This window comes from Tsuneonella flava, from assembly GCF_002870965.1.
Lineage (GTDB): Bacteria > Pseudomonadota > Alphaproteobacteria > Sphingomonadales > Sphingomonadaceae > Tsuneonella > Tsuneonella flava.
Genome location: NZ_PHSO01000004.1, coordinates 570767 through 627140 on the forward strand (window position 1 = coordinate 570767; position 56374 = coordinate 627140).

Here is a 56374-nt window from a genome sequence, read left to right on the forward strand (position 1 = left end):
ACGATGCGCTGACTATCGCCTGCGGATATGCCGCATTGCGCCCGGTTCGCATTCAGCGGGCCGGAAAACCGGCGATGGATGTCGATGCATTCCTGCGGGGGAAAGCCGTTCCTGCCGGGGTATCCGTGGGGTGATGGGCGGAGACGATCCGCAAATGACCCGCTTCGCGCTGACGCTCGAATTCGATGGTACGCCGTTCATGGGCCTGCAACGCCAGCCCCACGGGCCGAGTGTACAGGAATCGGTCGAACGCGCGGTGCATGGTGTGACCGGCGAGCGAGCCGCACTCTATTCCGCCGGACGAACCGACACCGGCGTCCATGCTTACGCTATGCGGAGCCATGTCGATATCGCCAAACAGATCGACGCCTTCCGCCTGATGGAAGCGATCAACGCGCACTTGCGCCCCGATCCCATCGCTGTGATCGCCTGCGAGGAGAAGCCCGCCGACTGGCACGCCCGGTTTTCCTGTATCGAGCGGTCGTATCAATACCGTATCGCCAACCGCCGCGCTCCGCTGACGCTGGACCGCAACCGCGCGTGGCATCTCGCCAAGCCATTGGATGCGGAGGCGATGCACCGCGCGGCGCAAGCCCTGGTGGGGCTGCACGATTTCACGACATTCCGGTCGGTTCAGTGTCAGTCGGCCAGCCCGGTCAAGACGCTCGACCGCCTGTCGGTGCGGCGCGAAGGCGATTACGTGATCATAGAGACTGCCGCGCGCAGTTTCCTGCATCATCAGGTCCGCAGCATGGTCGGCTGCCTCGCACTGGTCGGCATGGGCCGCTGGCGCGAACAGCAAGTGGCCGAAGCGCTGGCGGCGCAGGATCGGCAGGCGCTTGGCCTCAACGCCCCGCCGCATGGCCTGTTTTTCGTGGCTGCGCGATACCCGGAGGATGGGGCTTAGGCGCGCAGTTTGCGAGGATTGCTGTGCCTTTTGGGGTGAGCACTGATGTTCGCTTTTCTCACACGAAGACACAAAGGCACTAAGAAGGAAAAATTGCCTGCGGCGCAGCCGCTTTCATTGTTTCGTCGGTGGTGAGAAAATACGACTGTTACATTGGCTCCACCCTTAGTGCCTTCGTGTCTTCGTGTGAAACCTACAACACCACCATCAATGCGCCAGTTGCACTACACCCGCCATCAGCCCGATCCCGAGCAAGCTGGCCAGCCCGGCCCCACGCCCCGCCGCGGCAACGCGGCTGCGTGGGAGGAGTTCGGATGTGCCGATGTAAAGAAATCCGCCCGCAAACAGAGCCAGCAGCAAAGCAATCTGGTGGGGATCGATCGTAACCGCCTGCCCTAACGCGACCCCGGCCAGCGGCGCTATCGCATTGGCGAGCAACCAGCGACGCGTGACGGCGGGCGATGCTGTCAGGCGCGACAGGCCGACCATGTTCGCGCCATCGGCCATATCGTGCGCCAGCACCGCCACGGCGACCAGCCAGCCGGTTTCGGTCGAAATCTGGAAAGCCAGCCCGATGCCCAGCCCATCCATCATGCTATGGACGATCAGGCTGGCCCGTCCGGCATGGCCGCCAAACGGCAACCGATGGACAATCAGGTAAATCGCCAGTCCCGCCGCGAGCGCAAGGAAGATCGCTTCCTGATGCAGGCCACCGCGATGCTCCAGCGCCTCAGGCAACAGATCGAGCAGCGCAAGGCCGATGACCATGCCCCCGGTCAGCCCGAACAGCAGATCGCGCCGTCGGCCGAACCGCAGCGCAAGGAAACCGCCCAGCCAGGTGGACAGGCTAGCAGCCAACCCCAGCGCATAAGGGAGCCAGCCATTCATGAAAGGCGCCCTTTCCGTGGTTCTTGAAGTGGAGTCCGTACGGGTGCGAAGTTTCTCATCGCCTCGCAGATGATATAATATATCATCGATTTCAAGAGGAGCGCCAAGGATAATTTTCGACCTTACAAAAGGGCCGCCCGAGACACTCCCTCTCTCATCATTGCGAGGAACCGCAGGCGACGTGGCAACCCATGGACCGAACCTCGCCTCCATCACAACCGACGCGATGGGCTGCTACGTCACGTCATGGATTGCTTCACTGCGTTCGCAATGACGAGAGTGAGAAGCGTGACCACCCCACACCGTCGCCCCGGACCTGATCCGGGGCCCCGCTATTCTTCCAGCGCGGTGTAGGGGGAAGCTGGACCCCGGCTCGATGGCCTGGGTAACGGCGGAGGATGGCCGGAAACAGGGAAGCGCACTTCAGTTCCTGGGCATCGCCCGCGCAGTGCTCAACGCGACGCGCATTCGCTCTGTCCTACACCGGGCAATCCCGCCAATCTGCCCGCCATGACCAGCGCACAGACAGCTCCCGCCCCATTCACCTCTTTTGCCTCGCCCACGTGCGGATTTGCCGAATTTGCAAAGTCCACACTGCGCCTCTGGCAAACGACCGCAAACCATTGTGCTTGCATCGCAATTCGCAAAAAGTCACACTTTTCAAAACTCAAAGGAGCGGTCCATGTGTGTGCTCCATAATCGCGTGTCACAAGGGACCGCCCGCCCTAGCTTTCCGTGCCCTGTCCGCCTAGCACGGGTTTCGATACGCAACTCAAGAGGAGAGATTCGATGGCCACTACAGGCAAGCAGCTATTCACCACACTCGATGCCGATGGCACGCTGACGGTCGAAGTCGCAGAAACCAGCTTCCCCGATCCCACCGGCAATCAGGTGCTGGTGAAAATGGAAGCCGCACCGATCAACCCCAGCGATCTGGCGCTGCTGTTCGGTCCGGCCGATATCGCCAACGCTGAATGCACCGCAGGCAAACTGGTCGCCACAATGCCCGAACCGTTCCTGTCGGGCGCGAAGGGCCGCCACGGCCAGCGTTTGCCCGTGGGCAACGAAGGGGCCGGCACCGTGGTCGCGGCAGGCGACAGCGAAATGGCGCAAGCACTGGTCGGCCAGCGGGTCGCATGTGTACCCGGCACCGCTTACGCGCAATATGCCATTGCCGACGCCAACCTATGCCTGCCGCTGAGCGACGTTTCGGCGGAAGATGGAGCAAGCGCCTTCGTCAACCCAATGACATCGCTCGCCTTCGTCGAATGCGCCAAGCGCGATGGACAGAAGGCGATCATCCACGCCGCCGCGGCATCGAACCTGGGCCAGATGCTCAACCGCATCTGTCAGGAAGACGGGATCGAACTGGTCAACATCGTCCGCAAGCAGGAACAGGTCGATCTGCTCAAGTCGCAAGGCGCGAAATGGGTGGTCAACTCATCCGACGGCGACTTCATGAAGCAGCTATGTGCGGCGATCGACGCGACCGATGCGTTCTATGGCTTCGACCCCATCGGCGGCGGGACCACGACCGATGCCTGTTTCAAGGCGATGGAGCGGGTCGCTGTCTCGAAGATGAGCGAATACAACCGCTATGGCTCCAACCAGCAGAAACAGATGTTCATCTATGGCCGTCTTGACCTCGGCCCGACGATCCTGACCCCTTCCTATGGGTTCGGCTGGACACTGTCGGGCTGGCTGCTGACGCCGTTCCTCGCCACTGCGGGCATGGAAACGGTAATGCGGATGCGGAAACGTGTGCTCGACAACCTCACCACCACTTTCGCCAGCAACTACAAAGCGAAAGTCTCGCTGGAAGATATGCTGAAGAAAGACGCGGCGGTCGAATACCACGCGATGAAGACGGGCGAGAAGTACCTCGTCACCCCTTGGGGATAATCGCCTTCCGGCGGCGATCAGCGTCGGTCGAATTCGGCCTGCATCGCCGCCCGGTCGCTCACCCCACTGGCCAGCAGGAGCTGGAGCAGGATGCGCGCCTTGGGCGGGTTGAGGGCGCGGGCGGCGAGGAAGCCGTTGGCATCATCTTCCGGCTCGCGGTCGACCAGCCCTTCGTCGATCCGGCTGGCGCGCACTACCGCCACGCCGCGCGCCACCAGTTCGCGCAAAGGCTGGCGCAGGGGATCGGGCATATTGCCTTCCCCCACTCCGGCGACGACCACCCCGCGTGTGTCGGGGCCGGTCAGGCGGCCGACATATTCCGGCTCGATCCCCGCCCAGATCGGCAGGATCGGCACTTCGGGCCATTCCCGTGGCCAGTCGAATCGCGCCGCGTCGCCCGTGCGCCAGGGCGCACCGAACCAGTCGAGCGCGGACGGCGTGACCAGGCCGATCGATTCGCGGGGAAATCCGCGAAACGCATCGGTGCCGCGGGTGCGAACCTTCCGCACATCCCGCGCGGCGAACACCCGGTCGCCCATCACCACCAGTACCCCGCGCCCCGCCGCATCCGGATTACCGGCGACGCGGACGGCATTGGCGAGGTTTCGCAAGCCGTCCGAGCCAACCGCATCGGCTGGCCGCATCGCGCCAACCATCACCACCGGCTTGGCCGTGGGCAATGTCAGATCGAGCAGGAGCGCAGTCTCCTCCACAGTGTCGGTGCCGTGGGTGATGATAATGCCATCGACCGCCGGGTCCGCGATCGCCGCCACTGTCGCCTTATGGAGCGGCGACCACACCGCCGGCCCAATATCTTCCGAGCCGATATTGGCGATCTGTACGCCCGACAGCGCCGCGCCCATATCCAATGCCGCCGCCGCTGCCAGCAAATCATCGATTCCGATCTGACCCGGCACATAGGCGTGACGTGTGGCCGATCCCGCCTTTCCGGCGATGGTTCCGCCTGTGGCCAGTACCCTGATGCACGGATTTTTCATGCCAAGGCGCCTAGCCCGATTGACCTCTGCCGCCAAGCAGCTAGAAGCGCGCAACCCGGATGGGGCGGTTAGCTCAGTTGGTAGAGCATCTCGTTTACACCGAGAGGGTCGGCGGTTCGAGCCCGTCACCGCCCACCATTTCGACCCGCAGCGAGAGAATCGCGCTTGTCACCCTACAGAATCGCTATCGCCGGATGCGGCCCCGCCGGACTTGCCGCGGCGCTGCTGCTTACCCGCGATGGGCACCGTGTCGAACTGTTCGAACGCTTCGCGGCTCCGCGCCCGCTCGGCTCCGGCCTGATGATCCAGCCGACGGGGCTGGCGGTGCTGGAACAGCTCGGTCTTGCCGGTGAGGTCGTTGCTCACGGCGCCCGAATCACCCGCCTCAAAGGGATCAACGAACGCGGGCGCATCGCGCTCGATGCACGCTACGCCGACCTCGGAATACCGGGTATCTTCGGTCTCGGCATCCATCGCGCCAGCCTGTTCGACATCCTCTATCGCGCAGTCAACGATGCCGGAATTCGCATTCACAGCGGGTGTGAAGTGACGGCATGCTCCTCTTTCGGCCCGACGCATCGCATGACCTTCACAGATGGCCAGCAGAGCGAAGCGTTCGATCTGATCGTCGATGCACTCGGCATCCATTCGCCATTGATGGCCGATTCGGTCGAACCACTGCCCTACGGGGCGCTATGGACGACTGTAACATGGCCCGAAGGTGGTCCGTTCGATGAAAGCCTTCTCGAACAGCGCTATCGCAAAGCACACCAGATGGTCGGTGTGCTGCCAACCGGTCACCGCCCCTCCGGTGGCACGAAAGAGGCGGCCTTCTTCTGGTCGCTGCGCCGCGCCGATTACGCTGCCTGGCGTTCCGCGGGCCTCGATCAATGGAAAGACGATGTGCGAGAGCTGTGGCCGGATTGCGCGATCTTGCTCGACCAGATCGCACACGCCGATCAACTCACCTTCGCCCGCTATGCCCATCGAACCGCTGCCAATCCGCCCCAAGACGGGATAGTGAGAATCGGTGACGCATGGCATTGCGCCAGCCCGCAACTGGGTCAGGGCGCCAACATGGCGCTACTCGACGCATGGGCTATCGCAGCGGGATTGCGCGAAGGCAGCTCGCTGTCAGAAGGGGTGCGACTGGCTCTCAGCTGGCGAAGCGATCATGTGCGGCTATACCAATGGCTGACCGCCGCATTCACGCCCCTTTATCAGTCCGACGCAGCGATGCCCGCCGCGATCCGTGACCGGGTTCTCGCCCCGCTGGCGCGAATCTGGCCGATCTCGCGCATTCAGGCGCTGCTCGTTGGCGGGCTGTTCGGTGGTGCCCTCGCCCCGCTGGGCCTGCCGATGCCAGACTATCAGGTGGCCGGTTCGACCGCTTCATCCACCAATGCATGCGCTTCCGGGCTCGACCAGTCATAGCCGCCCACGACACGGGCGATTTCCGTGCCGGTCGAATCATACAGCACCGTAGTGGGCAGAACTCCGCCGCCGAATTTGGTGGACAGTTCGGTTTCAGTATCCAGCCAAGGCTGAAGATGTTTGAACTTCTCCTTCGCAAAGAAGGGTTTGACGACTTCCGCACCCTGCAAATCCTGGCTCACCGTAATCACCCTTAGTTTGCCCTCATACTCGCCCGCCAGATCGTCGAGCATTGGCATCTCTGTCACGCACGGCGCGCACCATGTCGCCCATAGGTTTATCAGAACCGGCTGGCCCGACAGCGCACCGGTGTTGAGTTGCTTACCCGCCGGATCGAGCAGGTTCACCGCAGGCAGCAATTCGCCCGCACGGGTACGGTCGATCTTGCCGGTGAGCGGCGCAGGCTCGGTCTTTGCGGGCTGTTCTTGCGGCTGAGCCGGTTCCTCCTTACTGCACGCGCCAAGCAGCGCAGTGGAAAGAAGCAGAGTGAACGACAGTTTCGACAACGGAAGTGACAACGGGGCAAACTCCATGTGGGGCGGGCGCTTCGCAGAAGGGCCTAGCGCGATCATGCGCGAAATCAACGCTTCGATCCCATTCGATAAGGCGTTGTGGCAACAGGACATCGCCGCCAGCAAGGCGCATGTCGCCATGCTCGCCGCGCAAGACATCGTTACTGCGGCAGACGCGGAAACGATCGCCAGCGGGCTGGATCGCGTCGCGCAGGAATATGCCGACAACGGCGTTCCAGAAGACTGGGATCTCGAAGACATCCACATGACAACCGAAAGCCGACTTGCCGAACTGATCGGCCCGGCAGCGGGACGGCTGCACACCGCGCGCAGCCGCAACGATCAGGTGGCAACCGATTTCCGCCTGTGGGTACGGCAAGCCATCGATCAGGCCGACGCCGGGCTGGCTGCGCTGCAACGCGCGCTGGTGACGCGGGCGGAGGAACATGCCGCGTCGATCATGCCGGGTTTCACTCACTTGCAAACCGCTCAGCCGGTGACGCTGGGCCATCATCTGATGGCATATTACGAAATGATCCGGCGCGATCGCAGCCGGTTTGCCGATGCACGGGTGCGGATGAACGAAAGCCCGCTCGGCTCCGCTGCACTGGCGGGCACCGGCTTCCCCATCGACCGCGAGGCCACCGCCAAAACGCTTGGTTTTGACCGCCCCACCGCCAACAGCCTCGATGCCGTGTCAGACCGCGACTTTGCGCTCGATTACCTGCAAGCGGCGGCGCAGACATCGCTCCACCTCAGCCGTCTGGCGGAAGAGATGATCCTGTGGGCCAGCCAGCCATTCGGCTTCGTGAAAATGCCCGATACGCTGAGCACTGGCAGCAGCATCATGCCGCAGAAGAAAAACCCCGATGCAGCGGAACTTGTACGTGGGCATTCAGGCCGGATCGTAGGTTGCCTGACCGCGCTGACGGTGACGATGAAGGGCCTTCCGCTGGCCTATTCGAAAGACATGCAGGACGACAAGCCGCCTGTATTCGAAGCCGCCGGATTGCTGGCGCTGTCGATTGCCGCGATGACTGGCATGGTGGCCGACAGCACCTTCGTGACCGCACGTATGCGGCAGGCGGCTGAACTGGGTTATGCCACGGCAACCGATCTGGCCGACTGGCTGGTGCGGCAGGCCGATATCCCCTTCCGCGAGGCGCACCACATCACCGGTGCCGCAGTCAAGCTGGCGGAAAGCAAGGGTGTGGCATTGGAAGCGCTGACGATGGAAGACCTGCAGGCAATCGACAGCCGCATCGACGAACGGGTGTACGATGCACTCTCGGTCGAAAGCTCTGTCGCCGCCCGTGCCAGCTATGGCGGAACAGCGCCCGAACAGGTACAACGGCAGGTATCCGCTGCTCGCAAGCTGCTGGAGATGGAGGGGTAATGCGTAAACTCGCCACTATTTCCGCGCTCGCCGGGCTAGCTCTGCTTTCTGGATGCGGCCAGAAAACGGACTTGAAGCCGCTGGCGAAGCAGACTTTACCTCCGGCCCCGTATGGCGCCAAATCGCAGCCCGATGCGGGTCAGTTGCTAACGCCCGATGCTCAGGCCGCGCCCAAGCGTTCGGTCGAGCTACGCGAACGGAGTGAGGAGCGGCAGGACGATCCCTTCGATCTGCCACCACAATGATCGGAAATAACCGGCGCTAAGCCGTGCGATAGTACGACTTGATGGACAGTCGGTGCTTTGCGAGGCAAAGGCGCTGATCGATGGACCATTTTCAGCTTCGCAACGGCGCGATGTACGCCGAAGACTTCCCCCTTTCCCGCATTGCGGAGGAAGTTGGCACGCCCGTCTATGTCTATTCACGCGCGACGCTGGAACGCCACGCTCAGGTATTCCGCGAAGGTCTGTCAGGCGTAAAGAACCCGCACATCGCCTTCGCGGTGAAGTCGAACCCCAATATCGCGGTGCTGAAAGTGCTGCAGAAGCAGGGTTACGGTGCTGACGTTGTCAGTGGCGGCGAACTCACCCGCGCACTGGCCGCCGGAATGGCACCGGAAACGATCGTGTTTTCCGGGGTCGGCAAAACCCATGCAGAATTGCTGCAAGGGCTGGAAGCCGACATCGGCCAGTTCAACATCGAATCCGAGGAAGAGGGATACGAACTGGCGATGGTCGCGCGGCGGCACGGATTCGTCGCCAATTGTGCGCTGCGGGTGAACCCCGACGTCGACGCCCGGACCCACGAGAAAATCTCCACTGGAAAGCGGGAAAACAAGTTTGGCGTTCCGCTCGACCGTACCGCTGCGATCTTCGCTGCGCTTTCGGAAGAAGAAGGGCTGAACCTGCGCGGCGTGGCAGTGCATATCGGCAGCCAGCTTTCCTCTCTCGAACCGCTGGAAACCGCGTTCGAGAAACTGGGCGCTCTGATTGCCGAGCTGCGCGCTGCCGGACACACTATCACGCACGCCGATCTCGGAGGCGGGCTGGGTGTGCCGTACAAGGCAGACGATGTCATGCCCTCCCCCGCCGAATACGGCGCAATGGTTGCGCGCGTGACGGCAGGCTGGGATGTTCAGCTTAGCTTCGAACCGGGCCGGGTGATCGCTGGCAATGCCGGTATCCTGCTCACCCGTGTCGTCCGCACGAAACGGAGCGGGAACGGGCCACCGTTCGTGATCGTCGATGCCGCGATGAACGATCTTGCCCGCCCCGCCATGTACGGTGCGTGGCACGATTTTGTGGCGGTTGAACCAACCGGTGAACGGATCACGTCGCATGTCGTCGGGCCAATCTGCGAAACCGGCGATACCTTCGCAATGGATCGGGAGATCGACTCGCTCGCTCCGGGCGACCTGGCCGTGTTCCGCACCGCGGGCGCATATGGCGCGACGATGGCATCGGGTTACAACAGCCGGGGCTTCGTGCCAGAAGTTCTGGTGGATGGCGACAAGTTCGCCGTGGTGGCAGAACGTATTCCGCCGGAAACCATGATCGAAGCCGAAAAGGTGCCAGACTGGCTGGCATGAACAGCCTGCCGCTCTTCCACCGGATCGCCGGCCAGCGGGTCGTGGTGGTGGGTAATGGCGACGCTGCAGATGCCAAGCGCCGTCTGGTGGAACGGGCTGGAGGCATCCCCTGCGGCGAACCGGAAGCGCACCATGCCCGGCTCGCGTTTATCGCGCTGGACGATGATCGTCAGGCCGCCGCTGTCGCCATACGACTGAGGACCAAAGGTCTGCTGGTCAATGTGACCGACCGCCCCGCAATGTGCGACTTCACAGTACCGAGCGTGCTCGATCGCGATCCGGTACTGATCGCTATCGGCACCGGCGGTGCCTCTGCCGGGCTGGCCAAGCATCTGCGCCTGCGGATCGAAGCGATCCTTCCGCCTGCACTCGGACAACTGGCGGCAAAGCTGAATGCGGTGCGCGATGTCATTCGCCAGCGGTTTCCCGACATGGCCGAGCGACGGCGCGCAATCGATGCCGCGTTATCCGAAGGTGGCCCGCTCGACCCATTGCGCGGCGATGCGGCCGAGCGGGTGGATAGCTGGCTGGCAGCAAACCACAGCGCAGTGGATGCGCGGACCGTCGAAATCGCTCTGACCAGCGACGATCCCGATGACCTGACCTTGCGCCAGGCCCGCTGGCTGGGTGTGGCCGATGTCGTGCTTCACGATGCGGCGGTATCCTCCGAGATACTCGCCCGTGCCCGCGCCGATGCCGTGCGAAAAGAAATCGGGGCCGATATTCTGCCAGCAGGTGATGACGGTTTAACCGTCGTTCTGCGCTGTCCCTGACAGCACACCTGTGCTTGTTCTGGTTCAGATAACCGTCGCCGCAGCTTTTCCCAATTCGGCAAAATAACGCGCCATCGCGTCCGCAGCGCGATCGGAAATCGCAATAAACGCGCGCCTGCGATCGGCATCATCCTGCACCCGAACTAACAGGCCCGCCTCCGTCATCTGCGCGATCCAGCGCAAGGCGGTGGTTGGCGGAACATTGCTGGCGATGCACAGGCTGGTCACCGAAACCCGCTTGTGTTCCGCCCGCGCGGCAGTCAGATCCAGCAGAATATCCCACGCCGGATCCGCGAACAGATCGTCACCAAAATATCGGAAACGTTGTTTTCGCATGGCGATGATCTGGCGCACGAGGCGAGGATCGGGCAACGCCGGGCGCGAAATGCGGTGCGCCCTGTCATTCTGCGGGGTTTCCGGCTTGAACGGATCACTTGGCGATTCAAGACGTGCCACACTGGAAGTCTGCAACAACTTGCCTGCACTCAGGCTGTCCAGACGCGCAGCAATCCGGGCCACCTGTTCCGACATCTGGAGCAAAGTCAGCCGATCGTCGCCAGTCAGTTCGCACACGCGCATGGCAGGAACTTTGGCCAAGGCAACCGACAAGGCAATTACGTGTTCGCCCGGAGTCGGATCGAGCAGTATCTGCGCCCCCGACTGATCGAGACATCCAAACACCGCGTCGAGCGCGTCTGTAGTCGTCCAGACCAGCAATTGCTTGCCCGCTTCCGCCACCACCATATCGAGTTGCGCCAGCGCGGCCAGAGTTCGGGCATCGGCGCGGGGACAGTCGAGAACGATCACATCGGCCAGCGCCCAGCCAGATGCATCGGCGGCGCAAGACTCTGGATCGAACGCGACCAATCGCGCGCCCACGACCTGTACATCGGCATAAACCTGCGCGCGAACATGGGGCCGCGCAGGCCCCACCGCCACCGATTGCTGCTCACTCTTCCCCGATTCGGGCATTACATAATTGAAATCGGTATGTTCCAACCGCGGCCTCCATTCATCGCCTGAACAAATGGAGAACATTGCAAAAGAGGTCAAGTCGCCAGCAGGGTACTAGGGATCAATCCGTATCTGGGTGCCATCGGGGATGGCGCGCCACAGCTCCTCTATTTCCGCGTTCGAGACAGCGATGCAGCCGTCGGTCCAGTCGCCCGGCATCCTGCCTGTCGGCAAGGAATTTGGCTGGCCATGAATGAAGATGTCACCGCCGGGTGACCGTCCATGCGCCCGCGCGAACGCGCGATCTTTCTCGTCCGGGTAAGAGATATGCAAGCTGAGGTGATAGGCGCTGCGCGGATTGCGCGTATCGACTGTATAGAGCCCTTCCGGCGTCCGCTCGTCGCCTTCGAACTGCTTGTGTCCAAACGGGGCATCACCGAACTGGAGACCGGTGTAGGTCTTCAATACCTTTCCCGCGGCATACAGCGTCAGCACTCTGTCCGATTTGTCGACCAGCACGAAATCGGCGCGCATGGCCTGTGGCGGTGGCTCCACCGGCACAGGCGCGCATGACGCGACCAGCGACAATACTGCCAGCAACGCGGAAGCCAGGATCGCTCCGCGCCGCACAGTCATCAATCGACGAACGGATCGCGCACGAGGATGGTGTCCTCGCGTTCGGGGCTGGTCGAAATCAGCGCCACCGGCGTTTCGATCAGTTCCTGCACCCGCTGGACATATTTGATCGCCTGCGCGGGCAGATCGGCCCAGCTGCGCGCCCCGGCGGTGGTTTCCTGCCACCCGTCCATTTCTTCGTAGATCGGCTCCACAGCGGCCTGGTCGGCGGCGTGGCTGGGGAAATAGTCCATGATCTTGCCGTTGAGGCGATAGCCGGTGCAGATCTTCACTTTCTCGAACCCGTCGAGCACGTCGAGCTTGGTCAGCGCGATACCGGTGACACCGCTGATTGCACAGGATTGACGCACCAGAACGGCATCGAACCAGCCACAGCGCCGCTTGCGGCCGGTGACAGTGCCGAATTCGTGGCCGTTTTCACCCAGTCGCTGCCCCACTTCGTCGTTCAGCTCGGTCGGGAACGGGCCGGATCCGACACGTGTGGTGTAGGCCTTGACGATGCCGAGAACGAATCCCGTGCTGCCCGGCCCCAGACCCGAACCCGCCGCCGCAGCGCCGCTGACCGTGTTGGAGCTGGTGACGAACGGATACGTACCGTGATCGACATCGAGGAGGACGCCCTGCGCCCCTTCGAACAATACCCGCGCACCGGCCTTGCGCACTTTCTTCAGGCGTTTCCACACCGGCTGTGCATATTGTAGCACGAACGGAGCGATTTCGCGCAATTCGTCGAGCAAAGCCTCCCGATCGACCGGGGGCTGATCGAAACCGGCGCGCAAGGCATCGTGGTGCGCGCACAGGCGGTCAAGCTGCGGCTCCAGCGCATCAAGGTGCGCCAGATCGCACACGCGGATCGCGCGGCGGCCAACTTTGTCTTCATAAGCCGGGCCAATCCCGCGACCGGTCGTGCCGATCTTGCCCGACCCTGCGGCGGTTTCGCGCAGGCCATCCAGATCGCGATGCAGCGGCAGGATCAGCGGGCAATTGTCCGCAATGGCGAAATTGTCGTCGCTAATCGTGACGCCCTGCCCTTCGAGCTTCTCGATCTCCGCCTTGAGCGCCCACGGGTCGAGCACGACACCGTTACCGATAATGCTGAGAGTGCCGGTGACGATCCCGCTCGGCAGCAGGCTCAGCTTGTAGGTCGTGTCGCCCACCACCAGCGTATGCCCAGCATTGTGGCCACCCTGAAAACGGACCACGGCATCCGCCCGGCTGGCCAGCCAGTCGACGATTTTGCCTTTGCCTTCATCGCCCCACTGGGCACCGATTACCGTTACATTGGCCACGTGGCATCCATCCATTGCTGCCGAACAAACGACCGCGGCGTTAGGCTGGCCGCGCAGCAAGGGCAAGCTGCATCGGCGGAAACATTGTGCAGCTTTACCATTGTATTGCCAAAGGAGACTTTCATGACCGACACCCCCACGCTGAAGTTCAACGATGGCCGCGCCATTCCGCAGCTAGGTTTTGGCACCTATCAGATCGACAACGACAAAGCCGCCGACGCTGTACGCACCGCGCTGGATGTCGGATATCGGCTGGTCGATACCGCTGCCATCTATGGCAATGAGGAAGGTGTTGGCGAAGGCTTGCAAGGCCAAGACGACATCTGGCTGACGACCAAAATCTGGAACGAGAGCCAGGGGTATGACCGCGCGCAACGGGCAATGGACAAATGCCTCTCACGCCTTGGCCGCGACAGTGTCGATCTGGTGCTGATCCACTGGCCCTGCCCGGACAAAGGGCTAGCGGTCGAAACCTGGAAGGCCCTGATCGAAATCCGCAAATCGGGGAAAGCCAAGTCGATCGGCGTGTCCAACTTTCGCAGCGCAGATCTGCACGACATCATCGAAGCAACCGGCGTGACCCCGGCGCTCAATCAGATTGAGCTGCACCCCTCTTTTCAGCAGCGCGCCTTGCGGGCGGAGCATGACGAGCTGGGTATTGTCACGCAAAGCTGGTCGCCGCTGGGCCAGGGCAAGGGGATCGACACCCCCGCTATCGCTGCCATTGCAAATGAAACCGGGCGCAATCCCGCTGCTGTGATCCTGCGCTGGCATCTGCAACACGGCCTGTGCACGATCCCCAAGGCATCGAGCCGCAACCACATCGCCGCCAATTTCGAGGCACTCGATTTCGAACTGAGCGCCGAACAGATGGCCCGCATCGATGCACTGGACGATGCAGACGGCCGCATCGGCCCCGACCCGTCGAAGTTCAGCTAGGCGGCGTGGACACAGTCGCCGGGTTCGATGAATGTCCACTCACCGGCATTCTGGTCTGGAAAGCTGTCTGTCAGAAATCGACCCAGAAGCGGATATTGCGCTAGTCCCGGCGCGGCCAAGCTCCTGCCTCCACAGCAGCAATCACTTGTGCGACTGTGATCGGCTGGATCCTGCCGGGTGGCCCCCAAGTCTTCATCACCCAAAGCCAGAGCGCGAGCAGGGCAACGGTAATTATGATTCCTCCTACCGCGCCCAGTCCAAAAAGACCGGCAGCCACGCCACCGACCACAGCGGCGGGCATGATGATGAGGCCATTCCAGCACGAAAAGCCTTCAGGACCAAAGTGATCGCTCCATCGCTCCTGTAGTGCTGTCAGGTCGGTCCCAAACCGCTCTTGCAATAATACGAAGAAGTCCGCGGCGTCATCGCCGTCCATTCCGAGATCCTGCAACAGGCGCGAAGACGCATCGATCTTGGCTGGCGCGAGACCACGCTCCTTCGCCAGCACCTCCACCACTTCGCTTGCTGCCCCGCTCATTCGTGCAAGCTACCCAGCTTGGGAGTGTAGGGCAACGCTACATCCGCTAGCCACCCCAATTACCGTCATAGCAAGCATACGAGGTTACGCCCTATAGCTGCCGGTCATTCACCGTGGAATTTGGCCACGCCGCCAAAGGCCCGCCTCCGGCCCGCACAGTCATCCAGTGCTTGACTGTATTATGCCTGCATGACACCATATCCCGGATCCTGTCTTCCGGAGAGAGCCCATGTCGTTTCTGTTGTCTCTGCTTGCCTCCGCTGCACCTGCTGCAACCACAGTTCCACCTCCGCCCGACCCCGTGACACTGGTCGATCGGGCAGCGGCCCGACGCGGAGATCGCAGCCATGTGCTGGTGCTGGGCACAGCACACCTTTCGACTCTGCCCAAGGATATGGATTTCACGCGCTTCGCCCCGCTGCTCGACCTGTTGGCGGCCTGGAAACCCCGGCAAATCGCGGTAGAATCGCTGTCCGGCGCGCAGTGCGATTACTTGCGAGCCTACGCATTTGCCTATCCTGAAACGGCGGAGGATTATTGTTTCGATCCAGCCCCGGCACGAACCGCGCTCGCCATCGATGGTGCCGATGCGGAACGAACCGTCCTCGAAATGCTTGCTCAGCCATCCCATTCGGCCGCTGACCGCAGGCGAATGGCAGGGCTGTTTCTGGCTATGGGAGAAGCGGACTCGGCTCTTCTCCAGTGGGAGCGTCTCCCTGAAGCCGACCGTCATGCGAGTGCAGAACTGCCGCAACCGCTGGTCGATATCCTCACCAAGCGCGCGGAGTCGCGCAATGAGAACGTAGTAATCGCCGTAGCGCTAGCCAAACGGCTCGGCCTCGAACGCATCTATCCGGTGGACGATCATACAGGCGACCGGGCCGCGCGCGTTGAAGACGGCAATACATACGGCCAGCAAATACAGGCAATCTGGGATTCGCCCGCCCTGACCGCCGCATCGAAAATCCGCGATGTGGAACGCTCGCAGATGCTGGCAGGCGGCGCGGTCGTGAACTGGTATCGCTTCCTCAACTCGCCTGCGTCGGCCAAAATGGCGGTAGAAACCGATTTCGCCGCCGCTGCCGGTTCGACAGAATACCCTGAAACCGGGCGCAACTATCTGGCATACTGGGAAACACGCAATTTACGGATGGTCGCCAATATCCGCGAGGTGGTGGGGCCAGATGGGCGCGTCCTGGCTATCGTAGGCGCCTCGCACAAACCGTTTTACGAACGATACCTTTCGATGACGAGCGACATCGTGATCGACGATACAGAACAGGTGCTGGCGGATTAGGCTCAGGACCGATTACTGGCGCCTGTGCCTAGCTGAGAGCAGCCGCCTCGCCCCCGTCCAGCCGGTGTGTACAGCCAAGCGCGGCGGGGTCTTCACCCTCTTCCAGCGCAGCCACGGTCCGCCAGCCAATCGCGCGCAGGCGGTCCGCCGTCGCAACATCGTGACCCATCGGCAAGTACAGCGTATCGCGGGCAGGCTGATCAGCAAGACTGCCGATCAGTGCATCAAGATAGAGCGAGAACCCGGTGGCGACCTCCTCGGTCCCCCCGATCCGGTACGTGCCGCCCCGGCCCAATGTGCCACGCACGCCATCGGCATAGAGTGTGAAACCGAACCACGACTGATATTCAAACCCGTGGCGCTCTGTCGGGTCGAGCGTGATCCGTGCCCGGTCGCCCACTTTCGCAGCAATCGCTTTCAACCCATCGATCCGGCTGGTCAACGAACCGCCCGCATCGATTTCGGACAGGCGGGCAATCGCCTCTTCAAACGGACCTGCGGCATAGAGCAACGGCAGATACGCTGCGCCGCCCACCGTTTTCAGGGCACCTGCATCCTTGCCATCGAGTTCGCGGCGCACGGCATCGACTTGCTCCGGGTCGAGCGGCAGTTCGGCCTGCGCCAGCGTATCGACCAGGTCGGGAAGCGTGAAATCGACACTGATCGCTGTCGCCCCGGCCGCTTTGAGAGCGGCAATCGCCACGGTGACCACCTCCGCTGCCGCCGCTACGCCATCGGCACCGACAAGTTCGGCCCCGAGTTGCAGGCGCTGGCGCGACGGATCGAGCTGGTCAGAGGAAATCGTTGCCGTTTCGCCAGCATAACAAAGGCGCAGCGGACGCGGGGCGTCTGCCAGGCTGGTCGCGGCAATGCGGCCCAGTTGCACCGTCATATCGCTTCGCAATGCCAGCATCCGCAGCGATGCCGGGTCGACGAAACGGAACATCCGCCGGGTCGCCACCCCGTCCATCCGTTCGGCCAGCGAGCGTTCGAATTCGATCAGCGGCGGCATCACCCGATCGTATCCATAGCTGTCCATCGCATCGAGCGCGGCCCGCCGCGCGCGCGAGATTGCCGCGGCGGATTTTTGCAGGCGGTCTTCCAGCCCCACGGGCAGCAGGTCGGTCGTCGGATCGGTCATTCGGCTCTGCCCCGCAAAGTAGCTGACAACAAACTTCTTACCTTCCCCTTAGAGCGGGAGAGGTCGCGGGTGGGTCTGTTAAGGCCTTGCAGCCCGGTTGAACAGGGCCCGCCGCGCAATCGCACTACGGCCTGCCCGCCCCACCCGCAGAAACGAGCGGAATAAATGGTGCCCGCCCCCTCGCAAGGGCGGGACACTCTCAGAATTCCAGCGCTTTGACGGTTTTGACGCCTTCCAGCCTGGAGGCCTTGTCGATCACATCCTGCGAGATTGCGGTATCGACGCTCAGCAGCAGCACCGCTTCCCCGCCCGTGTCGCGGCGACCGAGGTGGAATGTGCCAATGTTGATGCCGCTCTCACCCAGCAGCGTACCGATGCGGCCGATGAAACCGGGCGCGTCTTCATTGACGATGTAGAGCATATGCCCGGCCAGCTCGGCTTCGATCCCGATGCCGAAGATTTCGACCAGACGCGGGGTGTCGTTGCCGAACAGCGTACCGGCAACCGAGCGATCGCCCTGACTGGTACCGACCGTGACCCGCAGCAGAGTGTTAAACGCCCCTTCGCGCTGATGACGGATCGAGCGCACGTCCAGCCCGCGTTCCTTGGCGAGATAGGGCGCGTTGACCATGTTCACGGTGTCGGAATACTGCTTCATCAAACCGGCGAGCACAGCACCTTCGATCGGTTTGCCGTTCAGATCGGCCGCGGCACCTTCGCGTTCGATGCTAATCTGCGTCAGATTGCCGTGCGCCAGTTGCCCCACCAGACTGCCGAGGCTTTCGGCCAGCTTCATGTAAGGCTTGAGCTTGGGCGCTTCTTCGGCGCTGAGGCTCGGCATGTTGAGTGCGTTGGTCACGCCACCGTTGACGAGGAAGTCGGCCATCTGCTCGGCCACCTGCAAGGCGACATTGACTTGCGCTTCGGTCGTGCTCGCGCCCAGATGCGGGGTGCAGATGAAGTTCTTGGTGCCGAACAGCGGGCTGTCCTTCGCCGGCTCTTCGGCAAACACGTCGAGCCCGGCGCCTGCGATGTGGCCGCTTTCCAGCAGATCTTTCAGCGCACTTTCGTCGATCAGGCCGCCCCGCGCACAGTTGACGATGCGAACACCCGGCTTCGTCTTCTCCAGCCGCTCGCGGCTGAGGATGTTGCGCGTCTGGTCGGTCAGCGGAGTGTGCAGCGTGATGAAATCCGCCCGCTGGAGCAGGGTTTCCAGGTCGACCTTGTCGACGCCGATTTCGACCGCGCGTTCTTCGGTCAGGAACGGATCGTAAGCGACCACTTTCATCTTCAGGCCCAGCGCGCGGCTGGCGACGATCGTACCGATATTGCCCGCGCCGATCAGGCCCAGCGTCTTGCCGGTCAGTTCCACGCCCATAAACGCGCTCTTGGGCCATTCGCCCGCCTGCGTGCGGGTGTTGGCTTCGGGGATTTGGCGGGCGACAGCGAACATCATCGCAATGGCATGTTCGGCGGTCGTGATCGAGTTGCCGAACGGGGTGTTCATCACCACCACGCCCTTGCCGCTGGCGTAGGGGATATCGACGTTGTCCACGCCGATACCGGCACGGCCGATTACCTTGAGATTGGTTGCCGCGTCGAGCACGGCCTTGGTCACTTTGGTCGAGCTGCGGATCGCGAGCCCATCGTATTCACCGATGCGGGCGATCAGTTCTTCCGGGGTTTCACCGGTGATGACATCGACATCGCAGCCACGCTCTTCGAAAATGCGGGCGGCATTGGGGTCCATCTTGTCGGAGATAAGGACTTTAGGCTTGGTCATGATACAATTCCTGTGAAGGGCTCACCCGCATCGGGGTGCCACAAGCAACTGGGACATCGCGCAATTATGGCGCGAACAAATGCACGGGAGCCTGCCCCCAACCCACAGGCCGGGGGCAAAGGCAATGTCAGAGTGCGCCGGCCTTGGCCTGCTCGTAAGCCCACTCGATCCACGGCAGCAGACGCTTCACGTCTTCCTGCTCGACCGTGGCTCCGCACCATACGCGCAACGACGGCGGGGCATCGCGATAACCGTTGAAATCGTACCCGACATCGAGCTTTTCCAGCGTCGAGGCGATCTTCTTAGGCAGGGCCGCCTGATCTTCGGCCGACAGCGATTCGTACCAGTCGCCCTGGAACACGAAACACACACCGGTGTTGGTCCGCTGCGCCACATCAGGCACCATGTTGCGGACCCACGGGGTCGCTTCGATCCAGTCGGTCAGCACTTTCGCATTGGCATCGGCCCGCGCGAACAACGCCTGACGCCCGCCGAGTGCCTGCGCCCATTCGAGAGCGGCGATGTAATCTTCGGTCGCCAGCATCGACGGGGTGTTGATCGTCGCCCCTTCGAAAATGCCGCGATTGATCTTGCCGCCTTTTTTCAGGCGGAACAGCTTGGGCAGCGGCCATTCGGGATCGTAGCTTTCGATCCGTTCGATGGCCTTGGGGCTGAGGATCAGCATCCCATGCTGCGCTTCCGAACCCATCACCTTCTGCCACGAATAAGTCGTGGCATCGAGCTTGGCCCAATCCATTTCCTGCGCGAACACCGCACTGGTGGCATCGTTGATCGTCAGGCCGGTACGGTCGGCGTCGAGCCAGTCGGTATTGGGGATGCGCGCGCCGCTGGTGGTGCCGTTCCAGGTAAACACAACGTCGTTGTCCTGCGGAACCTGCGCGAAATCGGGCAGCATGCCGTAATCGGCTTCAAGCACCTGCAGCATCCTGAGCTTGAGTTGCTTGACCGCATCCTGAATCCAGACGTTGCCGAAGCTTTCCCAGGCAGCGACCGTGACCGGGCGATCATGGCCCAGCAGTGTCCACATCGCGCATTCAAGTGCGCCGGTGTCAGATGCGGGCATGATGCCGACGAGGTAGTCGTCGGGCACGCCGAGCATTTCCTTCGACAGATCGATCGCATATTTCAGACGCGACTTGCCGAGCGCGGAGCGATGCGAGCGCCCGAGCGATTCGGTCTTGATCTTGTCGAGGGACCAGCCCGGGAACTTTGCCGTGGGACCGGACGAAAAATAAGGGCGCTCAGGCTTGAGCGTCGGTTGTGCAGTCATGTATTCTCTCCTTACAGAGAGCACGCGCGGCGTTGGGACCGCGTGGCCCGCTGGCCGCACTAGAGTTGCGCGCAGCCAAGTCAAGCACGCATTAAAATTATGCGGTGAACGGGCTTCAGGTGCGGTTGAAAACATTGGCGAACTCGCTCTCGCCAAATGAACCGCAGGCGATTATGGCGCGCCGATGGACGTGACAGACCTACGCATCGCGCTGTTCAGCGGCAACTATGCCATGACGGTGGACGGCGCCAACAAGGCACTGAACCGGCTGGTGGAATACCTGCTGCGCCAGGGGGCGGCAGTGCGCGTCTATTCCCCCACAATCGACAACCCGCCGTTCGAACCGCAGGGCGAACTTGTCTCCCTACCCTCGCTCGCGATTCCCACCCGCAGCGAATATCGCGTACCGATGGGCATCAACGCAGCGGTGCGGCGCGATCTCGATGCGTTCAGGCCCAACGTGCTGCACATCTCCTCGCCCGATTTCAGCGCGCGCGAAGCGGCAAAGTGGGCGCGCGACCGGAATATTCCGGTGGTCGCCAGTGTACACACCCGGTTCGAAACCTACCCGCGATACTATCACCTCGGCTTCCTCGAACCCGCGGTGGAGGGGTGGCTGCGAAAACTCTATCGCCGCTGCGATGCGCTGATTACCCCGTCGCAGGGGATGATCGACACTTTGCGGCAGCAGGATATGAACGACGATATCGGGCTGTGGACCCGTGGGGTCGATCATGTCGTGTTCAATCCCGGCCGACGCGACAACGGCTGGCGCCAGTCGCTCGGCATTACCGACGATGAAATGGCCGTGGGTTTCCTTGGGCGCCTCGTGCTCGAAAAGGGTCTCGATATTTTCGGGGAGACTATCGTCGAACTGAAGAAGCGCGGTGTCCCGCACAAGGTGTTGATTATCGGTGATGGCCCTGCGCGCAAGGCATTTGCCGAACTGGTGCCCGATGCCTGTTTCGCCGGTTTCCAGAGCGGCAGCGATCTGGGCCGCGCGGTGGCGGGGATGGACGTGTTGCTCAACCCTTCGGTTACGGAAACGTTCGGTAACGTGACGCTGGAAGCGATGGCTTGCGGAGTACCTGTCGTCGCCGCGGACGCCACCGGTGCATCGAGCCTGGTGGACGACGGTGTGACCGGATACCTCGTTCCGCCGCGCGATGTGGCGGCCTATGCCGACAAGCTGCAAGCCTATGCCGAAGACCCCGCCCTGCGCCACGCCCACGGCGAGGCTGGCGCGAAGAGGGCCGAGGCGTTCGAGTGGGACGCGATCAATCAGGCGGTGGCCGATACCTATCTGCGGGTGCTGGCAGCGAAAGGGGCCGCTGCGGGCTAACGCGCGCTCTGCGGCACCGTCCGACTGTAACTGAACCGAACCCCGGCTCAGGGCCAACTCGTTAGCCAACCGCCCAGTCTGTCGTCGTTGCGAGGAGCCGCAGGCGACGTGGCAATCCATGGACCGCCCTTTGTCTCCATCACGACCGCCGCTATGGGCGGGGGCGTTGGGTGACAGTGTGTCACACGAAGACACGAAGACACGAAGGCACGGAGTGGGTTTGGTTCGGGGGTAAGGGGGCGCACTGCCGATGGTTGGCTAACACTATTGCGCGCAACCTCGCCCCCTCGTCATTGCGAGGAGCCGTAGGCGACGCGGCAATCCATGGGCCGCCCTCGCTCCCGTCACAACCGCCGCGATGGGCAGAACCGTCGCGCCATGGGTTGCTTCACTGTGTTCGCAATCACGAAAGGAAGGAGAGGCACAGCGCAGAACCGCCGCCCGTTTCCTACACCCGCCCCGGCGGCCATAACCGCGCGATGCGAGCGCCCCGTTCCACCCCCACCTACACCCTGTGGATAACGCATTTGGCGAAGTCCACAGTGGATCTCCGCAAAAGCGGCGCAACCCATGGGGATTGCGCCGCAAGTTGCGAAAAGTCACACTTTTCAGAACTCAAGGGAGCGGTCCATGTCTCCCCCGCTAAGTCAGCTATCGCGCCAGTCGAATGCGAGCGGCGCCTCGCGAAAGGCAAAGCGGTCGAGGTGGCGGGCCACCGCCCCTTTGAGCGCCTCCCGCTGTTCCGCTTCACTCGCATCGATAGTGCATTCAAGGGTGAGCGGAGTGGCGACGAATGTCACCACCCCGTCTCCCGCCCAGTTCGCTCCGCGCGCGTCCTTGGGAAACACCACCGTCCCGTGCTCCTTATCGAAGGTCACGGTCAGGTTGTGCTGCCAGTGCTTGCACAGCTGCTGGAGATACTTCGATCCATGTTCCGTCGGGACCGAAGCGCTAGCGATTGCTCTGCTCACAGACGCTCGATCCGCTTGGCCATCTCGTCGATCAGGTCGACGATCTGGTTGGTCGTGTCCGTATCGAGTTGCCCGGCGCGCGCGCGGTTCTTCAGGACCGTGCCCAGATTGCCCATCGCCCGTGCGATCTGTGGCGAGCGGCCCTGCTCACTCTGTTCGGCCAGCTTGCCCAGCCGTTCGAACAGCGCGGCGATCTCGTCTGCTTTGTCGGCCAGTTCGGCGCGCCCTTCGTCGGTGGCGAGGAATGCCTTGCGCGGGGTATCGTCACCCTGCTCTGCGATCAGGCCTTCGTCGGCCAGCATCTGCAATGTCGGATAGACCGCACCGGGACTGGGCGCATAGCTGCCGCCGGTCAGGTCCTCGATGGCCTTTATCAACTCGTATCCGTGACGCGGTTCGTCCGCGAGGAGTTTGAGCAATGCCAGTCGCAATTCGCCCTGCGCGAACATCCGCCCGCGCCGGTGGCGACCACGACCGCCAAAACGGCCACCTCCGCCGCCAAACGGCCCGTCGCGCCCAAATGGGCCGTCCTGACCGAACGGTCCCTCGCCCCCGAACGGTCCGCCGGGGCCGAACATGCGACCGAATTCGGCACCATTGCGCCGGCACCCATGTCTGTGGTGATGTCTCATAGTATAAGCTCCTTTCATGATGCATCAAGATATATCTTATAAAAGTCGATATACAAGACCCCCTCGCCAAAAAAGCGCCCTGCCCCTATCTCCCGTTCCGCAATGTCCGACCTGTTCGCCGCCGATCCGCCCCAAGGCACCGCCCCCGATGAACCGCGCGAGGATGCGCCGCTGGCCGATCGCCTGCGCCCGCGTTCGCTGAGCGAGGTAATCGGGCAGGAACATCTGACCGGGCCGGAAGGGCCGATCGGGCGGATGGTCGCAGCGGGCAAGCTGTCGAGCATGATTCTGTGGGGGCCGCCCGGCACCGGCAAGACCAGCACCGCACGCCTGCTGGCCGATGCCGTGGGGATGCGCTTCGAATCGGTCAGCGCGGTGTTTTCCGGGGTGGCCGACCTCAAGAAAGCCTTCGCCGCTGCCGATCGCGCAGCGGAAGCGGGGCAGCGTACTCTGTTGTTCGTGGACGAAATCCACCGCTTCAACCGCGCGCAGCAGGATGGCTTCCTGCCATTTGTTGAACGCGGCACGGTCACGCTGGTCGGCGCGACGACCGAGAACCCCAGCTTCGAACTCAACGCAGCATTGCTCAGCCGCGCGCAAGTGCTGATCCTCCACCGGCTCGATGCCGATGCGCTGGAGAAACTGCTGGCACGGGCCGAAGAACTCGAGGGCCCCCTGCCGCTGACAGACGACGCACGCGGAGCGCTGATCGCCAGCGCCGATGGCGACGGGCGCTTCCTGCTCAATCAGGCGGAAACGCTCTATTCGGCGCGGATAACCGAGCCGCTCGATCCCGCAGGCCTCGGCCAGTTCCTCCAGCGCCGCGTCGCGGTGTACGACAAGAACCGGGAGGGGCATTACAACCTCATCTCCGCGCTGCACAAATCGGTGCGCGGGTCCGATCCGCAGGCGGCGCTGTACTACCTCGCACGGATGCTGGTGGCGGGCGAAGACCCGCTGTTCGTGCTGCGGCGACTGGTGCGAATGGCAGTGGAGGATATCGGGCTGGCCGATCCGCAGGCCCTGCACCAATGCCTTGCCGCGAAGGACGCTTACGAATTCCTCGGCTCTCCGGAGGGGGAACTGGCCATAGCGCAGGCCTGCATCTACCTCGCCACTGCGCCCAAGTCGGTCGGTGCGTACAAGGCGCAGAAGGCCGCGTGGAAAAGCGCGAAAGAAACCGGCAGCCTGATGCCGCCACAGAACATCCTCAACGCCCCTACGAAGCTGATGAAGGATGTGGGATACGGCAAAGGCTACCAATACGATCCCGATACCGACGACGGCTTCTCCGGCGCCAATTACTGGCCGGAGGGAATGGAGCCGCAAACCTATTACGTGCCAGTCGAACGCGGGTTCGAACGCGAGATCAGGAAACGGCTCGATTACTGGGACAAATTGCGGCGAGAGCGTCAGGGGTGAGCGCACCGGGTCGGTTCAAACACTTCCTCGCCATCGACTGGTCGGGTGCAGTGGGCAAGCGGCAACCGGGCATCGCACTGGCGATTGCTCACGGCGATGGCGGGCCGCCGGTGCTGGTCGATCCGGGCCGCGGGTGGAGCCGCAGCGAGGTGCTGGCGGTCCTGCGCGATGTTCTGCCACCCGATACGCTGGTGGGGATGGACCTCGGCATCGCCCTGCCCTTTGCCGATGCGGGCGCGTTCTTCCCGGGGTGGGATCGCAGCCCAGCCGACGCCAAGAAACTGTGGGCATTGGTGGACGCAATCTGCGCGGAGGACGAGAACCTCGCCGCCAGCGCATTCGTCCGGCACCCCGAAGCGGCGCGATATTTCCGCCATTCGAAGGATCATGTGGGCGACCGGTTCCACTTGCCAGATGCCGCTACCCGAGAGGGGCGCTTCCGCCGGGCCGAACATGCCCAGCGCGCGCAAGGGGTGCGCCCCGTCAGCAACTTCAACCTCGTCGGCGCGGCGCAAGTGGGCAAGTCCACCTTGACAGGGATGCGGCTGCTCCACCACTTGCGCGGACATGTGCCGGTGTGGCCAGTCGATCCCCTCCCCGCGCATGGTTCGGTGATCGTCGAAATGTACACCACGATTGCCGCGCAAGGTGCCGGGGTGCGAAAAGGAACTAGCAAGATACGCACGGTGGAGGCGCTCAACGAAGCGCTGGCGCGGCTCGACTGCGCGCCGGTGCGAGGTAGCGGAGCGATTGACGATCATTCCTCCGATGCACTGGTCACCGCCGCATGGCTCCGCACTGTGGCACACGATCCAGGCTATTGGAATCCGACGGGTCTGACCCCGGAAATCGCCCGCACCGAAGGCTGGACGTTCGGTGCCCGCTAGGCCAGACTGCGCGGCACGACTCCTGAGGAGACTTCCATGAAACGCATCCTGCTTGCCGCCACCGCCAGCCTTGCGCTCGGCGCGTGTGCCACCGTGCCTGCCGACACAGCCGCCACCTCGCCCCCGCAAGCCGATGCGGCACAATCGTGGGATCGGTTCACACAAGCAACGGTGAAGCGAATGTTCGAAATCGACCCGGCCTTCGCGGTCTATCAGGGCGATCATGATTACGACGGCAAGCTGCCAGACTGGAGCGAGGCGGGGCTGAACGCACGCGCCGCTTTCCTGAAACAGACGATAGCCGCTGCCAATGCTTTCACCGGATTGAGCAAGGATCAGGCGTTCGAGCGCGACTATCTCGTGTCCGTCCTGCGCGGCCAGCTATTCTGGCTGACCGATGCCGATGCACCGCATACCAACCCCACCTGGTATATCGGCGGCGGGCTGGACCCCAACGTCTATGTCAGCCGCAACTATGCCGACAAGGCGACACGAATGAAGGCGATGATCGCCTTCTTCGATGGTATCCCCCGGGCCGCTGTTCAGATCCGCGCCAATCTCAAAACACCAATGCCCAAGAGCTTCGTCGATATGGGTATATCCGGTTTCGGCGGCTTCGCAGACTACTATAAAGGCGATGCCCGCGCCGCCTTCGCCGATGTCGATGACCCGGAGCTACAGGCTCAGTTCAAGGCATCTTCGGAAAAGGCATCGCAGGCAATGGCTGCCTTGCGTGACTGGATGATCGCTGAAAAACCGAAAGCGACGACCGATTTCGCCTTGGGCGCAGCGAAGTTCAGCCGCATGCTGAAGGCTACCGAACTGGTCGATATCCCACTGGATCAACTGGAGAAGGTTGCGCGCGACGATCTTGCCCGCAACCGGGCCGCTGTGAAAACCGCCTGTGCCGAATATGCCCCCGGCAAATCGGTGCCCGATTGCTTCGCCAGGATGAATGCGGACAAGCCCGCCGATGGCCCGGTGGCCGAAGCGCGCCGTCAGATCCCCGAACTGACAGCCTTTGTGAAGAGCCACGATCTGGTGACCATTCCGGGCACCGAACAGGCTCTGGTGGAAGAAAGCCCGCCGTACAACCGTCAGAACAGCGCCTATATCGATCCGCCGGGGCCGTTCGAGAAAGGCGTGCCGTCGATCTACTATATCTCCCCGCCCGATCCGGCGTGGTCGAAAGAAGTGCAGCAGGCCTATATCCCCGGAAAGGACGATCTGCTGTTCACTTCGGTTCACGAAGTCATGCCGGGGCATTTCGTGCAGTTCCTCCACTCCAACCGCTCGCCTTCGCTGATCGGGCGGCTGTTCGTCGGCTATGGCTTTGCCGAAGGGTGGGCGCATTATACCGAAGAGATGATGTGGGAGGCCGGGCTCGGCGCAGGCAAGCCGGAGGTACACATCGGCCAGCTCAGCAATGCGCTGCTGCGCGATTGCCGGTTCCTTTCCGCCATCGGCCTGCACACGCAGGGTATGACTCAGGAACAGTCGAAAAAACTGTTTATGGATCAATGCTATCAGGATGAAGGCAATGCCGCGCAACAGGCGGCACGCGGAACATATGATCCCGAATATCTCAACTACACGCTCAACAAACTGCTGATCCGCAAATTGCGTGACGACTGGACAGCAAGCCGTGGCGGGCGCGCTGCGTGGAAACAATTTCACGACACCTTCCTCAGCTATGGCGGGCCGCCCGTGCCACTGGTACGCCAGTCGATGATGGAAGAAAAAACGCCAAAGACGGTGTTCTGATCGCAAGACCCTCTGGACCTTTGCCGACGAGTACGGCAAAGGCCCACCGCCTACACGGCACGCCGGCTTAGCTCAGTTGGTAGAGCACCTGATTTGTAATCAGGGGGCCACGGGTTCGAATCCTGTAGCCGGCACCATTTTTCCTAATACATTTCATTCACTTAGATTACACACTCTTATCAGCCTTAATGGCCGGAAAGGGAACAAAAACCCCCGGAAATCCCGGAATGGGCACCGAAACTCCCGGAATAATCCCGGAATAGATCGGTGTCTGGGGCTTCCTGCCGCCCAATCTGCTGTTGCCGAGGGCAGCAGCAGCCTCGCACGACAACCCTGAAAACGAGAAAACCCCCGCCTTGCAGGGCGAGGGCCTTCAGGAGCGCCGGGGCGACGCTGACTTGCGACAGTATTCCTATTCCCGACGCTCCTTCCGTTCAACCCGAAAGGAGCCAGAACCGTGGCCATCAAATCAGCGATCCAGACCGAGACGTCAGTTGAGACGATCACGGTCGCAGACTTGTTATCTGATCTCGACATCCCCGATGAGATCGGCGCAGCCCCTTACACGGGATCACAGCAGCAGCTTGTGAGCATCACCCGATGGCTGGCCATGCAGCACGGGAAGGATACTTTGTGCAGCCTCAAGCAGCCGACCCCTTCTGCACTCGTCAAAGAATGCAAGAGGATGTCCGGTGTTTGGTGGAGCTACCTCACCGATCATCTGGGGGTCGCTGACGACCTCAAGAAGGTCATTTTTCATAATTTCCGCAATGCGTTCGAGCACACGACGCATAAGATGCTCACGGGTCACGATCTGCCCAAGGCCAAGGACGGGTTCCAGCATAATGCCCTCAGGGGGCTTCGGCAGGCGACCGGTCATGGCGACGCCGCTCTGCTGCTCTACCGTATCCGCTACTGGTGGTCCAAGGCCAGCGTGATCCAGGACGGCAAGAAGTGGATCGCGAAAACCCATAAGCAGTGGGCGGACGAACTCGGCATCTCTCCGCGCACCTACCGCACTGCTCAGGACCGGCTGCTGGAACGGGGCTTGATCGAGACCATCACCGCCGAGTTCAACGGCCATTCGATGTTGCATCTGCGTCCGACACCGGAAGCTGTGGCCCTGTTCCAGTATAAGGATGCCGGGGAGGCATGACGGAAATCGTCAGGGGTGTGTAACGGATTTCGTCATAGCCAGTAACGGGAAACGTCAACACCTCTGACGTGGTTCGGCAGTCGGTATGACGGAAATCGGCAACCTTAATAAAGGGACTAATGAAGATACGAAAGAAGCTACAGAAAAAGCCTCAGCGTCCAGTCGCTGCGCTCCGAACGCCGGGGTCTCCTGAACTTTGTTCAGGGAAGGAAGGGATCGGGATACATGCTAACGCATGTCTCCCTTCCCGAACCCCACCCCCTAAAGTCCCCCGCCCCACAATCGTGCAATTAATTGCAATCCATCTTTCGTTAGGATCAGGTCGGCATACTCGATCATCCCTTGCCCGGCTGCGTCTTTCACATAGGCATCTGGTCCCAACAACTACGAAGGTTTCACAGATGGAAGGGATCAACAAAACGACGGTGGAGGTGCCCCAGGACCTGATCGACCACAGCAAGTCACGCCTCCTCGAAGCGGCGAGCCTCTTGCGGACAGTCCGGGAGGATAATCCCGACGAATTCAGAACGGTCGCCCAGAAGTTGAGGATCGGCCTTCGCAAAGCCCACCATTTGGCACAGATCGACAAGGTGTTCGAAAAGATGGCCATTCCGGTCGAACGAGCACAGCGCCTAGGCTGGACCAAGCTCTCCATCATCGCGGCTCATCACAAAACCCATACGATTGACGACCTGATCGACGTGGCGGAGAGTTGCACCGCGCACGAACTGAAAATGCACATCCGCGACGGCAAGTTCGATCCCGACGGTCGAACGGTCGTGCTGCACTTCAGCAAGGAGCAATATGCACTGCTCGATGAGGCCCTGCGCGCCAAGGGCGCCGAACCACATTCCAGAGGACTGCTGGGCAAGGAGGCAGCGCTCATGAGGCTTGTCACCGAGAGCCTGACTGCCACGCCTCCAGCACCGGCACCGAAGAAAGCGAAGGGCTGACCGGCGAGGCGAAGGCGCTGGTTCGGATTGCGATCAGCGGGCGAGCGACGATGCCGTGACGCGCACCGTGTCCGCCAGCGCGGTGACAGGCACCGCCGAGGTCAATCTGCTGATCGTGCTCAGGGCCGCTTGCTTTATGTCCGGCAGATCGCGGGTGGCGACGACATAGAACGCCCACTGGGTGGGGTCACGATGATCGGCGTGATCGGCATAGATACTGTGATGCGCGAATACATAGAGGTGGGCTGGACGACCTGCCTCGGCGATCCATTGCGTTCCAGCCTGCCAGTGCCCCGTGCGCGCAGCGACATCGAAGATCGGTTTGCTCGGCTTGCTGGTGGACCATGATTGCATCGCCGCCGATTGCTTGACCTCCAGCCGAAGACCGTCAGGACGCTCGAAATCCCATCCTGCATAGTCGCCGCCGCACAAGCGCCATTCCGGCTCCAGAGCAAGCGCGACGATCGCTTCAGCGACATGCCCTCGCAAGACATTTGTGACCAACGGCTTGCCGAACGCGACTTGCGATACCCTGGCGATCACGTCGCCGACCCCGAACGCCGGTGCCCCGGCCTGTTGTGATGTTGTAATGATCCTGCCCCTCCGTCGCCCCGGTCTTCCTGTGGGGCGACGGCCGAAGCCGGATGTTGGAAACCCGCTGAGACAACGAGCGCATGCGCCTTTACCGGCGAACCGGCTGGACATACGCGCATGCCACCCGGCCTCCGAAATCGGCGACCGAGGCGTCTCAAGAGGGGTTTCCACGCCCCGCTCTGCGGCTTTCATGCAGAGCAGGACGGTCATAGCGAAGCTCGCCCAGAATAGGAAGATGCCGGTAAATGCGGGGTTGCGTAATGGCATTTAAGTAATTGAAAATGCTGTTTTTATTTAAGTTTTGATCATAGGATCATCTTCATTCTGAAAGGATCAAGATGATTGAAATAATGAGCGTGGGGCACTCCAATGCGAGTTGGGACGAGTTCAGCTACGCCCTCGACCAGTTCGGTGTCGGGTGCGTGATCGACGTGCGATCTTCACCCCGGTCGCGCTGGCAGCATTTCAACAAGCCGCAACTGCGGGTCCGGCTGAACCGGATCGGCGTGAGCTACATCCACATGGGCAATGCTCTGGGCGGGATGCCGGTGAGCGGTCCCACCGACTATGCAGCGCGGCGTGGGACCGAAACCTTCGCCACCGCGATCGACGACATACTGGCGATAGCCGCCCGATGCAGACCCGCCCTGTTATGCTCGGAGCGGGACGTGCTGCAATGTCATCGCTTCACGCTAATCGCCCGTCACCTGCACAGCCTGCCCGAAGTCCGGGTCTCACACATTCGCCACGACGGCACGCTGGAAACGCATGACGAGGCCGAGGAGCGCCTGCTCGCCCTCCACAAGCTGTCCGACGACCTGCTCACAGATCGCAGCGAGCGACTGGCCGAAGCCTATGCCCGGCACGAGCGAAAGCTGGGTTGAAAGCGGCGATGCTTAAACCCCTCATTTTGGGCCAGCGCATTTGGATCATCCTACTGAAATCATGAGAGGAATTGTGAAATGGAAAATCCAATAATTGTCGAAACCAAGGCCGACGATCTGTGGGGCTACGGCAATCAGCGGCCAAGGGAAGTCAAGACGCTGCACGCGCAAAGTCGGGCAGGAAATGCAGGGTTCCAGACCCCTGTTTTCTGCATAGGCGACCTTGGCTTATCACTTTGAACTCACAGGACGAACCGCGATATGGAAAAACAAATAATTGTACAAAACAGAGGTGATGCGAGTTGTGCAATTAATTGCAAATCGAGCAGCCTGCCGGATCAGCAGCCCCACCTCGCAGAGCCGATCTCAGAGCCGCTTCACCGCCTGCTATCCTCATCTCTATCGGCTGGCACCCAGCGCGCCTACGCGGCTGATCTGAACCATTTCCGGGCCTCCGGCAGAGACATTCCCTGTCCACCGCACGCCCTGGCGGAGTATCTGGCCGATCTGGCCGCGACCCATGCCACCGCCACGATCCAGCGGCGGCTCGCCGCAATTGCGAAGGCGCATCGCGCCCTCGGTTATGACGATCCCACCAAGGCCGAGATAGTGGCAGCAACGATGCGCGGTATACGGCGAACCAAGGGCATGGCTCAACGGGAGGCGCAGGCGTTGCAGCGCGACAGCCTGTTCGGAGTTCTGGAGCGCATGGGCGATCGCCCGATCGACATCAGAGACCGGGCATTATTGCTGATCGGGTTCGCCGGAGCGTTTCGTCGTTCCGAACTGGTCGGGTTCGACTGCGGCGATGTCGAGCATGTTGGCCGGGGCATCGTGCTTCATCTGCGCCGCTCCAAGACCGATCAGACCCGGCAAGGTCGCAAGATCGCCATCCCGCACGGGCGCACGCGATGGTGTCCCGTCCGTCATCTGGCCGATTGGATCGCTCACGCCGAGATCGAGGAGGGGCCGCTGTTCCGCAGCATCGACCGGCACGGGCATATCGCCCCCGACCGCTTGTCCGGCGATGCCGTCTCGACCATCGTCAAACGGCGCGTCGAGGCGGCGGGTTTCGATCCCGCAACATTTTCCGGCCACTCGCTGCGCGCCGGGCTGGCTACCAGCGCCGCTATGGCCGGGGCCTCGTCATGGAAAATCCGTGAGCAGACCGGCCACAAGAGCGACGCCATGCTCGCCCGCTATATTCGATCCGCCGACCTGTTTGTCGATAATGCTGCTGGTGTAGTGCTGTGATCTGCTAAACGTGTTTGCTTGAAAATGCTCGTCCGCTGCCCCATGTTCCGTCTCCCTCGGTATGAGGTTCTTCCTGCGGCAATTCGGAAATTCTGGAAAAGCTGCTTCGGGGCAACACGATGAACCGACTTCGGGTTATCATGATGCCTGCTTGGTTGGTGATCTGCGTGCAAACGCAAGGCAGCCGAGGGTAAATGGGAGAACCCACGGTATGAAGAAAACCTCGCGTTTTAATCACTACTGTGGCCTCGCCTTGGAATACGGAGCTAATGCGTTCAAACTCGCATATTACGTTCTAAAGTTCCTCGGCGAGGTCACCAACTACCGTGCGCAACCTGTACGATCATCATTTCGCGCTTAAGCCCGGCACTCGCGTCTACATCCCCACGGAAATGGGGCGAAAACGTGGAACGGAAATCAAGGGGGCAATCGAAGGCTTATGGAAGCCGCCAGCGAACTATTTTCACCTGTTAGAAGGCGGACATGTCGCAGCGGTAAAGTCGCATCGAAACGCCACTTGGCTCGCCTCGCTAGATTTGCAGCGCTTTTTCGACCAGATCACACGAACAAAAATCCATAGGGCGCTCAAGGTCATCGGCTTGCCGCACCAAGATGCGTGGGAGATGGCGTGCGACAGCACGGTAGACAAGAAGCCGCCCAAGCGGCATTTCAGCCTTCCTTTCGGCTTCGTTCAGTCGCCCATTGTTGCATCGGTGGTGCTCGCTCAGTCCGCCTTGGGAGGTGCGATCAGAAACCTCGTTGCGGGTGGGCTAACTGTTACCGTCTATGTCGATGACATCACCATCTCTGGGTCTTCCGAGGAGCAAGTGTTCGCTGCGGTCGAGCAACTTGAAACCGGAGCTGAGTTAGCTGGGCTCGCTTTCAACCCCGAAAAGACGCAGCTACCGAACGGCGCGGTGACGAGTTTCAACATTGCGTTCGGATCAGGCGCCCTGGAAGTAAAAGAGGATAGGATGGCCGAGTTCGAGGTCGCCATCCGCAACGGCAATGAATATCAGATCGAGGGCATTCTCGGCTACGTTGGCAGCGTAAATCACGGACAAGCTGACCGGCTGGCGGATGCCGCACGCCGCTCTAACCTCCGATAACCTTCACTTATCAGAGCCTATAGACAGGCCCGAACAGACGCCCCAGCGTTGTGCAATTAATTGCAATCTCGTTTTCCTGTTCGTTTGTGTCGCCAAAAATCCCCACCGCTGCTATCGGATCATCAGGTGAACAAAGTTCGTGGCTCAGGGAGGAGCCGCGCTTCCGGGGGATCAATGCCAATACTGACGCAATCCGAACTCGAACGGCATTTGTGGGGCGCAGCGGACATATTGCGCGGCACCGTCGATGCCGGGGACTACAAGCAATATATTTTCGGCCTGCTATTCTATAAGCGCCTGTGTGACGTGTGGGACGAGGAGTATGAGGCCCTGCTCACCGAGACCGGCGACCGCGAGGAAGCCGCCGACCCGGACGAGCACCGCTTCCACATCCCCAAGGAGCACCGCTGGGAGGCGGTGCGCCAGCACGCCACGCAGATCGGGCAGCGGCTGAATAACGCGCTGGCGTCCATCGAAGATGCCAACCTACGGCTGCGCGGCGTGTTCGGCGACGTGGACTTCGCCAATCAGGATCGCTTCTCCGACGCCTTGCTGGAAAAGCTGCTGACCCATTTCGAGAAGCACCGGCTGCGCAACGTTGATGTGCCAGCCGACATGCTCGGCGATGCCTACCTCTACCTCATCAAGATGTTTGCCGAAGGTGCGGGCAAAAAGGGTGGCGAGTTCTACACGCCCCGGCAGATCGTCCGCCTCATGGTCGAGATCGTCGAGCCGCGCCCCGGCACGTCGATCTATGATCCCACCTGCGGCTCTGGTGGCATGTTGTTGGAAGCGGTGCAGTATCTGAAGGACCGGGGCGAGGATGCGCGCACCTTGTCGCTCTATGGGCAGGAGAAGAACTTCGCCACATGGGGCATAGCCGAGATCAACCTGTTTCTGCACAACGTGGACGACGCCTTCATCGCCAAGGGCGACACGATCCTGTCCCCCAAGCGGTATGACCCCAAGGCCCGCGAGTTCGTGGAGGGCATCGGGGCCTATGACCGGGTGCTGGCCAACCCGCCATTCTCGGAAAAGGTCTGGGGCTACGATGTCTGGCAGAACGGCGATCCATTCGGACGCGATACCTATGGCTGCCCGCCCAAGGGCTATGGCGACCTTGCCTTTGTCCAGCACATGCTCGCCAGCCTGAAGGATGACGGGATGCTGGCGGTGGTGGTGCCGCACGGCGTCCTGTTCCGTGGCGGGGCCGAGGGGCGGATCAGGGAGGCCATGCTGGCCGCAGACGTGATCGAGGCGGTGGTGGGCCTTGCACCCAATCTGTTCTACGGAGCGGGCATCCCTGCCGCCCTGCTGGTGTGCCGGAAGAAGAAGCCCGCCGACCGGCGCGGCAAGGTGCTGATCGTCAATGGCGATGCCACCTACCAGCCGGGCAAGGCGCAGAACTTCCTGACCGATGAACATGTCCGCACACTAGCGGAAACCGTCCACGCCTTCGCCGATGTCGAGAAGCTGGCCCGTGTCGTTCCGGTCGAGGAGATCGCCGCCAACGGTCACAACCTTAGCATCAGCCGCTATGTTCAGACCGGCGCGGATGTCGAGGCGGTCGATGTCGCGGCAGAGGTCGCCAAGCTGCAAGACCTGATTGCGAAGCGCAACGAGGCGGAAACCATCATGTTCGGGCATCTCAAGAGGCTTGGCTATGTCAGGTGAGCAGGAAGGCACTTGGGCAAGTAAATCGCTCGGCGACCTTTTCGCCGTCAATACGCCGGGGCATTGGGGCGATGAGCCTGAAGGTCATGGCAACATCTTGGTGTTGCGTTCCACCAACTTCCGAAAAGCAGGTGGCCTAATCTATGAAACCGCTGCTCCACGTCAGTTTGACGCACGAAAACTGGCCCAAAAGCGCCTACAGGCTGGCGATATCATATTGGAGCGTTCGGGAGGAAGTCCCGCCCAGCCTGTTGGTCGTGCGCGACGGTTCGAGGCCGAAGGCTGCTATTCCGCGTCGAACTTCATGCAGATCATGCGCCCATCGGATAAGGTCGATAACTGGTTTGCCTGCTACTTGCTGGATTACCTCTACGACCAAGGGCATACGGAACCGCTTCAGAAAGCCACCACCGGCATCCGGAACCTCGACTTCAAAACTTACCTTCATCTGCCAGTATCTGTTCCGTCCCTCGACGAGCAGCGGAGGATCGCCGAGGTGCTGCGGTCAGTGGACGAAGCGATTGCAGCTACGCAGGCAACGTATGACGGGATATTGACGGCGCAAGCAGCAGTCTTTCAGTCGTTCCTTCAAAGCGGGGAACGAGTTCCGCACTCCCAACCGATCATCAGCTGGATGACTGGCAAGATTAGCGGAGTGGATCAACTTCCTCCCGGCTGGCGCATCGTCAGGTTGGTCGAGGTTGCCCGTTTAGAAAGCGGCCACACGCCTGACCGGAAGAAGCCCGAGTATTGGGACGGGGGCGACGTCGAGTGGATATCCCTTCACGACACGCAAAACCTTGAACGGTGCGACATCAGTCATACGGAAATGCGCATCACGGAGGCGGGCCTTGCCAACTCGTCAGCTCGATTGCTCCCAGCCGGAACCGTCTGTTTCTCCCGAACGGCAACCGTTGGCAAGTGCGTCATCATGGCCAAGTCTATGGCGACCAGCCAAGACTTCGCGAACTTCGTTTGCTCGCCGGAGCTAAACAATCGCTACCTTTTGCACCTCATGCGATGGATGCAGCCGGTCTGGAAAGCGTTGGCCAGCGGCAGCACGCACAAAACGATCTACATGCCGACCTTCAAGGCGCTGCAAATCATCCTTCCGTCGCGAGCCGAGCAGGACGAGATCGCGGCAACGATGGACAGCTTCGTGAACACGGCAGAAGGCCATGCGGCCTCCCTTACTCATCTGCGATCATTGAAAGCTAACCTAATGTCTGACCTCCTCTCTGGTCGGGTGAGGGTGCGTGCATGAGCGAATACCGCCTCGCTGAAAAGCCCGCGCTCGATGCGCTGGCCGCGATGGGCTGGCAGGTGCTGTCCCCGGCGCAGGCGCTGGCGATGCGTGAGGAGGATAACCGCGTCATCCTCAAACCCGTGCTGATCGACGCTCTGCGTACGCTCAACGACATCGGCGCGGCGGATGCCGAGGCTATCTACAACGACCTGTCCACCCTGTCTGACAACGAGGAGTGGCAGCGCAAGCTGCGCGGCGGCTATTCCCGCCGCCTGTCCGGCGAGAACCGCGACAGCCCGATTGCGCTGATCGACTTCAAGAACCCCGGTCGCAACGCCTTCCACGTCACCAGTCAGTTCCGGGTGGCGGCGCAGCGCCCGCGCATCCCCGACATCGTGCTGTTCGTGAACGGCATCCCGCTGGTGGTGATCGAGGCCAAGTCCCCGCTTAAGGGCACCGCCACGGGCGACGAGGCGCACGAGCAAATTCGCCAGTATGAGCGCGACATCCCCCGGCTGTTCTACCCCAACGCCCTCAATGTCATCACGGACGGGATGAAAACCGAATACGGCGCGACCGGCGCACCTGCGCAGTTCTATGGCCCATGGCCCGACGCATGGCCGCGCAGCCGGGATGACTTCCCCGATGCGCTCTCCAAAGACCTGTGGTGCCTGTGCGAGCCGTCTCGCTTGCTCGACCTGTTGGCGCATTTCATCGTTTTCGAGGTGGACCCGGAGCGGGGCAACAAGATCAAGAAAATCTGCCGCTATCAGCAGTTCCGGGCCGTCAACAAGGCGGTGGAGCGCGTTGCAGGCGGAGAGGACCGCAAGGGCCTGATCTGGCACACGCAGGGCAGCGGCAAGAGCCTGACGATGGTGTTCCTTGCCCTAAAGCTGAAAACCCACCTGACGCTGGATGCGCCGACGCTGGCCAATCCCAACATTCTCGTGCTGACCGATCGGATCGACCTCGACGACCAGATCAGCAAGACCTTCGTCGCGTGCGGCTTGCCCAACCCGGTGCAATGCGGATCAGTCGCGGCACTGCGTGAGGCGGTGAACCGGGGCGGCAATGGGCAAATCCTGCTGTCCACCATCTTCAAGTTCGCCGGATCGAAGGAGGCGATCCCGAACAGCGCCAACTGGATCGTGCTGGTGGATGAGTGCCACCGTACGCAGGAAAAGGACTTGGGTGCGTTCCTGCAAGCGACCCTGCCAGAAGCCCATTTCTACGGCTTCACCGGCACCCCGATCAAATCGACCGACAAGGACACCTACGCCCGGTTCAGCGTGGCCGGAGAAGGCTACCTCGACAAATACGGGATCGACGATGCGGTGCGCGACGGGGCGACCGTCCCGATCCTCTACGAAGGCCGCAAAACCGATTGGGCGATCAATGAGGCAGAGATCGACATTCTGTTCGACCGCTGGTTCGTGGACCTGCCCGACGACAAGCGCGAGGAACTGAAGCGCAAGGGCCTGACGCTCGCCACCATCGCCAAGCACCCGGAGCGCGTGCGCCTGATAGCGCTCGACATCTGGGAGCACTTCAAGGCGGTGTGCCAGCCGGACGGCTACAAGGCGCAGATCGTGGCCGTGGATCGAGAAGCGGTGATCCTTTACCGCGCCGCGCTGTCTGCCGTGATCGCCGCCGATCTGGAGCGTGGCGGGATGGAGGCCGGGGAAGCGCAGGCACAGGCCGACGCGATGATCGCCTGTGTCTTTTCCAAGAGCCAAGAGGACAACAAGCCGAGCGAGAACCCGGATGTTGCCGCGCTGCGCGCCGGGCTGGAGGCGTTCTATCTCGACGATGAGGCCGAGAAGGACGTGAAGAAGCGGTTCAAGGCGCGGGGGCAGGAACCCAGTTTCCTGATCGTGTGCGACAAGCTGCTGACCGGGTTTGACGCGCCCATTGAGCACGTGATGTATCTCGACAAGCCCCTGAAGGAGCACAACCTGCTCCAAGCCATTGCCCGGACCAACCGGACCCACGCCTTCACCGATGCCGAAGGTGGAACCATCGAGAAGCCCAATGGCCGGATCGTCGATTACATCGGCGTCACTAACCATCTCGATGAGGCGCTGAAGTCCTACCGCTCGGAGGATGTCGAGCACGCGATGCGCGACATCGCGATCCTGCGGAACGACCTCAAGGAAGCGCACGCCCGCTACCGTGCGCAGAAGCGGGCGATGAAGCTGGACGGGCTGGACGAAAAAGCAGCCGCCTATGCTGCCGCCAAGCTGGTGGCAGACGGGCAGGAGGATGACTGGTTCGAGTTCCAGCGCCTGACCCGGACATTCATCAAGGTCTATGCGGACCTGTCACCCGATCCGGCGATCCTGGAGTTCACTGCCGAGGTGAAATGGGCAGCCGCCTTCCTGCGCTTGGCCACCCAAGCCATCAGCAAGGGCGAGAGCCTCGATCACCGCAGCTATTCGGGCAAGATCAGGGACATGCTGGAACAGCACGTCCATGCAACGGGCCTCTCCACCACGATCCGCCTGCGCAACATCACCGATCCGAACTTCGCCGACGACTTCGACACAGGCGATAAGACCGAAGCGGAACTTCAGGAAGCGTTTGTGCGCAAGTCCGCAGAGCTTCGCCGTGTCACCCGTGAACTGGTGGACAAGAACCCGGCGCAATATGGCCGCTTCTCCGAGCGGGTACTGGAGATCATCCGCCGTTTCGAGGAAGGCCAGCTTGCCGCAGCCGATGGCCTGCGCGACTTCGAGGGACTGACTGGCGACATACAAGCCGAGCAGGGCGCGCACGCCGAGCTTGGGATGGACGAGCACGCCTTCTCGATCCTGCGCATTATCGAAGCCATCGTGCCCGATACCGATCATGCGACCTTGCAAGATGCGGCCATCGCCATCGGCTCACTATATGCCGATGTCGCCGCGACCCAGCCCGCCTTCGCGCACATGGAAGCCTATCTTCGGTCACTGCGCCAGCAGGTCCGCCGTATTCTGACGGATCACGACATCGGCGAGACCAAAATCATCCGCGAGAAGGTCGAAGAGTTCGCCGTCCATGCCTATGGAGCCGGTGCCTGATGCCCACGCTTCAGATTGGTCGGAAGGAAATCCCCTACGAACTTCGCCGTTCAGCGACGGCATCGGAGCGACGGATCACCATCACGCCCGGCCATGTCGAGGTGCTGGCGCTGACCCGTGATAATGATGGCGACATCGCCGGTTTCCTTGAGCGCAAACGACAGTGGGTGTTCGACACCGTACGCGAGATGGAACGGATCACCGCCAGTCGTCATGCCGTGCCCCGGTTCACCACCGGATCGAAGATACCCTATCGGGGCCGCAACATGTCGCTGACCGTGCGCCGCACCGACGCCGAGCGGATTGCCATCGCCTATCGCAACGGGTTCATCGTCGATCTGCCACACTGGGCCGGAGAGGATGCCGATCCCCTCGTCGCCAGCGAACTCAAGCTCTGGCTGAAGCAGCGTGCCCGGCGCGACGTGCGGGAGATCGCCGCCGACTATGGCAAGCGGTTCAGCCTTGTGCCTCGATCGATCCGCACGACCGACCTTGCCCATGGCTGGGGATCATGCGGGCCGGAGGGAAATATCCTCATCAACTGGCACCTGATTTTCGCTCCCAGGAAGGTTCTGGAGTATGTCGTGGTGCACGAACTGGCGCACCTCAAGCACCGCTCGCACGGGGCCGAGTTCTGGGCCTGTCTCACCGCCCTGATGCCCGAATACGAAAGCTCACGGTCTTGGCTCGATCACCATCAGTCCGCGCTGTCGGCGTCATTCTTGGCTTGAAGCTGATCTCGTAGCTGACGCGCCTGCTCGCCAAGAATGCCGGTCTGCTCATTTGCCGGAGACAGGTTCAGAGCCTGCTCGATCATGTCCAGTCGCCCCTCGATGACGTCGAGGCGCGGCAGGATGCGACCGTCGTTTGCCTCATCTTCCCGCACATAGACCCCACCAACAGACGCATTGAGGCGATCCACGATCAACTGATTGAGAGATGTCCCGGCTTCCTTGACTTCATCTGTCAGCGCCGCGTGCACCTGCGCCGGAAGCCTCAGTGTCATTTTTACCCAGACCGTCATGCTCAGAACCTCGTGCCATGTTTCATGGTGGCACATAGCAGTGGCACGGCCATTGACCAACCCCCTCTTTGCCACCATTATTGTGCAACCAATATTTGGTGGCATGAAAGGAAGAAGAGTGAACACGGAGTTGAAGACAACCTTGCGGCTGCCCGATGCCGTTCACGCATGGTTGAAAGATCGGGCGAAATCGAACCGGCGCAGCGCCAACGGCGAGATCGTCGTCATTCTGGAGCGGGCGATGTCCAGTGACCGGCAGACGGACGCATGAAGCACGCACTCCCCACCGGGGAGCGAATGATGCTCCCAAAGGAAGCCGCCGCGAAGCTGGCCATGTCGGTTAAGACGTTGATGAAACACGTCGAGGCCGGACGGCTCCGCTTCATCAACGTCGGCACCGCGACGCGGAAAGTCCATCGCTTCACCGACAAGAACCTCGAAACCTTCAAGCAAAATCAGAAGGTCAGGGAGACCCCGAAATGTCCGTCTATAAGCACCCCAAAAGCCCGTTCTACAGCTATGATTTCCAAGTCCACGGTCGTCGCTTTCACGGCTCTACAAAATCCCGGAATAAAAAAGACGCCGAACTAGTCGAGCGTCAGATTAGGACGAAGGCGAAGGCAGACATCGAAGCCGAGAAGCGCACCGGCAACGGCCCGCTCACCCTTGATGTTGCCTGCGGCCGGTATTGGTCTGAGGTCGGGGAACGTCACGCCAACAGCGGCGACACCTACCGCAATCTTGCCCGGCTCGTGGAGTTCTTCGGCGCGGACAAGCGACTGGACGAAATCACCGATGCCGATGTTGCGGCGATGGTGGCATGGCGGAGCGGTCATCAGGCTACCGTCATGGTTCGGAACAAGGCTGGCGATCTTGTAAAGAAGCCGGTGCGGCGCGTCACCCCCGCCACCGTGAACCGCACGGCCACGCAAGTCCTGAAGGCCGTGTTCAGCCGCGCTCGTCGCACATGGCGTTACAGCTTTCCGCAAGAGCCCATCTGGAAAGACCACTGGCTGAAGGAACCGACCGAACGAGTGCGCGAGTTGCACGATCACGAGGAAGACGCCCTGGAGGCCGCTATCCGGGATGATTATCGTCCTTGGGTCGAGTTCGTCAGGTTGTCAGGCCGTCGCCTGAGTGAAACGCTGATCCGGTGGGAGAACGTCAACTGGTTTTCCAAGACCATCGTGACGATCGGCAAAGGCGGGCGCAAAGTCACCACACCGATCAACGAGGAACTGGAGGTGCTTCTGAAATCCGTAAAGGACGATCACCCCGAATGGGTCTTCACCTATATCGCCACTCGGACACGGGATGGCAGGGTCAAGGGGAAGCGGTATCCGATCACCAAATCCGGTGCACTCAGCCAGTGGAAACGCATGCGGTTGAAGGCCAAGCTGTCCGATTTCAGGTTCCATGATTTCCGGCACGACACGGCAACGCGGGTGTTGCGCGTCACCGGCAGCCTGAAAGTGGTCTCACGCCTGCTAAACCATACCAGCATCACCACCACGGCGCGTTATGCCCATGTCACGGATGACGATCTCGCCGAGGCGATAAGCAGGGCGGCGAAATCTAGGGGAAACTCCCGGAAAAAATCCCGGACTAGCGCACAGAATGTAGCTTAACCTATGAAACACAACGAAAATATGCTAGATGACCAACTCCTTTGTAATCAGGGGGCCGCGGGTTCGAATCCTGCAGCCGGCACCATTTTCAATAAGTCAATCTGGCGGCACGCTACTCGCAGCCGATCCCGTCGTTATCGCGATCGAGATGGCGGGCATATCCCGGATCGCCTCGGCGGACGGGTGCCGCCCCTGCAGCACGAGCGGCGGCGCAGTTCGGATAGTACACGTCCCCCTTCCGCTGCACCGGCTTCTGCGACTTTCCTGCATTTGGACCACGGTGGCAGTGGCGTCCGCCGTTCTTGCGATCACGATGGCAACCATCAGCGGCAAGGCCACCGGGATGCGCCTCTATCGGTGTGGCCCATATGACCAATACCGCAACGAGCGGTGAAAGTGCCCGCATCATCCCTCCCCCAGAAGTTTTACACCCACGCAATCACTGTAACATATTAATTATGATGGCACGACCACAATATCCGGACAAGTAAGGGTAAGTGCACATTAATTGATGACAGTATTGCCAGTCAGTTAACTCATCGCTAATCCATACTCACCTTAGAACAGGGTGGGAGCTTCATTGATGATCAAGCAATGTACTTATCTGGCCGCATGCCTCGCGGCAGCGTGGGCTGGCGGCGCCAGTGCACAAGAGGCCCGCTTTCCCGGCTTGCGGATCGAAGCGGTGGGCGGTCTCGACATTACAGGGGCGAAGCTGGCGTATGAAGACACAGCTTTTCCGGCTGATAACTTCGCTGTGACCGAAGACACCACCGGTGCCGTCTTCGGCTTTGGCATTGGGTACGATGCACGAATTGGACAAGGCACATATGTCGGCATCGAAGGCGGATACGAATGGTCCGACAACGAACGGTGTGAGGCTGTCTATGGCGGTGATTCCGCATGCTTTTCGCTGAAGCGAAACTATTTTGTGGGGGTTCGCGGAGGCGGCCGCCTGTCGAGCGCGGCGCTGGCCTATGGCGGCATCGCCTATGTGAACGGCAAGGGAGAAGTAAGCTATTCCGATCCCGCCGCCCCTGCCGACAACTTCGCCTTTTCCGACAATCGCGGCGGATATCGCGTCAGTGTGGGCGTGGAACAGCGGTTAGGGAAAAATGTCTACGGCAAGCTCGAATACCGATACACCGATTACGCAGACTACACTTACACCAGTGGCACCGAAACGGCGACGCTCAGCTTCGATCGCAATCAGGTCATCGCTGGCGTAGGGGTGCGATTCTAACCGAAATGGGCAAGGGGCGTGACATACTACCGTCACTCCCCTTGCCAATCATATCACGCAAGAGCGAGAAGAACTCTCAACCCCGCTCGCGATAAGGTGCGCCCGCTGATCGGGCACCTCGGCACGGCCCACGCCCTTCCTCTGCCGAGGAAAGGCGCCGACTGTGCCGCGATCAGATGTTGTTCAGCCCCATTTCGAGGTCTGCAATGATGTCGTCGATATGTTCGATTCCGACAGATATCCGCACGACATCCGGCCCCGCCCCGGCGGCGATGAGTTCGTCGCCTTCAAGCTGGCTGTGGGTGGTCGATGCCGGGTGAATGATGAGCGAACGCGTATCGCCAATATTGGCAAGATGGCTGAATAGCTTGACGCTGGACACCAGCTTCACGCCCGCTTCGAACCCGCCCTTTACCCCGAAGGTAAAGACCGCCCCGCCCCGACCGCCGAGGTATTTGTCCGCAAGGGGTTTGTAGCGATTGCCTTCCAGCCCGGCATAGGAGACCCATTCGATCTTGTCGTGCCGTTCCAGCCATTTGGCAACCGCCAGCGCGTTATCGCAATGCCGCTCCATCCGCAGCGCCAGCGTTTCCATACCAGTGAGCGCGAGCCAGGCGTTCTGCGGGGCCATTGCCGGCCCGAGATCGCGCAGTCCGAGAACCCGACAGGCGGTGATGAAGGCAATCGGCCCCACAGGTTCCAGCGCATCGACCAGCACCGCGCCGTGATACGATCCGTTCGGCTGCGTCATGCTGGGGAACTTGTGCGCCTGCGCCCTCCAGTCGAACCGGCCGGAATCGACGATCACGCCGCCGATCGAATTGCCATGACCGTTGAGGAACTTGGTCGTCGAGTGGGTCACGATATCCGCGCCATGTTCGAACGGACGACACAGGATCGGGCTGGCCATCGTATTGTCGACGATCAGTGGCACGCCGCCGTCATGGGCGATATCCGCAATGGCCGCGATGTCGGTGACGACACCGCCGGGATTGGCGAGGCTTTCGATGAAGACACAGCGGGTCTTGTCGTCGATTGCTGCACGCACATTCTCCGGGTCGTCGACATCGACGAAGCGGGTTTCCCAGCCAAACTTGCGAAATGCCTCGCCCATCTGGTTGAGCGAGCCGCCATATAGCTTGCGCGCGGCAACGATATTGCACCCCGGCTCCATCAGTGTGTGGAACGCGACCAGTTGCGCGGCGTGTCCGCTGGCGACGCCGAGCGCACCGACGCCCCCCTCCAATGCCGCGATCTTCTTCTCCAGCACGTCATTCGTGGGATTCATGATCCGCGAATAGATATTACCGAACTGCTTGAGTGCGAACAGATCCGCGGCATGTTCGGCATTGTCGAACACATAGCTCGCCGTCTGATAGATAGGCGTGATCCGCGCATTCGTCGTCGGGTCGGGTTTGCACCCGGCATGCACAGTCATCGTTTCGAGTTTCAAATCAGCCATCTTGTATCCAATCCGGTATGTTATCGAAGTTGCGAGTAGCAGCTATCGCGCGGGTGCCAGAAAAACTCTCATCCCCGCCCGCGATAGGGGGCAACGCCCTGATCGGGCACCCATAGCCCGTCGGGAACGGGGCCGGTCTGCCAGAATACATCGATCGGAATGCCGCCACGCGGGAACCAGTATCCGCCGATCCGCAGCCATTTGGGCTGCATCTCGCCGCGCAGGCGATGGCCGATACCGACAGTCACATCTTCGTGAAATCCCGCGTGATTGCGGAAACTGGCGAGATAGAGCTTGAGGCTTTTCGATTCGACGATCGTTTCATCGGGCGCATAATCGATCACGATGTGGGCAAAGTCCGGCTGCCCCGTGACCGGACACAGCGAAGTGAACTCGGGCGCGGTGAAGCGCACGCAATACAACGATCCTCGGCGTGGATTCGGAACGTAATCAAGCTTTGCCTCGTCCGGGGAAGCGGGAAGCGGGCTGTTCTGGCCCAGATGCAGGGTTTCGGGTGTGTCGCTCATGCCGCGCATCTGGCGTGAATCGCAGCGACAGGCAAGCATACGGTGGACTTGTGCGGTTCAATCCCTATTCAGCGCCAGCCCGCAATTTCGCGCGGCGATCGCTTGAAATGAAAACGAAAACGCTCCTTCCCGGCATATGTGCTCTGCTTGTTTCCACCTCGGCTGTGGCGCAGCAGGCGAATCTGCCGCCTCCGTCGCCGGGCGATTTCAGCTTACCTCCCGCCCCGACTCCGACACCGACCGATGTGCAGGGCCCGGTTGATCCGGACGCGCCGTTCGCCACTCAACCACGCGCACCAACGCCTACGCCCAGCCCGACTCCGGCACCGACGCCTGCCCCCACTCCGGCACCCAGGCCGACACCGACTCGCTCTCCGGTTGAACCGACCGGCACATCGCTGCCCCCTCGGTTCACCCCGGCACCGACAACGCAGCCGAGCGACATCCCCGGTTCCACAGCCAGCGCCGCTGCCGGTGAGGCTTCCGACCAGGGCGACAGCAGCGATTCGACGATAGGCGCGTTTCCAGCAAGCCCGGTGCCCGACGCATCGCCATCCGTCGCCCCCCAGCAAACCGACAGCGACAGTAGCGGCGACAATGTCTGGCTGTTCGCGCTGCTCGGCGCTCTCGGTCTGGCCGCAGCAGCGGGCGCGGCCTTTACCTTGCGGCGTCGCAAGAGCGCCGAATCGGTCCCGCTGATCGAACCTCCGAAAGTCGCTCCACCGCCCAGCCCCCCTCCGTCCAGCCCCCCGGCACCGGAATCCTCGCCAGACCCCGCGTCCGACGAGACCGCGGGTGGCACGGTTGGCGCAGTCGTCGCCAAAACGGTCAAGGCCCGGCCAGATGCGATTGCCGTCCCCCGCAATGCAAAGCCGGTGAGCGCTTCCACCGCAATGCCCGCCATCGATGCGGTGCCGATCTCGCTCAGCCGCAGCATGATGAATGCCACGCTGACATTCGAGCTGGTCGTCACCAACCGCAGCGGACGACGGATCGACGGTGTCTCGCTGGAGGCGGATCTGGTCAGCGCGCACGGGCGCGAACCGGCGGAACGTCAGCTGGCCGACCCGGCCACGCCTCTGACCGCACTGGACGACACCGGCCCCATCGACGCAGGTGAAAGCTGTACGATCCGTGGCGAAGTGCGCCTGCCGGTCCCGCAAATCCGCCCGCTCGGCGATTCGCCTGACAGGCCCTATATTCCGTTGCTGCGGGTGCGCGCGCTCCTCGGCGGCGAAGCACCGATGGCGCGGACATATGTTGTCGGCAAAGTTTCGCCCAGCCAGCGCACACGGGTCTTGCCATTCCTGCTGTCCGACATGCCGCAGGTTCATACCGATATCGGGTTCAAGCCGCTCGACTGATCGCGCGCGAGGCGCTACCCTTGCCGGTATATGGATAGTCTTGTTTCGACCGACTGGCTGGCGCACGAACTCGGCGCTGGCGATCTAGTTATCCTCGATGCTTCGGCGCATATCCCGGCTACCGGGCGGGACGCGGCTGCGGAATTCGCTGCGGGGCACATTCCGGGCGCGCGGTTTCTCGATCTACGCAGCCTGACCAATCCCGCCTCGCCCACACCATCGGCCGTGCCCAGCGCGGAACAGTTTGCCGAACGGATGGGCGCGCTGGGTATCAAGCCCGGCAGCAGAATCGTGCTGTACGACGACAGCACCGCGAAAACCGCGTGTCGCGCGTGGTTCATCATGCATATGAACGGCACAGCAAATGTCGCGATACTCGATGGGGGGATGCCGAAATGGCGCGCCGAAGGCCGCCCTCTCGAAAGCGGCGCGGTCTCCCCCGTAGCCTGCGATTATCCCGTCCCTGTGCAAGCGCTGGAAATGGTGCGAAGCAAGGCCGAGATGCTGACCAATTGCACCAGCCACGCCGAACAGGTGATCGACGCGCGCGACGCAGGCCGTTTCACAGCTCAGACGATCGATACGGTCCACAATCTGCCCGGCGGCCATATCCCCGGCGCACGAAACCTGTGTTATGCCGAACTCTATAACGAAGACGGAACCCTGCGCGATAACGACGAATTGCGCGCCCGGTTTATCGACGCCGGTGTCGATCTGGATGCCCCGATCGTTACCAGTTGCGGCAGCGGGGTAACCGCCTCCTCTCTGCTGTTCGCGCTAAACCGGCTCGGCAAAATCGACTTCGCACTTTACGATGGAAGCTGGAGCGAATGGGGCGCCGATCCCGCTACTCCCAAGGAAACAGGGTACGCAGCCTGACAATGGCCAAACAAACCAATCGCAATCTCAAACCCGCCACGCGCGTCGTCACCGGAGGGCGCCGTGCCGAATGGACCGGCGCCGTGGTCAGCCCACCGGTCTGGCGCGCCAGTACGCACCTGTATGAAAGCACGGCCGCGCTGGAACAGGGTAAGAAAGGCAATGCAGACGGGCGGTTCTTCTATGGCCGTCGTGGCGCGCCGACCCAATGGGCGCTGGCGGAAGCGCTGACGGAGATTGAACCGGGTGCAGCAGGGACCGTGCTGTATCCCAGCGGCGTAGCTGCGATTGCCGGGGCGCTGATGGCGGTTCTGAAACCCGGCGATGTCCTGCTGGTGACCGACAATGCCTACGATCCGACGCGCTCTATGGCGACCGGATTGCTTAAGCGTTTCGGGGTAGAGGCGCGCTTCTTCGATCCGCTCGATATTGATGGATTCCCCGACACCTTTTGCGACCGGACCCGCGCAGTGATGCTCGAAAGTCCCGGCAGCCTGACGATGGAGGTCTGCGACATCCCTGCCCTTGCAGCGATTGCGCGGGACAAGGGCGCGGTCAGCCTGATCGATAACACATGGGCAAGCTCGCTGGGGTTTACCGCGCTGGAGCATGGATGCGACATCGCGATCATGGCGCTGACCAAGCACGTCGGCGGCCATTCGGATCTGATGATGGGCAGCGCCAGTGCAGCCGAGCCGTGGCACAGCCGCTTGCGCCAGACGGCACAGGCGCTGGGTCATGTCGTCTCTCCCGACGATGCTGCGCTCGCCGCGCGCGGGTTGCGTACTATGGCGCTGCGGCTGAAACAGGGCACCGAAAGCGCGCTGCGGATCGCAACATGGCTCTCCGCCCGCCCCGAGGTTGCCCGCGTCCTGTGCCCGATGCTGCCCGGATCGCCGGGCCACGCAATATGGGAGCGGGACTTTACCGGTGGCTGCGGTTTGTTCAGTTTCCTGCTGGCCGACGCTGACGATGCGGCGCGTGCGCGGTTTATCGATGCGCTGGAATTGTTCGGTATCGGGTATTCATGGGGCGGGTTTGAAAGCCTTGCCATTCCGTTCGATCCGACACCCAATCGCAGCGCTAGCCCGTGGCCTCCGGCCGGGTGGACTGGTGACAATGCGCTTGGAATCCGGCTATCCATCGGGCTCGAAGATACCGACGACCTGCTCGCCGACCTTGAGCGGGCATTTGCTGCGATGGAGAAACGATGATCGAGCTGCTTGCCGCTGCCGCCGGTTCGGTCGCCAAGGCGACCGGGGCCGCTAAAGATGCGGCAAGCGACGTAGCGAGCGATGTTGCAAGCAGCGCCCCCAGCCCTGCAAATCTGGACGAAGCGGGCGTAAGGGCCGCCGATGGCCTGAAAGAAGCGGTGGGCGAACAAAGCCGCACCATCGGGGACATCATCCAGTCGCTCGACAGTATTTCGATCGATCTGGGCAAGTTTCACCTTTCGCTGTGGGACGCGATCGTCGTGATGATGGTGATCGTCGGCGTCTATATGCTGGCGTGGTTTTCCAGCCGCGGCGCGCGCGCCCTGCTCCGGCGGATGACCCGCCTTGACCTGACGCAGCGGCTGCTGGCGGAAAAGCTGGTATCCATCGCGGTGTGGGGCATCGCCTTCCTGCTCGGGATCGACATCCTCGGCATCGATCTGACAGCGCTGGCGGTTTTCTCGGGCGCATTCGGCCTCGCGATTGGTTTCGGGTTACAGAAAACCTTCGGCAATCTAATCGCCGGGATCATCCTGCTGATGGACCGGTCGATCAAGCCGGGCGATGTCATCGTAATCGCTGATGCTGCGGGCAATTCGACATCGGGCCAGATCCGCAAAATCGGCATCCGCGCCGTCTCTCTGGTGACCCGCGATCAGAAAGAATATCTGATTCCCAACGAAAACCTGATGGTCAACCAGGTGGAAAACTGGTCCTACTCGTCGAAGAACGTGCGGATACAGGTGCCGGTCGGCGTATCGTATAACTGCGATATCGCACTCGCGGAAAAACTGATGCTGGAAGCCGCGAAGAGCGTTCCGCGGGTTCTCAAGACCCCTCCGCCCGTCGTGTGGCTGGATGCCTATGGCGACAGTTCGGTGAACTTCATCGTCCATTGCTGGATTTCCGACCCGGAAGAGGGCGTTGGCAATATCCGATCGCAAGTACTTAAAAACCTGTGGAATCTGCTGGCCGATAACGAGATCGAAATCCCCTTCCCACAACGCGACCTCAATTTGCGGGACAACGAACAGTTCCAGCAACTGGTGGCCGCCATCGCCCAGCGCGTCAAAGAATAGAGCGCTCGCGCGCCTGCCATTCCGGTGGGGACGACGTTCAATGCTGGCATAGTTCCGCTTCGCGACCGGGTAACGGAGCTTTCAAAAACTTTGCTTGCCGACCGGACATGGTTTCTCGGTGGCGCGTATGACGCGACGCAGCCATTTGGCATTGCATGGAAAAAATCGGCACAGTCTATCTCGTCGGCGCGGGGCCGGGTGATCCCGACCTGTTGACCTTGCGCGCTGCGCGGCTGATCGAACGGGCAGAGATTCTGGTGCACGACGGGCTGATCGAACCCGCCGTGCTCGCCCTCGCTCCCGATAACGCGACACTGATATCGGTGGCCAAGCGGCGGGCGCATCACACGCTGCCTCAGGAGGATATCTGTGCCCTGCTGATCCGCGAAGCGCAGGCAGGCCGCAATGTCGTGCGACTGAAAGGCGGCGATCCGTTCGTGTTCGGTCGCGGCGGTGAAGAGGCGGAGGCTTGCCGAGCCGCCGGGGTTCCGGTGTCTGTCGTGCCCGGCATCAGCGCCGCCAACGGTGCCGCTGCGGCAACGCAGATCGCGCTGACCCATCGCGATGCCGCCAGCGTGGTCAGCTTCGTCGCGGGCCAGTGCAAGGGTCTATCCGATCAGGACTGGGCCGGGCTGGCGGGCAAAGGGCGCACGCTGGTGATTTATATGGGCGTGAAGACCGCGCCTGCCATCGCGGAAAAGCTGATGGGCGATGGTCTCGCCCCCGATATGCCGCTGGCCATTATCGAAAACGCCTGCCGCCCGCAGATGCGTGTGCTGCGCGGGCCGCTGGCGGCCCTGCCCGATCTGGTCGAAAGCGGACGGGTGCAAAGCCCGGCGCTGATCGTGATCGGGGAAGTCACCGCGCGCGAAGATAGCGCGCTCGCCACTCTCGCGCTGGAGGCGCAGCAATGAAAATCGTTACCGGAAACGACCTGAAAACCGGCGCAGTCACCTGGTGGACCGGCAGCGACTGGTCGATCCATGTCGACGATGCCGTCGACGCGGGCGATCAGGCCGAAACCATCGCCGCGCGCGAAGAAGCGGCGCGCAACGTCAACTCCCCTTATGTGATCGAAGCAGTGACCGATGCCGACGGCAAAGTCCGCCCCGCCCACATCAAGGACCGTATTCGCGCGCTCGGCCCCACCGTGCGCCCCGACCTTACTCTCAAGCCGGCCGACCCCACTGCGGGCAACTGGGTGATCTGATGTACAAATACGACCAATACGATCAGGCGATGGTGGATGCCCGCGTCGCGGAATTCCGCGATCAGGTGCGCCGCCGCGTCGAAGGCCGCATTACCGAAGACCAGTTCAAGCCGCTGCGGCTGCAGAACGGGCTCTATCTCCAGCTCCACGCCTATATGCTGCGGGTGGCGGTGCCGTATGGCACGCTCAGTTCCGCGCAGATGCATGCGTTGGCCGATATCGCGGACAAGTACGACCGTGGATACGGGCACTTCACCACCCGGCAGAACATTCAGTATAACTGGATCAAGCTGGAGGATACGCCCGACATTCTCGCCGATCTGGCGAAAGTCGAAATGCACGCGATCCAGACCAGCGGCAATTGCATCCGCAATATCAGTTCGGATCATTACGCGGGCGCCACCGCGGACGAACTGATCGATCCGCGCCCGTATGCCGAACTGCTGCGTCAATGGTCGAGCTTCCACCCGGAATTCCTCGCCCTGCCGCGCAAGTTCAAGATCTGCGTTATCGCCAGCGAGGCCGATCGCGCGGCGATGAAGTTGCACGATATCGGCATTCGCATCGTGAAAAACGACAGCGGAGAAATCGGCGCGGCATTCTATGTCGGCGGCGGCATGGGCCGCACACCGATGATCGCGCCATGCATCAACCCGTTCGTCCCGCTCGATCAACTGGTGACTTACTGCGAGGCGTGCCTGCGAGTTTACAACCGCTATGGCCGCCGCGACAACAAGTACAAGGCGCGGATCAAGATCCTCGTCCACGAACTCGGTGCTGCGGAATATACCCGGCAGGTGGAGGAAGAGTTCGCCCACCTGCTGACGCAGGATATCGAACCTCCGCTGGCCGAGCTGGAGCGTATCTCCACCTATTTCGCGTCACCCGCGTTCGAAACCGGGTTGAGCGATGATATCGACCGGTCGGACCCGGATTTCGCACTGTGGGTCGATACCAACACCGTGCCGCACAAGGCGCCGGGCTATGTCTCGGCCGTTATCAGCCTGAAGCCGGCTGGTGGCATTCCCGGCGATGCCAGTGCCGAACAGATGCACCTGATCGCTGACCTGACGAAGCAGTACAGCTTCGACGAATGCAGGGTGACCCACACGCAGAACATCGTGCTGCCTCACGTGAAGAAGGCCGATCTCCACGCGCTCTGGACCTCCTTGGAGGCGGCCGGGCTTGGCGCTGCCAACCTCGACCGCATAGGCGATATCATCGCCTGCCCCGGCCTCGATTATTGCAGCCTTGCCAATGCCCGCTCCATCCCGGTGGCACAGAAAATTTCCGAACGCCTGTCACCCAGATCGGCGGAACTGGGCGAACTGAAAGTGAAGATCAGCGGCTGCATCAACGCCTGCGGCCACCATCACGCCGGCCATATCGGTGTGCTGGGCGTCGATAAGAAGGGGGTTGAAAACTACCAGCTCCTGCTCGGTGGAAGCGAGGCTGACGATACCTCGCTCGGCAAAATCACCGGCCCTGGCTTCGACGAAGCGGGAATTGTCGATGCCGTGGAAAAGGCCACCGAAGTGTATCTGGCGCAACGCACCGACGGCGAACGCTTCCTCGACACATACCGCCGCATTGGCATCAACCCTTTCAAAGAGGCGCTTTATGGCTGATCTGCTCCGTTTTCGCGATGACGAGCCGGTCGATCACCCGGCGGTGACGGTCGATGCCTATCTCGAACAAAGCAATGCCGCCGCTGTGCGGATCGAACCGGGCGACGATGCCCGCGCATTGATCCCGCATCTGGACGGGTTGCGACTGGTCGAAGTCAATTTCCCCGCCTTCACCGACGGGCGCGGCTATTCCGCGGCACGTATCCTGCGCGAAGCGGGCTATACCGGCGAAATGCGCGCGGTGGGCGATGTGCTGATCGATCAGCTTTCGGCCATGCGCCGCTGCGGGTTCGATGCGTTCGAGCCCGACAAACCGCTCGATCCCGAAGAAGCGAAAGCCGCGCTCGCAACCTGGCCGCAAGTCTATCAGACCGCCGCCGACGGACGCGCGCCGATCTGGAAACTGCGTCATGGCTGAAGCCGATCCCATCCGCCTGCGCGACCGGATCGACACAGGTGCGCGCTATACCGATGACGATGCGATCACGCTCAACCGCCGGTTTCGCGGCGCGGATACCCGCGCGTTGCTCGATGCCGTACTCAACGAAGGGATCGCCGGGCGGGTTGCCGCGGTTTCCAGCTTCGGCGCGGAAAGCGCGGTGCTGTTGCATCAGGTGGCGCAAGTCGCGCCCAACACACCGGTGCTGTTCCTCGACACAGGCAAGCATTTCCCCGAAACGATTGCCTATCGCGATGAACTGGTCGCGCGCCTCGGGCTGACCAATCTGGTTATTCTGGAACCCGATCCGGCTGAACTTGCCGCCAAAGACGAGACGGGCCTGCGCTGGTCTTACGATCCCGACGGGTGCTGCGAAATCCGCAAAGTCCGCCCGCTGGAAAAAACGCTGGCGCGGTTCGATGCCTCGCTGACCGGGCGCAAGGCCTTTCAGTCGAGCACCCGCGCGATGCTGCCACGGTTCGAAATCGATACTGCCGATACGCTGGGGCGGCTGAAGATCAATCCGCTGATCGACTGGCAGGCCGATGCGCTGGCTGCTTATATCGCGGAGCATGACTTGCCGCCGCATCCGCTGGTGGCGCAGGGTTATCCCTCCATCGGTTGTTCCCCCTGCACCAGCAAAGTCGCGCCGGGCGAAGACCCGCGTTCGGGCCGCTGGAAGGGTTGGGACAAGACCGAATGCGGCATCCACTCGCCCGCGCAGCCTGATAGCGATGGCGATCTCCCTCCGGGTTACGAACCGGCATTCTGATCGCGCCATTCAGTCCTGATGAAACCAATCAGCGCCGCCTGCGATAGGGTTCGCAGGCGATGCCATCGTTGTCGCCATCCATTTCCGGGCGATACCCCGGTTGCCCGCGATAAATCGGCGCGGCACCGGCAGCCCGTGCCTCGCGGCAATTGCGATAATAGACCTGCGATCGTGCCGGACGCTCTGCCGCGACGGGCGCGCGCGGTTTGGGCGGCGCAAACTCCTTCGCGTGCGCGGCGCGATAATCCGCCGGGGTCTGGAATTCCGACCCCCAGATGCCTGCCTTCATCGCCTTCGCGCCTGCTTCGGGTGCGGTGTAAGCATCGCTGAACTGCCGCAGTGCAATCGCCAGCCCGGCCCGCACCATCGTTTCGCTCAGATCGCGATTGCCGACGGTGCACTTCGCCACCATCCGGCCGTATCGGTCGATAGAGATTTGTTGGCAGGATACTTCCTTGCCATCGATCAGGTGCGCCAGCACCGCAGTCGCTTCCTGTCCGCACGCCCATGTCTCACCCGCCCGCGCGCAGGTCTGCGATTTTTCCGGCGCGTCGATGCCGAACAGGCGCACGCGGGCGCCGGTCATTGCCAAAGTATCCCCGTCGACCGCCGTCGCCGGGCCACGGATAACAGCCGCCTCCGCCAGCGAAGACCAGCCAAGCGACAAGCTAACGAACAACAGCAGGGCACGCGAATAACTCATCAAGCCGAGTTATCGCGGCGGTCTTAATTATCGGTTTGCAGCCCCAGTTGGGGAATGGGGCTGCCTGCTTTCCTACAGGCCTGCGATTATGCCACTAATCATCGCATGAACCTGCCCCAATCCCTTGGTATTTCTTATGAAAACGACCCATGGAGAAGGCGGGTTTTTCTTCTTCTGGACAGTGTAACATGTGGTCCATGTCTCCGCCCGAACGGACGAGAATCAGTCCATGTGTTTGAGGCCAACGCGCAGGTAATCCCACCCGGTAATCAGAGTCAGGACGGCAGCCGCCCACAGGCAGGTCAGGCCGGTCAGGTGGATCCAGTTGTTCGCCAGCGTGCCGCAATTGTCGTACACCGAATGGCACGGCGGCCCGTTGACCGCGCCACCAAGGATCAGGGCACCCAGGCTGATGAGCTGGAACGTCGTCTTCCACTTGGCAAGCTTCGACACCGGAATCGACACCTGAGTTCCCCCGAGAAATTCGCGCAGACCGGATACGGCAATTTCACGGATCAGGATAATCAGCCCGGCAATCACGTGCAGATCGCCAACATACGGCCCGCGCATATAGCCTTGCGCTGCCAGCACCAGAATGACCGCAGCCACCATGATCTTGTCCGCAATCGGATCGAGAAAGATGCCCAGCTTGCTGACAGTACCCTGCGCCCGCGCCAGATAGCCATCGAGATAATCGGTAAAGGCAATGATGCAGTACACCACAAAGCCCAAGGCATAGCCAAAGTGCCAGTCCGGCCACCACAGCAGGAACGCCAGCAGCGGCACCGCGAGAATGCGCGACAACGTGAGGATGTTGGGCAGCGTAAGCATCGGCGCGATCGGTTCCCCCTTACCAGTTACCTCGCCCTAGCTGAATGTCGGGCCGGGAAAAACCCACCTTCGCCCCCACCTTTGCCCTTGTCCGGCTCGTGTCATCGGCTAGAGCCGCAAACGACCACGGAAGCAACCGGCAGGATCGATGACAGTTTCGACACATCTCGTGCGTACGCGGCGGTTCCTGCCGTTGTTCGTGACCCAGTTGCTCAATGCCTTCAACGACAACCTGTTCAAGACCGCGATGGTCCTGTTCGTGGTCTATTCGCTGTACTCCTCCCCCGAAGCGGAGGGGATGTTCTCAGCAGTGGCATCGGCGCTGTTCATCCTGCCGTTCTTCCTGTTTTCCGCATTGGCGGGGCAACTGGCCGATATGCGCGACAAAGCGCGGATCATCCGCATGGTGAAGGCGGCGGAAATCGCGATCATGCTGGTGGGCGGGCTCGGCCTCGCTATCGCCTGGCAGGATGTGGAGTGCGGCAAGGCAGCCTCGGCGGCCGGCGTGCAGTGCTTTGTCGCGCCGCATCCCTTTGTCGCATCGCTCTCGATCCCGCTGATGCTGACTGCGCTGTTCGCGATGGGGGTGCATTCGACTTTCTTCGGCCCGATCAAATACGCGATCCTGCCGCAGCATCTGAAAGACAACGAAGTGCTGGCGGGCACCGGACTGGTCGAGGCGGGCACTTATATCGCAATCCTGTTCGGCACGATTCTGGCGGGCTGGATACCGGTGGAAGCGGCCGCGGCGGGCGTCGTGCTGACGGCAATGGTCGGCTATATGGTATCGCGCAAGGTGCCTGCTGCCCCGGCGCAGGGTGCTGTCGAACCGCTCGATTTCCACCTGATCCGCAGTTCGGTATCGCTGGTGCGCCAGACTATGCACGATCGGCGCGTATTCCTCGCGATCATGGCGATCAGCTTTTTCTGGACCATCGGCGCGGTCCTGTTCATCGTCTTCCCGCCTCTGGCCAAGAATGTGCTGACCGCCAGCAAGGAAGTGGCCAGCCTGTTCCTGGTGATCTTCTCGGTCGGGGTGGCAATCGGCTCGGTATCGGTCAACGCGCTGCTCAAGGGCAAAGTGTCTGCACGTTACTCCCCGGCGTCGGTGATCGTTATGGGGCTGTTCGTGCTGGCGTTCTTCTTCGTCTGCGAAGC

General features: G+C 61.7%; 56 protein-coding genes and 2 tRNA genes (2 of these 58 cut by a window edge). 39 read left to right on the top strand and 19 right to left on the bottom strand.

What is annotated here, in order from left to right:
- On the top strand, window positions 1-134 hold the end of the coding sequence (gene fmt / locus CV013_RS06370) for a methionyl-tRNA formyltransferase (protein ID WP_102154397.1). Its footprint begins 772 nt before the window's first position; the window shows 134 of its 906 coding nt (coding positions 773-906); its start codon lies beyond the left edge, outside the window; the stop codon is at window positions 132-134.
- A gap of 20 nt (window positions 135-154) precedes the next feature.
- Window positions 155-907 (top strand): tRNA pseudouridine(38-40) synthase TruA, encoded by a 753-nt coding sequence (gene truA / locus CV013_RS06375; protein WP_102154578.1) that lies wholly within the window; start codon window positions 155-157, stop codon window positions 905-907.
- A 207-nt stretch (window positions 908-1114) separates the two neighbouring features.
- On the opposite strand, the gene CV013_RS06380 is transcribed toward truA, so the two are convergent.
- The gene (locus tag CV013_RS06380) at window positions 1115-1795 is read right to left on the bottom strand and encodes a ZIP family metal transporter (protein WP_102154398.1); all 681 of its coding nucleotides are present in this window, start codon (window positions 1793-1795) and stop codon (window positions 1115-1117) included.
- A gap of 789 nt (window positions 1796-2584) precedes the next feature.
- Between CV013_RS06380 and CV013_RS06385 the strand changes: the two genes are divergently transcribed.
- The gene (locus CV013_RS06385; protein ID WP_102154399.1) at window positions 2585-3697 is read left to right on the top strand and encodes a zinc-binding dehydrogenase; all 1113 of its coding nucleotides are present in this window, start codon (window positions 2585-2587) and stop codon (window positions 3695-3697) included.
- A 17-nt stretch (window positions 3698-3714) separates the two neighbouring features.
- Here CV013_RS06385 and CV013_RS06390 read toward each other — a convergent pair whose 3' ends face one another.
- A complete protein-coding gene (locus CV013_RS06390) occupies window positions 3715-4695 on the bottom strand; it encodes an asparaginase (RefSeq protein WP_102154400.1) in 981 nt (326 codons plus the stop codon).
- Between the two features lie 62 nt (window positions 4696-4757).
- On the opposite strand from CV013_RS06390, the gene CV013_RS06395 reads away from it, so the two are divergent.
- Together CV013_RS06395 and CV013_RS06400 are read left to right on the top strand one after the other, a co-directional pair.
- A tRNA-Val gene (locus CV013_RS06395) sits at window positions 4758-4833 on the top strand.
- A gap of 27 nt (window positions 4834-4860) precedes the next feature.
- The gene (locus CV013_RS06400) at window positions 4861-6129 is read left to right on the top strand and encodes an FAD-dependent oxidoreductase (protein ID WP_102154401.1); all 1269 of its coding nucleotides are present in this window, start codon (window positions 4861-4863) and stop codon (window positions 6127-6129) included.
- Here CV013_RS06400 and CV013_RS06405 read toward each other — a convergent pair.
- Window positions 6066-6647, bottom strand: a complete 582-nt coding sequence (locus CV013_RS06405; protein ID WP_223805266.1) for a TlpA family protein disulfide reductase — start codon at window positions 6645-6647, stop codon at window positions 6066-6068. The genes CV013_RS06400 and CV013_RS06405 overlap by 64 nt on opposite strands.
- Before the next feature lie 13 nt (window positions 6648-6660).
- On the opposite strand from CV013_RS06405, the gene argH reads away from it, so the two are divergent.
- The 4 genes from argH (at window position 6661) to CV013_RS06425 (ending at window position 10398) form a co-directional block, all read left to right on the top strand.
- The gene (gene argH, locus CV013_RS06410) at window positions 6661-8037 is read left to right on the top strand and encodes an argininosuccinate lyase (protein ID WP_102154403.1); all 1377 of its coding nucleotides are present in this window, start codon (window positions 6661-6663) and stop codon (window positions 8035-8037) included.
- Window positions 8037-8282 carry a lipoprotein gene (locus CV013_RS06415; protein ID WP_102154404.1) on the top strand — a complete coding sequence of 82 codons (246 nt, stop codon included), beginning with the start codon at window positions 8037-8039 and terminating at the stop codon, window positions 8280-8282. Before argH ends, CV013_RS06415 begins: the two co-directional genes overlap by 1 nt.
- Before the next feature lie 80 nt (window positions 8283-8362).
- Window positions 8363-9625, top strand: a complete 1263-nt coding sequence (lysA, locus tag CV013_RS06420) for a diaminopimelate decarboxylase (protein ID WP_102154405.1) — start codon at window positions 8363-8365, stop codon at window positions 9623-9625.
- On the top strand, window positions 9622-10398 hold the full coding sequence (locus CV013_RS06425) for a precorrin-2 dehydrogenase/sirohydrochlorin ferrochelatase family protein (RefSeq protein ID WP_102154406.1): 777 nt from the start codon (window positions 9622-9624) through the stop codon (window positions 10396-10398). Before lysA ends, CV013_RS06425 begins: the two co-directional genes overlap by 4 nt.
- A gap of 24 nt (window positions 10399-10422) precedes the next feature.
- On the opposite strand, the gene CV013_RS06430 is transcribed toward CV013_RS06425, so the two are convergent.
- From CV013_RS06430 to CV013_RS06440, 3 genes are all read right to left on the bottom strand, one after another.
- A complete protein-coding gene (locus tag CV013_RS06430) occupies window positions 10423-11397 on the bottom strand; it encodes a winged helix DNA-binding protein (RefSeq protein ID WP_223805265.1) in 975 nt (324 codons plus the stop codon).
- 69 nt (window positions 11398-11466) lie between these two features.
- Entirely contained in the window at window positions 11467-11988 is a 522-nt protein-coding gene (locus CV013_RS06435; protein WP_102154407.1) for a L,D-transpeptidase family protein, read from the bottom strand.
- On the bottom strand, window positions 11988-13277 hold the full coding sequence (locus CV013_RS06440) for an adenylosuccinate synthase (protein ID WP_102154580.1): 1290 nt from the start codon (window positions 13275-13277) through the stop codon (window positions 11988-11990). The genes CV013_RS06435 and CV013_RS06440 overlap by 1 nt, the downstream gene beginning before the upstream one ends.
- 123 nt (window positions 13278-13400) lie before the next feature.
- Between CV013_RS06440 and CV013_RS06445 the strand changes: the two genes are divergently transcribed.
- Window positions 13401-14216 carry an aldo/keto reductase gene (locus tag CV013_RS06445; protein WP_102154408.1) on the top strand — a complete coding sequence of 272 codons (816 nt, stop codon included), beginning with the start codon at window positions 13401-13403 and terminating at the stop codon, window positions 14214-14216.
- 100 nt (window positions 14217-14316) lie between these two features.
- Here CV013_RS06445 and CV013_RS06450 read toward each other — a convergent pair whose 3' ends face one another.
- Window positions 14317-14754, bottom strand: a complete 438-nt coding sequence (locus CV013_RS06450) for an acyl carrier protein (RefSeq protein WP_102154409.1) — start codon at window positions 14752-14754, stop codon at window positions 14317-14319.
- A 229-nt stretch (window positions 14755-14983) separates the two neighbouring features.
- On the opposite strand from CV013_RS06450, the gene CV013_RS06455 reads away from it, so the two are divergent.
- Entirely contained in the window at window positions 14984-16051 is a 1068-nt protein-coding gene (locus CV013_RS06455; protein WP_102154410.1) for a DUF5694 domain-containing protein, read from the top strand.
- A gap of 28 nt (window positions 16052-16079) precedes the next feature.
- On the opposite strand, the gene CV013_RS06460 is transcribed toward CV013_RS06455, so the two are convergent.
- The 3 genes from CV013_RS06460 to CV013_RS06470 form a co-directional block, all read right to left on the bottom strand.
- Window positions 16080-17192: an ATP phosphoribosyltransferase regulatory subunit gene (locus tag CV013_RS06460; RefSeq protein ID WP_102154411.1), complete on the bottom strand. Its 1113-nt coding sequence runs from the start codon at window positions 17190-17192 to the stop codon at window positions 16080-16082.
- Between the two features lie 199 nt (window positions 17193-17391).
- Complete coding sequence (gene serA, locus CV013_RS06465; RefSeq protein WP_102154412.1) at window positions 17392-18975, bottom strand: phosphoglycerate dehydrogenase; 1584 nt, start codon at window positions 18973-18975, stop codon at window positions 17392-17394.
- Between the two features lie 127 nt (window positions 18976-19102).
- Window positions 19103-20266 (bottom strand): phosphoserine transaminase, encoded by a 1164-nt coding sequence (locus tag CV013_RS06470; RefSeq protein ID WP_102154413.1) that lies wholly within the window; start codon window positions 20264-20266, stop codon window positions 19103-19105.
- A gap of 184 nt (window positions 20267-20450) precedes the next feature.
- Here CV013_RS06470 and CV013_RS06475 point away from each other — a divergent pair, with 184 nt between their 5' ends.
- Complete coding sequence (locus tag CV013_RS06475) at window positions 20451-21608, top strand: glycosyltransferase family 4 protein (protein WP_102154414.1); 1158 nt, start codon at window positions 20451-20453, stop codon at window positions 21606-21608.
- 647 nt (window positions 21609-22255) lie between these two features.
- Here CV013_RS06475 and CV013_RS06480 read toward each other — a convergent pair.
- Both CV013_RS06480 and CV013_RS06485 read right to left on the bottom strand, forming a co-directional pair.
- On the bottom strand, window positions 22256-22579 hold the full coding sequence (locus CV013_RS06480; RefSeq protein ID WP_102154415.1) for a DUF2218 domain-containing protein: 324 nt from the start codon (window positions 22577-22579) through the stop codon (window positions 22256-22258).
- Complete coding sequence (locus CV013_RS06485; RefSeq protein WP_223805264.1) at window positions 22576-23211, bottom strand: PadR family transcriptional regulator; 636 nt, start codon at window positions 23209-23211, stop codon at window positions 22576-22578. Before CV013_RS06485 ends, CV013_RS06480 begins: the two co-directional genes overlap by 4 nt.
- A 102-nt stretch (window positions 23212-23313) precedes the next feature.
- On the opposite strand from CV013_RS06485, the gene CV013_RS06490 reads away from it, so the two are divergent.
- The 6 genes from CV013_RS06490 (at window position 23314) to CV013_RS06515 (ending at window position 29393) form a co-directional block, all read left to right on the top strand.
- A complete protein-coding gene (locus CV013_RS06490; protein ID WP_102154417.1) occupies window positions 23314-24633 on the top strand; it encodes a replication-associated recombination protein A in 1320 nt (439 codons plus the stop codon).
- Complete coding sequence (locus CV013_RS06495) at window positions 24630-25520, top strand: hypothetical protein (protein WP_102154418.1); 891 nt, start codon at window positions 24630-24632, stop codon at window positions 25518-25520. The genes CV013_RS06490 and CV013_RS06495 overlap by 4 nt, the downstream gene beginning before the upstream one ends.
- Before the next feature lie 36 nt (window positions 25521-25556).
- Window positions 25557-27284: a DUF885 domain-containing protein gene (locus tag CV013_RS06500; RefSeq protein ID WP_102154419.1), complete on the top strand. Its 1728-nt coding sequence runs from the start codon at window positions 25557-25559 to the stop codon at window positions 27282-27284.
- Window positions 27285-27345: 61 nt separating this feature from the next.
- Window positions 27346-27421, top strand: a tRNA-Thr gene (locus CV013_RS06505).
- Window positions 27422-27741: 320 nt separating this feature from the next.
- Window positions 27742-28440 carry a hypothetical protein gene (locus tag CV013_RS06510; RefSeq protein WP_102154420.1) on the top strand — a complete coding sequence of 233 codons (699 nt, stop codon included), beginning with the start codon at window positions 27742-27744 and terminating at the stop codon, window positions 28438-28440.
- A 401-nt stretch (window positions 28441-28841) separates the two neighbouring features.
- Window positions 28842-29393 (top strand): hypothetical protein, encoded by a 552-nt coding sequence (locus tag CV013_RS06515; RefSeq protein ID WP_102154421.1) that lies wholly within the window; start codon window positions 28842-28844, stop codon window positions 29391-29393.
- Between the two features lie 33 nt (window positions 29394-29426).
- Here the strand turns inward: CV013_RS06515 and CV013_RS06520 are convergent, their stop codons facing one another.
- Window positions 29427-29936: a hypothetical protein gene (locus CV013_RS06520; RefSeq protein WP_102154422.1), complete on the bottom strand. Its 510-nt coding sequence runs from the start codon at window positions 29934-29936 to the stop codon at window positions 29427-29429.
- A 389-nt stretch (window positions 29937-30325) separates the two neighbouring features.
- Here CV013_RS06520 and CV013_RS06525 point away from each other — a divergent pair, with 389 nt between their 5' ends.
- The 8 genes from CV013_RS06525 to CV013_RS06555 all read left to right on the top strand — a co-directional run bounded on the left by CV013_RS06525 (window position 30326) and on the right by CV013_RS06555 (window position 39944).
- Window positions 30326-30871, top strand: coding sequence for a DUF488 domain-containing protein (locus tag CV013_RS06525; protein WP_102154423.1), 546 nt, complete (start codon window positions 30326-30328; stop codon window positions 30869-30871).
- 78 nt (window positions 30872-30949) lie between these two features.
- Entirely contained in the window at window positions 30950-31111 is a 162-nt protein-coding gene (locus CV013_RS15660) for a hypothetical protein (protein WP_198591827.1), read from the top strand.
- Window positions 31112-31132: 21 nt separating this feature from the next.
- Window positions 31133-32125, top strand: coding sequence for a site-specific integrase (locus CV013_RS06530; RefSeq protein ID WP_223805263.1), 993 nt, complete (start codon window positions 31133-31135; stop codon window positions 32123-32125).
- A gap of 326 nt (window positions 32126-32451) precedes the next feature.
- On the top strand, window positions 32452-33234 hold the full coding sequence (locus CV013_RS06535) for a reverse transcriptase domain-containing protein (RefSeq protein ID WP_102154424.1): 783 nt from the start codon (window positions 32452-32454) through the stop codon (window positions 33232-33234).
- 174 nt (window positions 33235-33408) lie between these two features.
- A complete protein-coding gene (locus tag CV013_RS06540; protein ID WP_102154425.1) occupies window positions 33409-34908 on the top strand; it encodes a type I restriction-modification system subunit M in 1500 nt (499 codons plus the stop codon).
- Window positions 34898-36172, top strand: a complete 1275-nt coding sequence (locus CV013_RS06545; RefSeq protein WP_102154426.1) for a restriction endonuclease subunit S — start codon at window positions 34898-34900, stop codon at window positions 36170-36172. Before CV013_RS06540 ends, CV013_RS06545 begins: the two co-directional genes overlap by 11 nt.
- Window positions 36169-39213: a type I restriction endonuclease subunit R gene (locus CV013_RS06550; RefSeq protein ID WP_102154427.1), complete on the top strand. Its 3045-nt coding sequence runs from the start codon at window positions 36169-36171 to the stop codon at window positions 39211-39213. The genes CV013_RS06545 and CV013_RS06550 overlap by 4 nt, the downstream gene beginning before the upstream one ends.
- On the top strand, window positions 39213-39944 hold the full coding sequence (locus CV013_RS06555; protein ID WP_102154428.1) for a M48 family metallopeptidase: 732 nt from the start codon (window positions 39213-39215) through the stop codon (window positions 39942-39944). Before CV013_RS06550 ends, CV013_RS06555 begins: the two co-directional genes overlap by 1 nt.
- Here the strand turns inward: CV013_RS06555 and CV013_RS06560 are convergent.
- On the bottom strand, window positions 39911-40237 hold the full coding sequence (locus tag CV013_RS06560; RefSeq protein WP_157935736.1) for a toxin-antitoxin system HicB family antitoxin: 327 nt from the start codon (window positions 40235-40237) through the stop codon (window positions 39911-39913). The two genes, CV013_RS06555 and CV013_RS06560, sit on opposite strands and share 34 nt — an antisense overlap.
- 103 nt (window positions 40238-40340) lie before the next feature.
- Here CV013_RS06560 and CV013_RS06565 point away from each other — a divergent pair, with 103 nt between their 5' ends.
- The gene (locus CV013_RS06565) at window positions 40341-40508 is read left to right on the top strand and encodes a FitA-like ribbon-helix-helix domain-containing protein (RefSeq protein WP_198591828.1); all 168 of its coding nucleotides are present in this window, start codon (window positions 40341-40343) and stop codon (window positions 40506-40508) included.
- A 208-nt stretch (window positions 40509-40716) separates the two neighbouring features.
- Window positions 40717-41865, top strand: a complete 1149-nt coding sequence (locus tag CV013_RS06570) for a tyrosine-type recombinase/integrase (protein WP_102154431.1) — start codon at window positions 40717-40719, stop codon at window positions 41863-41865.
- 112 nt (window positions 41866-41977) lie between these two features.
- On the opposite strand, the gene CV013_RS06575 is transcribed toward CV013_RS06570, so the two are convergent.
- Window positions 41978-42271 (bottom strand): excalibur calcium-binding domain-containing protein, encoded by a 294-nt coding sequence (locus tag CV013_RS06575; protein WP_102154432.1) that lies wholly within the window; start codon window positions 42269-42271, stop codon window positions 41978-41980.
- 177 nt (window positions 42272-42448) lie between these two features.
- On the opposite strand from CV013_RS06575, the gene CV013_RS06580 reads away from it, so the two are divergent.
- Window positions 42449-43108, top strand: a complete 660-nt coding sequence (locus CV013_RS06580; RefSeq protein ID WP_102154433.1) for an outer membrane protein — start codon at window positions 42449-42451, stop codon at window positions 43106-43108.
- A gap of 172 nt (window positions 43109-43280) precedes the next feature.
- On the opposite strand, the gene CV013_RS06585 is transcribed toward CV013_RS06580, so the two are convergent.
- The gene (locus CV013_RS06585; RefSeq protein ID WP_102154434.1) at window positions 43281-44570 is read right to left on the bottom strand and encodes an O-acetylhomoserine aminocarboxypropyltransferase; all 1290 of its coding nucleotides are present in this window, start codon (window positions 44568-44570) and stop codon (window positions 43281-43283) included.
- Window positions 44571-44638: 68 nt separating this feature from the next.
- Window positions 44639-45097, bottom strand: a complete 459-nt coding sequence (queF, locus tag CV013_RS06590; RefSeq protein ID WP_102154582.1) for a preQ(1) synthase — start codon at window positions 45095-45097, stop codon at window positions 44639-44641.
- Window positions 45098-45204: 107 nt separating this feature from the next.
- On the opposite strand from queF, the gene CV013_RS15525 reads away from it, so the two are divergent.
- The 9 genes from CV013_RS15525 (at window position 45205) to CV013_RS06640 (ending at window position 53682) form a co-directional block, all read left to right on the top strand.
- Window positions 45205-46461: a hypothetical protein gene (locus CV013_RS15525; protein ID WP_157935737.1), complete on the top strand. Its 1257-nt coding sequence runs from the start codon at window positions 45205-45207 to the stop codon at window positions 46459-46461.
- Window positions 46462-46491: 30 nt separating this feature from the next.
- The gene (locus CV013_RS06605; RefSeq protein WP_102154437.1) at window positions 46492-47340 is read left to right on the top strand and encodes a sulfurtransferase; all 849 of its coding nucleotides are present in this window, start codon (window positions 46492-46494) and stop codon (window positions 47338-47340) included.
- Between the two features lie 2 nt (window positions 47341-47342).
- Complete coding sequence (gene metC / locus CV013_RS06610) at window positions 47343-48554, top strand: cystathionine beta-lyase (RefSeq protein ID WP_223805262.1); 1212 nt, start codon at window positions 47343-47345, stop codon at window positions 48552-48554.
- The gene (locus tag CV013_RS06615; RefSeq protein WP_102154439.1) at window positions 48551-49633 is read left to right on the top strand and encodes a mechanosensitive ion channel family protein; all 1083 of its coding nucleotides are present in this window, start codon (window positions 48551-48553) and stop codon (window positions 49631-49633) included. Before metC ends, CV013_RS06615 begins: the two co-directional genes overlap by 4 nt.
- Window positions 49634-49788: 155 nt before the next feature.
- The gene (cobA, locus tag CV013_RS06620; RefSeq protein ID WP_102154440.1) at window positions 49789-50547 is read left to right on the top strand and encodes a uroporphyrinogen-III C-methyltransferase; all 759 of its coding nucleotides are present in this window, start codon (window positions 49789-49791) and stop codon (window positions 50545-50547) included.
- Window positions 50544-50843 (top strand): DUF2849 domain-containing protein, encoded by a 300-nt coding sequence (locus CV013_RS06625; protein ID WP_102154441.1) that lies wholly within the window; start codon window positions 50544-50546, stop codon window positions 50841-50843. The genes cobA and CV013_RS06625 overlap by 4 nt, the downstream gene beginning before the upstream one ends.
- Window positions 50843-52471 carry a nitrite/sulfite reductase gene (locus tag CV013_RS06630; RefSeq protein WP_102154442.1) on the top strand — a complete coding sequence of 543 codons (1629 nt, stop codon included), beginning with the start codon at window positions 50843-50845 and terminating at the stop codon, window positions 52469-52471. The genes CV013_RS06625 and CV013_RS06630 overlap by 1 nt, the downstream gene beginning before the upstream one ends.
- Window positions 52464-52889, top strand: a complete 426-nt coding sequence (locus CV013_RS06635) for a DUF934 domain-containing protein (RefSeq protein WP_102154443.1) — start codon at window positions 52464-52466, stop codon at window positions 52887-52889. The genes CV013_RS06630 and CV013_RS06635 overlap by 8 nt, the downstream gene beginning before the upstream one ends.
- Window positions 52882-53682, top strand: coding sequence for a phosphoadenylyl-sulfate reductase (locus CV013_RS06640; RefSeq protein ID WP_102154444.1), 801 nt, complete (start codon window positions 52882-52884; stop codon window positions 53680-53682). The genes CV013_RS06635 and CV013_RS06640 overlap by 8 nt, the downstream gene beginning before the upstream one ends.
- Before the next feature lie 28 nt (window positions 53683-53710).
- On the opposite strand, the gene CV013_RS06645 is transcribed toward CV013_RS06640, so the two are convergent.
- Both CV013_RS06645 and pgsA read right to left on the bottom strand, forming a co-directional pair.
- Window positions 53711-54385, bottom strand: coding sequence for a thermonuclease family protein (locus CV013_RS06645; RefSeq protein ID WP_102154445.1), 675 nt, complete (start codon window positions 54383-54385; stop codon window positions 53711-53713).
- Between the two features lie 222 nt (window positions 54386-54607).
- Window positions 54608-55216, bottom strand: coding sequence for a CDP-diacylglycerol--glycerol-3-phosphate 3-phosphatidyltransferase (gene pgsA / locus CV013_RS06650; protein ID WP_102154446.1), 609 nt, complete (start codon window positions 55214-55216; stop codon window positions 54608-54610).
- Window positions 55217-55364: 148 nt separating this feature from the next.
- Between pgsA and CV013_RS06655 the strand changes: the two genes are divergently transcribed.
- Window positions 55365-56374: the 5' portion of an MFS transporter gene (locus CV013_RS06655; RefSeq protein ID WP_102154447.1), read on the top strand. 364 nt of this gene lie beyond the right edge of the window; 1010 of the gene's 1374 nt are visible here — the first part of the coding sequence; the start codon lies at window positions 55365-55367; its stop codon lies off the right edge, out of view.

What these genes read in the sequence shown, in the direction of transcription:
- CV013_RS06470 (WP_102154413.1), bottom strand. Translation starts at nt 20,266, where the DNA reads ATGACTGCACAACCGACGCTCAAGCCTGAGCGCCCTTATTTTTCGTCC.
- CV013_RS06555 (WP_102154428.1), top strand. Translation starts at nt 39,213, where the DNA reads ATGCCCACGCTTCAGATTGGTCGGAAGGAAATCCCCTACGAACTTCGC.
- CV013_RS06460 (WP_102154411.1), bottom strand. Translation starts at nt 17,192, where the DNA reads ATGACCGATCCGACGACCGACCTGCTGCCCGTGGGGCTGGAAGACCGC.
- CV013_RS06645 (WP_102154445.1), bottom strand. Translation starts at nt 54,385, where the DNA reads ATGAGTTATTCGCGTGCCCTGCTGTTGTTCGTTAGCTTGTCGCTTGGC.
- CV013_RS06635 (WP_102154443.1), top strand. Translation starts at nt 52,464, where the DNA reads ATGGCTGATCTGCTCCGTTTTCGCGATGACGAGCCGGTCGATCACCCG.
- CV013_RS06550 (WP_102154427.1), top strand. Translation starts at nt 36,169, where the DNA reads ATGAGCGAATACCGCCTCGCTGAAAAGCCCGCGCTCGATGCGCTGGCC.
- CV013_RS06380 (WP_102154398.1), bottom strand. Translation starts at nt 1,795, where the DNA reads ATGAATGGCTGGCTCCCTTATGCGCTGGGGTTGGCTGCTAGCCTGTCC.
- CV013_RS06560 (WP_157935736.1), bottom strand. Translation starts at nt 40,237, where the DNA reads ATGACGGTCTGGGTAAAAATGACACTGAGGCTTCCGGCGCAGGTGCAC.
- CV013_RS06475 (WP_102154414.1), top strand. Translation starts at nt 20,451, where the DNA reads ATGGACGTGACAGACCTACGCATCGCGCTGTTCAGCGGCAACTATGCC.
- CV013_RS06540 (WP_102154425.1), top strand. Translation starts at nt 33,409, where the DNA reads ATGCCAATACTGACGCAATCCGAACTCGAACGGCATTTGTGGGGCGCA.
- CV013_RS06515 (WP_102154421.1), top strand. Translation starts at nt 28,842, where the DNA reads ATGGAAGGGATCAACAAAACGACGGTGGAGGTGCCCCAGGACCTGATC.
- CV013_RS06490 (WP_102154417.1), top strand. Translation starts at nt 23,314, where the DNA reads ATGTCCGACCTGTTCGCCGCCGATCCGCCCCAAGGCACCGCCCCCGAT.
- CV013_RS06615 (WP_102154439.1), top strand. Translation starts at nt 48,551, where the DNA reads ATGATCGAGCTGCTTGCCGCTGCCGCCGGTTCGGTCGCCAAGGCGACC.
- cobA (WP_102154440.1), top strand. Translation starts at nt 49,789, where the DNA reads ATGGAAAAAATCGGCACAGTCTATCTCGTCGGCGCGGGGCCGGGTGAT.
- argH (WP_102154403.1), top strand. Translation starts at nt 6,661, where the DNA reads ATGTGGGGCGGGCGCTTCGCAGAAGGGCCTAGCGCGATCATGCGCGAA.
- CV013_RS06585 (WP_102154434.1), bottom strand. Translation starts at nt 44,570, where the DNA reads ATGGCTGATTTGAAACTCGAAACGATGACTGTGCATGCCGGGTGCAAA.
- CV013_RS06485 (WP_223805264.1), bottom strand. Translation starts at nt 23,211, where the DNA reads ATGAGACATCACCACAGACATGGGTGCCGGCGCAATGGTGCCGAATTC.
- CV013_RS06385 (WP_102154399.1), top strand. Translation starts at nt 2,585, where the DNA reads ATGGCCACTACAGGCAAGCAGCTATTCACCACACTCGATGCCGATGGC.
- CV013_RS06450 (WP_102154409.1), bottom strand. Translation starts at nt 14,754, where the DNA reads ATGAGCGGGGCAGCAAGCGAAGTGGTGGAGGTGCTGGCGAAGGAGCGT.
- CV013_RS15660 (WP_198591827.1), top strand. Translation starts at nt 30,950, where the DNA reads ATGGAAAATCCAATAATTGTCGAAACCAAGGCCGACGATCTGTGGGGC.
- CV013_RS06390 (WP_102154400.1), bottom strand. Translation starts at nt 4,695, where the DNA reads ATGAAAAATCCGTGCATCAGGGTACTGGCCACAGGCGGAACCATCGCC.
- pgsA (WP_102154446.1), bottom strand. Translation starts at nt 55,216, where the DNA reads ATGCTTACGCTGCCCAACATCCTCACGTTGTCGCGCATTCTCGCGGTG.
- CV013_RS06570 (WP_102154431.1), top strand. Translation starts at nt 40,717, where the DNA reads ATGTCCGTCTATAAGCACCCCAAAAGCCCGTTCTACAGCTATGATTTC.
- CV013_RS15525 (WP_157935737.1), top strand. Translation starts at nt 45,205, where the DNA reads ATGAAAACGAAAACGCTCCTTCCCGGCATATGTGCTCTGCTTGTTTCC.
- CV013_RS06415 (WP_102154404.1), top strand. Translation starts at nt 8,037, where the DNA reads ATGCGTAAACTCGCCACTATTTCCGCGCTCGCCGGGCTAGCTCTGCTT.
- truA (WP_102154578.1), top strand. Translation starts at nt 155, where the DNA reads ATGACCCGCTTCGCGCTGACGCTCGAATTCGATGGTACGCCGTTCATG.
- CV013_RS06455 (WP_102154410.1), top strand. Translation starts at nt 14,984, where the DNA reads ATGTCGTTTCTGTTGTCTCTGCTTGCCTCCGCTGCACCTGCTGCAACC.
- CV013_RS06605 (WP_102154437.1), top strand. Translation starts at nt 46,492, where the DNA reads ATGGATAGTCTTGTTTCGACCGACTGGCTGGCGCACGAACTCGGCGCT.
- CV013_RS06445 (WP_102154408.1), top strand. Translation starts at nt 13,401, where the DNA reads ATGACCGACACCCCCACGCTGAAGTTCAACGATGGCCGCGCCATTCCG.
- CV013_RS06630 (WP_102154442.1), top strand. Translation starts at nt 50,843, where the DNA reads ATGTACAAATACGACCAATACGATCAGGCGATGGTGGATGCCCGCGTC.
- CV013_RS06575 (WP_102154432.1), bottom strand. Translation starts at nt 42,271, where the DNA reads ATGCGGGCACTTTCACCGCTCGTTGCGGTATTGGTCATATGGGCCACA.
- CV013_RS06425 (WP_102154406.1), top strand. Translation starts at nt 9,622, where the DNA reads ATGAACAGCCTGCCGCTCTTCCACCGGATCGCCGGCCAGCGGGTCGTG.
- queF (WP_102154582.1), bottom strand. Translation starts at nt 45,097, where the DNA reads ATGAGCGACACACCCGAAACCCTGCATCTGGGCCAGAACAGCCCGCTT.
- lysA (WP_102154405.1), top strand. Translation starts at nt 8,363, where the DNA reads ATGGACCATTTTCAGCTTCGCAACGGCGCGATGTACGCCGAAGACTTC.
- CV013_RS06500 (WP_102154419.1), top strand. Translation starts at nt 25,557, where the DNA reads ATGAAACGCATCCTGCTTGCCGCCACCGCCAGCCTTGCGCTCGGCGCG.
- serA (WP_102154412.1), bottom strand. Translation starts at nt 18,975, where the DNA reads ATGACCAAGCCTAAAGTCCTTATCTCCGACAAGATGGACCCCAATGCC.
- CV013_RS06525 (WP_102154423.1), top strand. Translation starts at nt 30,326, where the DNA reads ATGATTGAAATAATGAGCGTGGGGCACTCCAATGCGAGTTGGGACGAG.
- CV013_RS06545 (WP_102154426.1), top strand. Translation starts at nt 34,898, where the DNA reads ATGTCAGGTGAGCAGGAAGGCACTTGGGCAAGTAAATCGCTCGGCGAC.
- CV013_RS06580 (WP_102154433.1), top strand. Translation starts at nt 42,449, where the DNA reads ATGATCAAGCAATGTACTTATCTGGCCGCATGCCTCGCGGCAGCGTGG.
- metC (WP_223805262.1), top strand. Translation starts at nt 47,343, where the DNA reads ATGGCCAAACAAACCAATCGCAATCTCAAACCCGCCACGCGCGTCGTC.
- CV013_RS06565 (WP_198591828.1), top strand. Translation starts at nt 40,341, where the DNA reads ATGAAAGGAAGAAGAGTGAACACGGAGTTGAAGACAACCTTGCGGCTG.
- CV013_RS06640 (WP_102154444.1), top strand. Translation starts at nt 52,882, where the DNA reads ATGGCTGAAGCCGATCCCATCCGCCTGCGCGACCGGATCGACACAGGT.
- CV013_RS06625 (WP_102154441.1), top strand. Translation starts at nt 50,544, where the DNA reads ATGAAAATCGTTACCGGAAACGACCTGAAAACCGGCGCAGTCACCTGG.
- CV013_RS06530 (WP_223805263.1), top strand. Translation starts at nt 31,133, where the DNA reads ATGGAAAAACAAATAATTGTACAAAACAGAGGTGATGCGAGTTGTGCA.
- CV013_RS06435 (WP_102154407.1), bottom strand. Translation starts at nt 11,988, where the DNA reads ATGACTGTGCGGCGCGGAGCGATCCTGGCTTCCGCGTTGCTGGCAGTA.